The following is a 54011-nucleotide window of genomic DNA, read 5'->3' on the forward strand; positions in this document are numbered from 1 at the left end:
CCGGCGACAACGCCGAGCTGAACGTCGAGCTGATCACCCCGATCGCCATGGACCAGGGCCTGCGCTTCGCCATCCGTGAAGGCGGCCGCACCGTCGGCGCCGGCGTCGTGGCCAAGATCATCGAGTAATCGACGATCGCCGCTTTCGGCCTCTCGCGCTCACGCGCGGTTCGAGGCCGAGACTGGATCACGTGACAGAGCGGCCCCCGGAGCAATCCGGGGGCCGCTTCTGCGTTTGCGTTCGCCTGTCAGGCGTACGGGCTTGTCCGCAACCCAAATCCCCGATCTACGTTCGCTTCTGGACGTTAAGGATTTGGTAACCCTATGTTTCGCGCGGTTCGCATCGGTATTTTTATCGGCACCCTGATCGGGATGTCGGCCTGCGCGACGCAATACGACGCCCAGGGTCGGCCCGTCTTCGGCGCCTATGGCTCGGTCGAGGCCGGCCGCGCGGGCTGATTTCAAGGAAATCATGGCGCGCAGGGCGATTGTCGCCTAGTGTCGCCACGCGGACGCCGTTTGTCGCGCCGCGTCGGTCCTCAAACCCCCTAGATGTTACTCATCGCTATTGTCGTCGTTCTGCTCCTGGTGGTGCTCAACGGCCTTTTCGCCATGACCGAACTGGCGGTCGTCTCATCCCGGAAATCCAAGCTGCAGAGCCGGGCGGAGAAGGGGGACCGCGGCGCGCGCAAGGCGCTGAAGCTTTCTGAGGAGCCGACGCAGTTCCTGTCGGCGGTCCAGGTGGGGATCACCCTGATCGGCATTCTGGCCGGCGCCTACGGCCAGGCGACCATCGCCGGAGAGCTGGACCGCATCCTGGAGACCAGCTTCCCAGCCCTGGCCGCCTATACGGAAATCTTCTCGACCGCCCTGGTCGTCGTCTGCATCACCTATGTGTCGGTGATCGTCGGCGAACTGGTGCCCAAGCGGCTGGCGCTGATCTTCCCCGAGACGATCGCCGCCAAGATGGCTCAGCCGATCTCGACCGTGGCGCTGGTGATGAAGCCGTTCGTCCTGCTGCTGACGGCCTCCACCTCGGGCATCCTCAAGGTGATGGGGGTGAAGGACCGGGACGGTTCGGACGTGACCCAGGAGGAGGTCGCCACCATCCTGGCGGAAGGCACCTCGGCGGGCCTGATCGAGCCGGAAGAGCAGGAGATGATCGAAGAGATCCTGCGCCTGGGGGATCGTCCGGTGCGCGTCGCCATGACGCCGCGCCACGAGGTCTTCTGGATCGCCCTGGACGACACCGAGGATCAGCTGCGCGAGGAAATCCGTTCCTGCCCGTATTCGCGAATCGTCGTGGCGCGGGAGAACGACGTCGATAATCCGCTGGGCGTGGTCCACAAGAAGGACCTGCTGGACAGCCTGCTGACCAACGGCAAGTTCGACGTCGAGAGCGTGGTGGCCGAGCCGGCCTTCATCCCCCAGTCCACCTCTGTGCTGAAGGCGCTGGAGATCCTGAAGGGATCCAAGGTCCACATGGCCTTCATCGTCGACGAATACGGCGCGTTCGAAGGCGTGGTCACCGCCACCGACATCCTGGAAATGATCGCCGGGGACTTCAACGAGAGCCATGACGAGGAAGGCGCCTACATTCATCAGCGCGCCGACGGCAGCTGGCTGGTCGACGGCCAGACGGACCTGGACGAGCTGGCCGACGCCCTGGGCGAGGACTTCGGCGAGCACGAAGGATTCCACACCGTCGCCGGCCTGATCCTGCATCAGCTTTCACGGGTGCCGGACGAGGGCGAGGTGATGCAGGTCGGCCGCTTCGAGGTGGAGGTCATCGACATGGACGACCGCCGCATCGACAAGCTGATCTTCAAGGAACTGATCCGGGCCGACGAAGAGAAGCAGGCCGTCGCCGCGCATCTGGACGAGGACTAGGGCGCGGCATATCCGCCCTTGAAATCGGGGGCGGCGTGGGGCATACGCGCCCCTCTGGCGAACGTAAGGGCCTCGCGGTCCTGCGATTGTCTAGGAGTTTAGCTCAGCTGGTAGAGCACCGGTCTCCAAAACCGGGGGTCGTGGGTTCGAGTCCCCCAACTCCTGCCATTTCCCCCTGTCGCTTCCGGATGGGACTTCCCATCTGGGGCGACAGGATCAATTGTTTGAAGAGCATCTGATGGCCAAGGCCAAGAACCCCGGCAAGCGCCCGCAGATGGGCTCGAAGCTGCAGACCGCCCCGGCGGGCCAGACGATCGCCGTCGAGGCGGCCGAGTCCAAGAAGAAAACGAGCCCGGCTCAATTCTTCAGCCAGGTGCGCGCCGAGGGGCGCAAGATCGTGTGGCCCAGCCGCAAGGAGACCTGGATCACCTCGGTGATGGTCTTCATCATGGTGCTGATCGCCGCGATCTTCTTCTGGGTGGTGGACACCGGTCTCGGCTTCGCCTTCCGTTACATCATCGCTCTCGGTTCCTGAGAAAGACGCCTCCATGACCGATGCTGCGCCCAAGCCGGCCGCCAATCCCCGCCACAAGTGGTACATCGTCAACGCCTATTCGAACTTCGAGAAGAAGGTCGCCGAGCAGTTGCGCGAACAGGCCCGGCAGCAGGGGCTGGAAGACGCCTTCTCGGAGATCCTGGTGCCGACCGAGGACGTGGTGGAGATCCGCCGCGGCCGCAAGGTGAACTCGGAACGCAAGTTCTTCCCCGGCTATGTCCTGGTGAAGATGGAGATGACCGACCAGGCCTATCACCTGGTCAAGAACACGCCGAAGGTCACCGGCTTCCTGGGCGCGGCCGGCGGCACCAAGCCGCTGCCGGTGTCCGAGCGCGAAGTTCAGAACATCATCGGCGCTGTGGAAGAGGGCGTGGAGCGTCCCAAGCCCACGATCCGCTTCGACATCGGCGAGAAGGTCAAGGTCATCGACGGACCGTTCGCCAGCTTCGACGGTTCGGTCGAGAGCGTGGACGAGGAACATGCCCGTCTGCGGGTGGCCGTCTCCATCTTCGGTCGCGCCACGCCGGTCGAACTGGAATACGCCCAGGTGGAGAAGGTCGCGGGCTGACGCTCTCGAACCTTCCGAGATTTTGAAGCCGCGTCCGAGAGGGCGCGGCTTCTTTCTTTTGTCGACCTCACGATCGGAGCGAGGGCGGGCGAGGGGCGTCGTTGCGTTTCCTTAGTCTCTCGGCTATACGCGCGCCTCCCGCGCATGCGGGCAAATCCGTGGGAGGCAGCCATGCCGGACCACGGCTCACCGGTTCCGGACCACAGTCCGGGATCATCCATAGGAGAGACCAATGGCCAAGAAGATTCTCGGCTATATCAAGCTGCAAGTGCCGGCCGGTTCGGCCACGCCTTCGCCCCCGATCGGCCCGGCTCTGGGTCAACGCGGCGTGAACATCATGGGCTTCTGCAAGGAGTTCAACGCGCGGACCGAGAAGGAAGCCAAGGGCACCCCGCTTCCGACCGTCATCACCGTCTATCAGGACAAGTCGTTCACCTTCGTGACCAAGACGCCGCCGGCGACCTGGTACCTGAAGCAGGCCACCGGCCTGAAGTCGGGCGCCAAGCTGGTCGGCCGCGAGATCGCCGGCAAGATCACGCAGACGCAACTGCGTGAAATCGCCGAAAAGAAGATGAAGGACCTGAACGCCAACGATCTCGACGCTGCGGCCAAGATCATCGAAGGCTCCGCCCGCGCGATGGGCCTCGAAGTGGTGGAGGGCTAAGCACATGGCCAAGCAAACCAAGGCTCACAAGGCCCGCACCGGCGTGACCCAGGACCTGGTCCCGTTCGCCGACGCCATCAAGCTGGTCAAGGACAACGCCAAGGCCAAGTTCGACGAGTCGATCGAGATCGCCGTCAACCTGGGCGTCGACCCGCGTCACGCCGACCAGCAGGTCCGCGGCGTGGTCAACCTGCCCTCGGGCACCGGCCGTGACGTTCGCGTCGCCGTCTTCGCCAAGGACGCTAAGGCGGCCGAGGCCACCGCGGCCGGCGCCGAACATGTCGGCGCCGAAGACCTGTACGAGAAGATCGCCGGCGGTTTCATGGACTTCGACCGCGTCATCGCGTCGCCGGACATGATGGCCCTGGTCGGTCGTCTGGGTAAGGTGCTGGGTCCGCGCGGCCTGATGCCGAACCCCAAGGTCGGCACCGTGACCCCGAACGTCGCCCAGGCCGTCAAGGACGCCAAGGGCGGCGCCGTGGAGTTCCGCGTCGAGAAGGCGGGCATCGTCCACGCCGGCATCGGCAAGGCCTCGTTCGCCCAGGACGCCCTGGAAGCCAACGTCAAGGCGATCGTGGACGCCCTGGTCCGCGCCAAGCCGTCGGGCGCCAAGGGCACCTACGTCAAGCGCATCAGCCTGTCCTCGACGATGGGCCCCGGCATCAAGATCGATCCGGCCTCGCTGGGCGCCTGATCGGTCCTCTCGACTGGATGTAAAGACGGCCCCGGGGGTGTCCCCGGGGCCGTTTCTTTTGCTGCGGCGTTCAGGAGCGCAGGAAGGCGCGCTGGGCCTTCATCATCGCGGTGATCAGCGTCTTCTCCTGCTCGGTCAGATAGGGGTTCCACACGTCGAAGATCAGGATGACGCGCATTTCTTCGGCGTCGTTCCAGGCCTCATGTTCGATCGTATCGTCGAAGATCCAGGCTTGCCCCATCTTCCACTCCTTCACGCTGTTGCCGACCCGAAAGCGGGCGGGGCCTGGCAAGATCAGAGGCAGGTGAGCGAGCAGCCGGACGTTGGAAGACCCGGTGTGTGGCGGGATGTGTGTATGGGGCTGGAGCGCCGAAAACACGGCTGTGGGGGCGAAACCGTCCTGACGCGCCATCGGGAGATTTTCCAGGACTTGAACAGTCCTGGGAAAACGTGCGCAGACGGCTTCCTGCTGCACGCCATCCTTCCAGAGGAACAGCGAGGACCAGTCCCGTGAGTGGTTCAACTTCCCCCACTGATTGACCGGCGCGCCCTTCGGAAAGGCGATGTAGGGGACGAAATCCTCCATCCCTCCGTCCAGCACCCCCTTCAGCTCCTCAACGATGATGGGCGAGGCCGCCTCCAGTTCCGACAGCCATGGAAACAGCGTGCGGTCGTAGAAGGGGATGACCGGCAGGCGGGGGTAGTTAAGCAGAAGGGGTTGCTGTTTTGGCGGCTGTTTCAGCCCGGCGTAGATTTCCAATCCCTCGTCGAAACGTTCGCGAGTGGCTTCGTCCATGCCTTCCCGCAGACTGGCGACCTCTGACTGCAGGTAATCTCGCAAGGAAATGGCGTGTTGTTCGACCAGCCGCGTGGCGTACTCGATCTGCGCCGTAAGCGCTGGCGGCCGGGCGCCGGGCGGCGGGGTGATCTTCAAGGCGTCCGCGTAGATCTGCACCGCAGCCCTCTGATGCCCCAGCTTCTCGAGCATGGCGCCTTTCGCCAGCAGGGCGACGAAATCGTACGGCTGCATCTCCAGCGCCTCATCCAGCGTCAGGATGGATGCGTGAAAATCGCCGAGAAGACGCAGCGCCAGCGCGCGGTTCAGTATGCTGTTGTGAGTGCGGCCTAGTCGGTCGGCTCGATCCAGGAAAGATAGTGCGCTCTTCGGATCCAGTCGGGCCAAGGCCTGGCTGGCCAGGACCAGCAGCGCGTCCTGATCAAGATTATCCTCTATCATACAGCGCTCCCCCAAGCGCATTGATGACCGATCCGTAATGTTGCACGTGCGAATGGACCGTCAACGAAAATGTCGTTGTGCGGGCAGACTGTCGTCAGGGGTTTTGGCGGGCGTCGCCGACGTCTCGGCGGCTGGCTTTCGCGATTTAGTGGAGCGCACGCCGAGGGGTGCAAGGCGTCGCCACATGTTTCTGAACCATCTGTCGACGGAGCGGTTGACGAGCGGAATGAAACCGCATTGAACCGTCGTCGGCCAGGGGACAGACAATGGCTAAACCAGCGAAACGGTCCGGCCGGTCGGAAACGCGGCAGGTGGCGGCTCTGCCTTGGCGACGGGGCGACCAGGGACCCCAGATTCTGATGATCACCTCGCGCGAGACGCGCCGCTGGGTCATCCCCAAGGGCGGGCGGATGGCGGGCAAGACAGACGCCGAGGCCGCGGCCCAGGAGGCGGTCGAAGAAGCCGGCGTGCGCGGAGAGATCGCATCCGCCTCGATCGGACACTTTCGCTACAACAAGGTCATCCGCAATGGCGAGCTGCGGCGTTGCGTCGTGGCCGTCTATCCAATGCAGGTCATCCTTCAGCTCGGGGACTGGCCCGAGGCAAATCAGCGCGAGCGGCGCTGGATGACGCCAGAGGACGCCGCGGCGGCGGTGCACGAGCCGGACCTCGCCGCGCTGATACGCCAGTTCACGGCGACGTTGAGGGATAAGGCGGCCTGACAGACACGGCCAAGCCGGTCCGCTAGCCGTCCAGTTCGGGATAGCGGCGGAAGATGCCGTCCTCGTTGAAGGGGATGCGCCGGGAACTGTTCAGATAGCCCTGGATGCGGGGCAGGGCGGCGACGCGGTCGCGGAGCGCCGCGACATGAGGCGTGTCGCCGGTGACGCGGGCGGTCGCCGTGGGAAAGGCGTAACGGAGCCCTTCGACCACCTGGAACAGCGACAGGTCGGCGTAGGTGAGGCGGTCGCCGACCAGCCAGTGCGGTCCGGCCGGATTGCGCGCCAGAACCTGCTCGGCCCAGTTCAGGAACTTATTGATCCGATGGTCGCGGAACCCCTGCGCGCGACGCGCCGCCTCCGGCTTCTGGTCGTCGTAATAGGCCATCAGGTCGACGGGATGGTGGGTGTCATGCGTCTCGGCCACCAGGTCGGCCAGGGTCAGCTGGATCTGGTTCAGCCAGGCGCGGTCGCTGTCGCCGTTCGGCGCCAGACCCAGCTGGGGACCGATCCAGGCCAGGATGGCGGCGACCTGCCCCACGGTGCGGTCGCCCAGGCGCAGGAAGGGCGGGGCGAAGGACGGCGTCCGTCCGGACTTCATGAGCCTCATCATCGCCGCGCCGTCGTCCTGACGCGAAACATCGACATAGTCGGCGCCTGCGGCCTCCAGCGCCAGGCGCACGAACTCGCCGCGCCCCTGGATGCCCGGCCAATAAAAGAGTTCATAGGCCATGCGTCGTGCTCCTTGATTTATCGCCGGCGTCCCTGTAAGAGCGCCGCTTCCCGTCACAGGTTCATCCCTTTGACGGTCCTGTCCGAGAACTTCGGGGCGTGGGGGCCACCCGCGCCATAACTGTCAGAGAGCCCTCTGACGCCGTGGGGAGATGGGGACGCGACCTTGCGATGTCAGCCCGCATTCCGGGACGGACGCCGTCAGACGCATCCTTCGGACAATACGACCGGCCCGAACGCCTTGCGGCGACGCAAGACGCTTTGGCCAAATCCGTCGTCGGGAATAAGCCCGGCGGCGAATACCAAGACTGGAGACCGCAATGGATCGCGCTCAAAAAGCCGAGTCTATCGAATCGCTCAAGGGCGTTTTCGCCGACGCCGGCAGCGTGGTCGTGGCCCACAACCTGGGTCTGACCGTTGCGGAAATGGAAGACCTGCGTGGCCGTCTTCGTAAAGAAGGCGGCGCGTTCAAGGTGGTCAAGAACCGCCTGGCGCTGAAGGCGCTCGAAGCCGAAGAAGGCAGCGACTACCACGGCCTGTTCAAGGGTCCGGTGGGCATCGCCTACGCCGAGAACCCCGGTACGGCCGCCAAGGTCGCCACCGAGTTCGCCAAGGCCAACGATCGCTTCAAGATCGTCGGCGGCTTCATGGGTGAAACCGTCGTCGATCCCAAGGGTGTGGAGGCTCTGTCCAAGCTCCCGACGCTCGACGAAGTCCGCAGCTCGCTCATCGGCCTGCTCAACGCGCCCGCGACCAAGATCGCCGGCGTGCTGCAAGCGCCCGCTGGTCAGCTGGCCCGGGTGTTCAACGCCTACGCCACCAAGGAAGCCGCGTAAGCGGCGACCTCTTTCATCTCTGCATCTCTCTCTGAAACCAACCCTCCGAAGGAAAACTGACAATGGCCGACCTCGCCAAGATCGTCGAAGACCTGTCCTCGCTCACCGTGCTGGAAGCCGCTGAGCTGTCGAAGCTGCTGGAAGAAAAGTGGGGCGTCAGCGCCGCTGCTCCGGTCGCCATGGCCATGCCGGCCGGCGGCGCCGCCGGTGGCGCTCCGGCTGAAGCCGCCGAAGAGCAAACCGAGTTCACCGTCGTCCTGGTCGACGGCGGCGACAAGAAGATCAACGTCATCAAGGAAGTCCGTGGCGTGCGTTCGGACCTGGGTCTGAAGGAAGCCAAGGACCTGGTCGAAGGCGCTCCGCAGAACGTCGTCGAAAACGTCTCCAAGCAACAAGCCGACGAGATCGCCAAGAAGCTGACGGAAGCCGGCGCCAAGGTTCAGATCAAGTAATCTGGCCTTCAGCGTTCGCTGAAGATCGAAAGGCCCGGCGGGAAACCGCCGGGCCTTTTTGTTGGCCTATCGCGCTTCGCGCTGCTTGAGCCCCGATCTGTTCGCCTACCGCGCCTAGCGCTGCTTGAGGCTTGGTCGCCGCGTCGGTTTGCGTGGGGTGCGTTGGCGGCCGGTTAGACCGTCGCGGCCCAGTCCGTGGCGCGCACCAGGCTGTCGATGACGCCAGGTTCGGACGAGGCGTGGCCTGCATCAGGAACGATGTCCAGGTTCGCCTCGGGCCAGGCGCGATGCAGGGCCCAGGCGCTCGAGATCGGCGTCACCACGTCGAAGCGGCCCTGCGCGATCCAGCACGGGATGGACCGCATCTTGTCGACATTGTTCAGGATCCAGTTCTCTTCGGGGAAGAAGCCGCCGTTGGTGAAGAACCAGTTCTCGATCCGGGCGAAGGCGACCGCGAATTCGGGCTCGGCGAACTTGTCCGGCCGGGCGCTCGGCCCCTCGACGCTGACCGTCTCGCCTTCCCAGCTGGACCAGGCCACGGCGCAGCGCTCCCGCTCTGCGACATCGTCGCCGATCAGTCGCTTGTAGTAGGCCGCCATCAGGTCGCCGCGCTCGGCCTCGGGGATGGGGGCCACGAACCGCTCCCAGGCGTCGGGAAAGATCATGCTGGCGCCGTCCTGGTAGAACCAGTGCAGTTCCTTCTTCGTCAGCAGGAAGATGCCGCGCAGCACCAGCGCCATCACCCGATCAGGATGGGTGATGGCGTAGGCCATCGACAGCGTCGAACCCCACGACCCGCCGAACACCACCCATCTGTCGACGCCGCAACGCTGGCGCAGCCGCTCGATGTCGGCGATCAGGGTCCAAGTGGTGTTGTCCTCGAGCGAGGCGTTCGGGCGCGACTGGCCGCATCCCCGCTGGTCGAACAGGATGATGCGGTACTTGGCCGGATCGAAGTAGCGTCGCATCCCCGGATTGACCGCGCCGCCAGGTCCGCCGTGAAGCACCAGGACCGGCCGCCCCTGAGGGTTTCCGCACTCCTCGTAGTAGATCTCGTGGACCCCGTCGGTCTCCATCCAGCCGGAGGCGAAGGGTTCGATCTCGGGATAGAGTTCGCGACGCGGTTCGGCGGGCGCGGGGAAGGCCATGAAGCGGTCTTTCAGCGGCGGCCCAAGCTTGGCCGTTACGATCTACGACCCTGGAATGCCGCAAATGCGAGACAAAGCCAACCGGCGATCATCAGCATGCCGCCGATCGGCGCGACGGCTCCCATGGCCCGCAGGCCGAGCAGGGCGATGAAGGCCAGCGACAGGCTGAACACCAATCCGCCGGCCGCGCCCAGCCAGCCCGCGACCCGGGCGATGCGGCCGCCGCCGGTCCACACGGCGCAGGCCAGGGCGAAGACGGCGTGCGCCAGCTGGTAATGCGCCCCCGCGGTCAGCGGGGTCTTGATCTGCGGCCCGGCGCCGTGGGCGGCGAAGGCGCCCAGCACGACCGCCAGCGCGCCGTTCAGGGCGGCGAAGACCACCAGATTGCGGTCGGTCATGCTCAGCCTTCGACGTCCGTCGCCGGACGGTCGTGCCCGTCGGCGCGCTCGGTCACCCAGTCGCCGTTGTCGTCGGCGTATTCGATGACCGCGCTTTCGTCCGGCGCCCTCTGCTCGCGCGCCGCGCGGACCGCCGCAGCCCTGGCTTCGTCATGGCTGGCGAAGGTTTCGGAGAATGTCTCTCCGGCCTTGTAGGCCCAGCCCCCGTCATGTTCGACGATGCGATAGGTGACGTGGGCCATGGCGCGTTCCTTGACGAGAAGAGGACCAGGCCCGGACCGTAGCGCGAACCCGCCGTCTCTGGAACATCGGTTGCAGCGGCGCTTCCGCGATCCGCATCGCCAAGAGGGCGATGTGGAAGACTGAAGGGGCGGGGCTGACCTTACGAAGATTTCACGTCGGTTCGCGCATCCGTGGGCGGTCGTCGGCGCCTCTTGTGATCAGAAGGCCGCCGCATCAGGCTGCGCCGCAAGGGATCACAGGGGTATCGCCATGGAAGACTTCATTCCGATCTTCGCCATCTTCGCCGTCTTCGGCACCATCACGGCCATCATAGTCGGCCCGACGTTCCTCAAGTACCGCGAGAAGCGGGACATGCAGGAAACCGTCCGCCACGCGGTGGACAAGGGGCAGGAGCTGCCCGCAGAGCTGATCGACGTCATGACCAAGGACGTGCAGAAGGCCCTGCCTTCGCGCATCAAGGACATCCGCCGGGGCATCATCTGGCTGGCCACCGGTATCGGCATCGCCGCCTTCGGCATCGTCAGCAGCCTGGGCGGAAACGACTGGAACGGCGGCGTGGACAACGGTCTGCTGGGCATCGCCTGCATTCCCGCCGTGATCGGCGTCGCCTTCATCGTCCTGAGCTTCTTCAACCCGAGCAAGGACTGACGGCGACCGACAGGGGGAAACCGTCATGAGCAAATCCTTGCGCGATCTCCACGACGTCGAGCTGGCCGCCCAGGCGGCGGCCGGCGGACGGCGGGAGTACGGCGAGCTGGTCCGCCGGCACGGATCGGCGGTCCGGGGGCTGCTGCGCCGGATGGGGGCCAGTCCGTCCCTGGCTGACGACGTGGCGCAGGACGCCTTTCTGCAGGGCTTCCAGCGCTGCTCGGAGTTCCGGGGGCAGGGGACCTTCGCCGGCTGGATCAAGAAGATCGCCGCGCGCCTTTATCTGAAGCGCGTCGCCCGCGAGGCCCGATACGTCGCCGAGGTCGAGACCGACCAGGCCGACCTCGCGGTCGACCGCGCCGGCTTCATGGATCTGGACGAGGCGCTCAAGACGCTGAACGAGACCGAACGGGTGTGCGTGTCCCTGTGCCACGGCGCGGGCATGGCCCATCCGGAAATCGCCGCGGCCATGAATTTGCCGCTCGGAACGGTGAAATCCCATGTCAAACGTGGTCTGGATAAACTCCGCGCCCGGCTTCAGCCGGCGGCGGCTTCAGGCGGGAGGTCGGCGCATGTCGGCTGATGAATTCGACCCGGCGATCGAGCGCCTGTTCGCTCGCGCCCCCACGATGGCCGACGACGCCCTGTTCGTCGCCGAGTTTCGCACCCGTCTGGAGAAGCGCTCGCGCTGGCGCGGGCTGGCGCTGACCGCCGCCGGGCTTGTCGGCGGCCTGATCGCCGTGCGCGAGGGCGTGAACCTGAACTTCACAGCCGGCGACGCCGAGGTGACGACCCTCAGCCAGGGCGTCCAGGCGGCCGCGGCGACGGCGCAAGGGGCGGCGCAGTCGGGGCTGGACGGTCTGGGGCTGAACTCGGTGGATCTGATGAGCGGCTCGGGCATGATGACGTTCTGGATCGTCGCCGGCGCGCTTTTCGCCCTGCTGGCGGCCGGAGCCGTCAAGCTTTCGCAGGACATCTAGGTGACTCGAGGCCTCCCGGCGCCTATCTGACGGGCGTTCATACAGGAGGCCTTCGATGTCCATCCACACGCAGGAGACCGTTCGGCGCATCTCCGTGCCCGACATCGCCGGGCGCAAGGGGGCGGAGCCGATCGTCTGCCTGACCGCCTATGACGCGCCGATGGCGGGCCTGCTGGACCCACACTGCGACGTGCTGCTGGTAGGCGACAGCCTGGGCATGGCGGTGCACGGCCTGCCCAACACCGTGGGCGTCACGCTGGAGATGATGATCCTGCACGGCCAGGCGGTGGTGCGGGGCTCACGCCGGGCGCTGGTGGTCGTGGACATGCCGTTCGGCGCCTACGAGGGCGGCGAGCAGGCCGCCTATGACGCCTGCGTTCGGGTCATGAAGGAAACCGGCGCCCAGGCGGTGAAGCTGGAGACCAGCGTGGAACTGGCCCCGATCGTCCGGTTTTTGGTCAAGCGCGGCATCCCGGTCATGGGGCACATCGGCCTGCGTCCCCAGGCGGTGCTGGCCGAGGGCGGCTTCAAGGCCAAGGGCCGGACCGACGCCGAACGCGAGCGCGTGATGGCCGAGGCCGTCGCCGTGGCCGAGGCGGGAGCCTTCTGCATCGTCATCGAGGGCGTGGCCGAATCCCTGGCGCGCGAGATCACCGAGACGATCCCGGTCCCCACCATCGGCATCGGCGCCTCGGCGGCGTGCGACGGCCAGGTGCTGGTGGTCAACGACATGCTGGGCATGTTCGACTGGGCCCCCAAATTCGTTCGGAAATACGCCGATCTGCGCGGCGAGATCGACCGCGCCGCCGCCGCGTTCGCATCCGACGTGAAAGCCCGCCGTTTTCCTGCCGAAGTCGAGACCTACTTCTCGAAAAAACCGGCTTCGCCGTAACGGCTTCGTTGCGGGCGTGAGGGCGACCCTCTAGGGTCCGCCGGATTCCGTGCAGCGATCTTTTTGGGGCGACGTTTCCGTGGTTGATGTCTTCGAGCAGGTCGAGGAGGAGCTCCGCTCCGACCGGTACAAGCGCCTGGCCCGCACCTGGCTGCCCGTGCTGGGCGTGGTCCTGATCGTCGCCCTGATCGGCGCGCTCGGCTGGTGGGGCTGGGACAGCTATCAGACCAGCCGCGCGTCCAAGGGCGCCGAAGCCTATGACCGGGGCATGGAAGCCCTGCGCGAGAGCAAGCCCGCCGACGCCCGCGCCGCCTTCCAGGAGACGGTCGAGCAGGGCAACGGCGCGTACAAGGCCCTGGCGCTGCAGCAGCAGGCCGGTCTGGCGGTCGAGGCCAATCGCATCCCCGACGCCGTCCGCCTGTTCGACGAGGCCGCCAAGGCCACGCGTGACCCGATCCTGGCGGACACCGCGGCGCTGAAAGCCGTCTGGCTTCTGATGGACACCGCGCCCCTGGCCGAGCTCGAGAGCCGCCTGACGCCGCTGGCCGAGGACGATCGTCCCATGCACGCCTTCGCCCAGCACGCGCTGGCCCTGGCGCGGCTGCAGCACGGCAAGACCACCGAGGCGCGCTCGGCCCTGGTCGTGCTGCAACTGGGGCAGGACGTGCCCGACGCCGTCCGCCAGCAGGCCCAGGCCGCCATCGCCCTGATCGATTCGGGCACGGCGGCGGCTCTGCCGGGCGTGATCAACGCGGCCAAGAACGCCCCCGCGACTTCGGCTCCGGCCGCGCAATCGCCCGCCGCGCCGGCCGCGCCGGCCCAACAGTGACGTCACCGGACAGGACGCCTTCGATGAACCGAGCTCTGAAAGTCGCGCTGATCTGCGGCGTCGCCCTGACGGTCGCCTCGTGCGGGACCGTGCGCCGCGCATTGCCGTTCGGCCTCGGGCGCGCCGAGGAGCCGCAGGCCACGGCGACCGCGGGACAACGCATCTCGGTGCTCGAGTTCGACGAGCAACTGGCCCCGTCGGCCGCCTTGGCCGGCCGCGACTTCTTCCTGCCGGGACCGCAGGCGGCCACGGCCTGGACGCAGCCGGGCGGCACGCCGGAAAACCTGGTCGAGCACGTCATCGCCGCGCCGAACTTCCAGATCGCCTGGCGACGCGACATCGGCGCGGGCTCGGCCAATCCCGGCGACGTCATGGCGCCCGTTGTGGCCGCCGACGGCAAGATCTTCGTGCTGGACGGCGAGTCGACCGTGACGGCCGTCTCGGCCGACACCGGCGACGTCCTGTGGAAGGCCAATGTGAAGCCCGAGGGGCGTGATCGTGGTCGCGGCGGCGGCTTCGGCGGCGGCGTCGCGGTGGCCGGCGGCCGGGTCTTCGTCTCGTCCGGCTATCGGACCATGTCGGCGCTGGATGCGAACACCGGCGCGGTGGTGTGGAGCCAGAACGTCGATTCCCCGATCCACGGCGCCCCGACCGCCGCTGCGGGCCGCGTCTATGTGGTCGACGTCGACAGCCAGATGTTCGCCTTCGACGCCGCGACCGGGGCCCAGGTCTGGGCCTATCGCGGCATCGGCGAGCCGGCCCGCGTCCTGCGGGCGTCCAGCCCGGCGGTCACCGGCGAGACGGTGATCGCGCCGTTCGCCTCGGGGCAGCTGGTCGCGCTGCGCGCCAACAACGGCCAACCGGTGTGGGAACAGACGCTGTCCAACACCAGCCGGACCAGCGCCCTGTCGGAGGTGCGCGACATCGCCGGCCGCCCGGTGGTCAGCCGCGGCACGGTGTACGGCGTCAGCCACTCCGGCCAGCTGGCTGCGGTGGACATCCGTTCGGGTCAGCCGCGCTGGCAATTGCCGATCGTCGGCGTCAACGCGCCCCTGCCGGTCGGCGACGCCGTCTTCGTCGTCTCCAAGGCCGGCGAGCTGATCGTCGCCAACCGCGACACCGGCCAGGTCTATTGGACCCGCGAGCTGAACGAAGGCCGCGTGCGCAAGGAAGGCGGCTTCCTGGGCCTGTTCGACCACGAGGTCCGGCCGCAATGGTCCGGCCCGATCCTGGCGTCCAACCGCCTGGTGATGGTCAATTCGTTCGGCGAGGCGGTCGCGATGGATCCGAAGACCGGCGCCCAGCAGGCGATGCTGAACCTGGGCGCGCCCGCCTTCATCGCCCCGAGCGCCTATAATGGCGCCCTCTATGTCCTGACGGATTCCGGCCAACTGATCTGCATCCGCTGACGTTTCGTCGCAAACTGAGTTAGAAGGCCGACATGGCTCTGAAGGTCGCCATCGTCGGCCGCCCCAATGTGGGCAAGTCGACCCTGTTCAATCGCCTCGTCGGCAAGCGCCTCGCGCTGGTCGACGATCGCCCCGGCGTGACCCGCGACCGGCGGTACGCCGACGGCAACATCGGCGACATGGATCTGACGCTGATCGACACCGCGGGCTATGAGGACGTCACCGACGAAAGCCTGGAAGCCCGGATCCGCGAGCAGACCGAGGCCGCGCTGGATGACGCCGAGCTGATCCTGTTCATGATGGACGCCCGCGAAGGCGTCACCTCGCTGGACCGCATCTTCGCCGAACGCCTGCGCAAGGTGCACAAGCCCATCATCCTCCTGGCCAACAAGTCCGAGAGCCGCGAGAGCGGGGGCGGCGTCGGCGAGGCGCACGCCCTGGGCTTCGGCGAGCCGGTCGCCATCTCCGCCGAGCACGGCGAGGGCATGGCCGACCTGTACGCCGCCATCGTTGCGGCGTCGCAGGACATCTTCATCGAAGAGATCGACGAGCCGGACAAACCGATCCGCATCGCCGTGATCGGCCGCCCGAACGCCGGCAAGTCGACGCTGATCAACCGGCTGATCGGCGACGACCGGCTGCTGACGGGGCCCGAGGCGGGCATCACCCGCGACTCCATCTCGGTGGACTGGACGTTCGAAGGCAAGAACATCCGCCTGATCGACACCGCCGGCATGCGCCGAAAGGCGCGCGTGCAGGAGAAGCTGGAGAAACTGTCGGTCGCCGACACCATCCGCGCGATCACCTTCGCCGAAGTCGTCATCCTGATGATGGACAAGGACGACGCTTTCGACACCCAGGACCTGCAACTGGCCGACTTGGTCGAGCGGGAAGGGCGCGCCCTGGTCTATGTCGCCTCCAAGTGGGACCTGGAAGAGGAGCCGCAGGCCAAGCTGGCGAAGCTGAAGGCCATGGCCGAGGACAAGCTGCCCCAGCTGAAGGGCTCGCCTTTCGTGGCCCTGTCCTCGCACAGCGGCCGGGGCGTGGAACGGCTGATGCCGGCCGTGCTGCAGGCCTATGACACCTGGTCGGTCAAGGTGAAGACCAAGGACCTCAACACCTGGCTGTCCATGGCCACCCAGCGCCACCCGCCGCCCGCCGTGGACGGCAAGCGCATCAAGCCGAAATACATCGCCCAGACCAAGGCCCGTCCGCCCACCTTCGTGCTGATGGCCAGTCGCGCCGCCTCGATGCCGGACCACTACAAGCGCTATCTGGTCAACTCGATCCGCGAGAGCTTCGACCTTCCGGGCACGCCGATCCGCCTGAACGTCAAGTCCAGCGGCGACAACCCCTATGTCGATGGGGGCGCCAAGTCGGGGCCCGAACGCTTCAAGGGCGCCGCAAAGACCGCGCCGCGCCGCATCCAGAAGGCGGAGAAGGCCGAGGAGCGTCTGTCCAACCTGCCCGGCAAGGCGCTGGAGCAGAAGGCCAAGGCCGGCATCAAGCCCAAGGTGAAACCCCTGGGCGGGCTGAAGGCCAGCGCCTCCAAAAAGTCCGGGACCAACGCCATCGTCGGCAAGGGCGCGCGCGGCGGCGCCCGCCAGGTCTCGCGCTCGGGCCGCGTCCGCACCGGCCAGAAGGGCGGCGCCAAGCGCTGATCGCATGAGCGAGGTCCAGGGCGTCCTTCCCGATCGGCCGACCTCGCGCTGGCTGATCCTGGACGGGCAGGGGCGGGTGCTGCTGTTCCGCTTCGTCTACGCCGACGGACCGCTGGCGGGCACGGCCTTCTGGGCCACGCCCGGCGGCGGCTGCGACCCCGGCGAAACCTATGAAGACGCCGCGCGGCGCGAGCTGTTCGAGGAGACGGGCCTGTCCGTGGTCGATCCCGGCCCGCAGGTCGCCCGTCGGGTCGTCGAGTTCTGCTTGCCCGATGGCCGTATGGCCAATGTGGACCAGCGCTTCTTCCTGCTTCGGGTCGAGCCCTTCGCCCTCTCGGCCAGCGGCTGGACCGAGGATGAGCGGCAGGTTCTGACCGAACATCGCTGGTGGTCTGCGGACGAGATTCGCGCATCCCGGGAGGCCGTCTGGCCCGCCGACCTGGCCGACCTTGTCGAGGCGCTGTGAAAGGGCTTGCCTACGATCGGTGGGGGGGCGTTGAGTGGCGGGGCTTCGTAGGAGACCCCCGATGCTTATCCTCATCCTTGCCGGCGTCGCCGCGATGCAGTCGCCCGATCACCTGCCGCCGGATTGCACCCAGGCCGCCAACACGCCGGAGATCAACGCCTGCGCGACCCGCGACCTGCGGCGGGAGACCGAGCGGATGGAGCGCTATCTGACCGTCGCCCGCCGCACCGCTGACAACCTGGATGGGGCGAACGCGGAAGACGGCTCCCGCTCGTCCCAGCGCGCCCACCTCGACAACGCCCAGCTGGTCTGGAGGGCCTATGCCGACATCGTCTGCGGCGGCGTCTATGAGAAATGGGCGCGCGGCTCGGTCCGCACCGCCGCGGCGCTCCGCTGCCGCATCGACATGACGCGAGAGCGCACTCATGTGGTCTGGCGCAACTATCTCGTCTACGTGGACTCGACGCCTCCGGTTTTGCCTGAACCCCTTCGGCCGGCGTCGGAAGAACTGCAGTCCGAGGAGTGACGCGCGCCGCGCCTCACCCCGTCGAAAGTCCGCCGGCCGACAGCGTCTCGCGCATCCGAACCCTGTCGCGCCCCGGCGGAAGACCGAATTGGCGCGCGTACTCCCGCGTGAACTGCGACGGGCTGTCGTAGCCGACGGTGAACCCTGTTTCTGCGGCTCCGTCGTCCCCGCTCAGCAGGCGTGCGCGGGCTTCCTGCAGACGAACCTGCTTGTGGAACTGGAGCGGGCTCATCGTGGTCACGGTGCGGAAATGCCGGTGAAAGGTGGACAGGCTCATTCCCGCCATGGCGGAAAGGTCCTCCACACGCATGGGACGGGCATAGTTGTCCCGGATCCACCGGATGGCGCGGTTCACCCCCGACAGCCGGCTCTCGGACGAGCCGATCTGACAAACGGTCGGCGCGTGGCGGCTGTTCAGCAATCGCCAGATCAGTTCGCGCTCGATCATCGGCGTCATCATCGCGATCTCTTGCGGCCGGTCCAGCAGCCGGACCAGACGCGCCAGGGGCTCCAGCAGGTCGTCGTCCAGTCGCGCGACGCGCATGCCCGACGGCGGCGGTTGGTCGGATAGCGACGGGACGCCCATCTCCAGCATCATTCGTGCGATGGTCGCGGCGTTCAGGTCGAAGCTGAGGGCCCGATAGGGCGTCTCGATCACGCTGCCGCAAACCGGCAGCTCGGCCGACACCACCAGGCAGTCGCCGGCCTGGTAGGGATAGACGACGTCTCCCAGCATCGTCTGTTTGGATCCGGCCACCACCAGACACAGCATCGGGTCGTAGTTGACGGAGACCATGCGCGTCGGCCGGTCGCTGGCGTAAAGACGCAGTCCCGGCACGGCCGAGCGCGACAGGTCGGTCGGCGCGTGTCGCGCGATCAGGTCTCCCATTTCAGGCAAGAGCGTCATGACCTGACTGAATACCTGCGGCGATCACCGCGCAAGCGGGCGGAGGGTCTTTGACAGGATCGTGCAAGTCTTCGCCCGGATCGCGCTAACGCGCCGCGTCCATTGGGGCGTCTTCTCCGGCCCGTCATCCAGAGGAGATTTCCCATGACCCCGACCTTACCCCGAAACGGCCCTAAGACCTGGCTCGTCACCGGCGCGACCCGCGGCATCGGCGCGGCCATCGCCCAGGCCGCTCTTGAAGCCGGCGACCGCGTCGTCGCCACCGGCCGCCGGCGCCAGGCGCTGGTCGAGGCCTTCGGCGCCGACAGTGACGTCCTGCTTTCACTGGCGCTGGACGTCACCGATCCAGGCCAGATCGCCGCCGCCGTAGAGGCGGCCGTCGCCCGGTTCGGCCGCATCGACGTGCTGGTCAACAACGCCGGCTACGGCCATCTGGGCCTGTTTGAAGAAATGCGCCCGGAGGATGCCCGCGTTCAGTTCGACACCAACGTCTTCGGCCTGTTCGACATGACCCGCGCGGTCCTGCCGATCATGCGCGCCCAGCGTTCGGGCCATGTGTTCAACATCTCGTCCATCGGCGGTCTGGTGGGCGGCGAGAGCGGGTCGATCTATTGCGCGTCGAAGTTCGCGGTGGAGGGCTTCACCGAATCCGTGGCCGCCGAGGTGCGGCCGTTCGGCATCCGCATGACCATCGTTGAGCCGGGCTTCTTCCGCACCGACTTCCTGGACGCCAGTTCGGTTCGATACGGCGACACGCCCATCGCGGACTACGCCGAGGCGTCGGCGGCCATCCGGGCCTTCTACACCGCCCGCAACCAGAACCAGGCGGGCGATCCGGCCAAGCTTGGGAAGGCGTTGGTCACGCTGGCGAACGCCGACAATCCGCCCGTCCGTTGGTCGGCCGGGACGGACGCCATCGCCGTCGTCGAAGGCCGGGCGGCCAGCCTCAGGGTCGAACTGGACGCCTGGCGCGACCTGTCGGCCTCGACCGACGGCGACTTCCCCTTCCGGGAGGAGCCGACGTTCGGCACGGCCTGGAGCTGAAGCTAAACCAGCGCTTCCGCCGACGGTCCCGACTTCCAATCCTTGAAACGGATCGTCAGCGGCGGCGTCAGGTCGCCGCGCGCCAGCTCCACGACCAGCGGGCCGATCTCGGACGGATGGGGCAGAGTCTGCGGATCCTCGCCCGGATAGGCCTGGGCGCGCATCTGGGTGCGCATGCGGCCGGGGTCGACGATGCTGCATCGGATCGGGGTGCTCTCCACCTCGTCCGCCCAGGCCTTCACCAGGGCCTCGGCGCCGGCCTTGGTCGCGGCGTACATGCCCCAGAAGGCGCGCGGCGCCGCCGCTACGCTGGTGGTCAGGTGAATGGCCCGGCCCGCGTCCGAGGCGCGCAGCAGCGGCTCCAGGGAACGGATCAGGCGATAGACGGCGGTGAAGTTGGTCTTCTCGACCTTGGCGAATTCGCGCGGGTCGGCGTGGGACACGGGCGTCAGGCCCGACGGCCCCATGGTGGCGGCCGCATGGACCCAGATGTCCAGCTTCTTGAAACGCTCGAAGATCGCGCCGCCCAGACGGTCGATCCCGCCGCCGTCCACCAGGTCGAAGGGGATGAGCGTGGCGTGTCTGCCGGTCGCGGCGAAGATCGCGTCGTCCAGCTCCTCCAGGCCGCCCTGGGTGCGCGCCGTGGCGATGACGTGGGCGCCGGCCTTGGCCAGCGCCAGCGCGCTTTCATAGCCGATGCCGCGCGAGGCGCCGACGACCAGGGCGATACGGTCGGAGAGGGGGTGTTCGGACATGGCGCCTGATAGCGCGGGCGGCCCGCGCCCGCCAAGCGGCTAATCGCGCGGCGGCGACCAGAGACCGAAGGTGACGCCCTGATCGTCGCGGACGACGACGTTGCGGCCCGAGGGCGCGTCGGAGGGAATGGCGGCCTGACCGCCCAGTTCGACCACCCGCCGACAGGCCGCGTCGACGTCGGCGACCTGGAAGAAGAGGTGCGAGAAGTCCTTCTTCTCTCCCTTCACGATGCCAAAGGCGGTCTCGCCTTCGGCGCCGGCCGCCTTCACATGGGTGTAGGTGGGTTTCGACCAGCCGGCGTCGAACGTCCAGCCGAACAAGGCGCCGTAGAAGGTCCGGGCCCTGTCGATGTCGGGGGTCTCGATGAAGAAGTAGCCGAGCCGGTTTTCCATACGCCGTTAAGCGCTGACCAGAAGCGAAAGTTGCTTGGCGCCGAACTCGCGTCCGCCCTCTTCGATCTCGCGATCCAGCAGGCGGGTCGGGTAGTCGCCGGTGAAATAGTGGTCCGTGAACTGCGGATTGGCGTTGTTCCGCCCCGTCTCGCCCATGGCGCGGTACAGGCCGTCGATCGACAGGAAGCCGAGGGAATCGACCTCGAGCAGTTCGCGCATCTCTTCCAGCGTCTTGTTCGCCGCCAGCAGCTGCGCCCGTTCCGGCATGTCGATGCCGTAGAAGTCGGGGTAGAGGATCTGCGGGCTGGCCGAGCGCAGGTGGACTTCGGTCGCGCCCGCGGCGCGGACAGCGCGGACCAGTTTGACCGAGGTGGTGCCGCGCACGATGGAATCGTCGATCAGCACCACGCGCTTGCCGGCCAGGGCCGACTTGTTGGGGCTGTGCTTCATGCGCACGCCCTTCTGACGGGCGCCCTGGCTGGGCTGGATGAAGGTGCGGCCCAGATAGTGGCTGCGGATGATGCCCATTTCGTAGGGGATGCCGCTCTCCTGGGCGTAACCCAGGGCCGCCGGCACGCCGGAATCCGGCACCGGCACGACGATGTCGGCGTCCACACCCAGCTCGCGGGCCAGGCCCCGGCCCATTTCCTTGCGGACCTCATAGACCGAGCGGCCGTTCACGACCGAGTCCGGGCGCGAGAAGTAGACGTATTCGAACAGGCAGGGGCGCGCGGCGCGGGCGGGGAAGGGCTTGAGCGAACGCAGGCCGTTCTCGTCGATGACGACGACCTCGCCATGCTCGACGTCGCGCACGAAGGTCGCGCCGATCATGTCCAGGGCGCAGGTCTCGGACGCCAGCACCCAGGCCTCGCCGACCTGGCCGAGCACCAGCGGGCGGATGCCCAGCGGGTCGCGGGCGCCGATCATCTTGTGCCGCGTCTGGGCGACCAGGGCGTAGCCGCCCTCGATGCGCGCCAGGGCGTCGATGAAGCGATCGACGATCTTGGCCTTACGGCTGCGGGCGATCAGGTGAAGGATGACCTCAGAGTCCGACGTCGACTGGAAGATGGCGCCTTCGCCGACCAGCTGGCTGTGCAGGAACTTGAAGTTGGTCAGATTGCCGTTGTGGGCGATGGCGATGCCGCCCTGGTCCAGGTCGGCGAACATCGGCTGGATGTTGCGCAGGAAGGACCCGCCGGCGGTCGAATAGCGCGTGTGGCCCACGGCCGCGCGGCCGGGCATCCGGCCGGCCAGGTCGGCGCCGCCGAAGGCCTCGCCCACCAGGCCCTGGTGCCGTTCGGTGTAGAAGCGTTCGTCCTTGATGCTGGCGATGCCGCAGGCTTCCTGGCCGCGGTGCTGCAGGGCGTGCAGGCCCAGGGCGACGATGGCCGAGCCCTCGTCCTCTTCCGCGCCCCACACGCCGCAGACGCCGCATTCCAGGCGAAGCTGGTCGTCCTCCGGCTCGCGCCAGTGCTCGCGGTGAACGACGGGATCGGCGATATGGTGGCGCATCGTCGGGCTCCGATGACCTGGGGACTTGGGAAACTAGGGGGCGGCTTCGCGCGGCGAAGTAGTCCCGGATTGCGGCTGGGGCAAGGCTTCCTCATCGGAAAACCCTTGGCGTACTGAGGAATTCACGACGGGCGAGATGGCGTCCACGCCCCGTCCGATGCCGGGAAGCACGACCTGGATCGCTTTGGCCCCCACGGCGCTGACCGGATAGAGGAGAGCCCCGGTCAGCCAGCGCGGCGTGCGTTCGCCCGACGCGGCGGCGGCGATCACCAGATGCACCGCCCCGATCAGCACCAGCGCCCGCGCCGCGCCGACCACCACGCCCAGCAGCCGGTCGACGCCGCCCAGCTGTGGATGAGCCTGGGCGCTCTTGGACAACATGGAGCCGGCGATGCGCAGGCCGAAATAGACGACGAAGAAGGTCAGCACCGCCGCCAGCACCGTCCCCGCCCAATCGGGATCGACGACGGCGCGCCCAGCCATTGCGGTGAAGGGCAGGGCGACCAGGGCGACCAGAGCGGCCAGCAGGGCGCTGAGCAGGGTCACGATCTCGCGCACGCCGCCGCGCACCCAGCCGGCGGCGGCCGAGAACAGCAGCACGACGATGACGAAGACGTCGTATCCGGTCACGCAGAGGGGGTCCTGGCGGCGCTCACCCTCTTCTAATAGCGGTTCTGCGAGATTCGTTCGACCACTTCGGACAGACGCGTCGAGGACGTCACCTTCATCCCCTTGGTCTTGGCCGTGAGGGCGGGCGACAGCACCTGGTCGAACCCCAGCTTCTGCGCCTCGCGCAGGCGCGCCTCGGCCCGGCCGACGCTGCGGACCTCGCCCGACAGGCCGATCTCGCCGAACACGACGCAGCCCTGGGGCAGGGGCATGTCCAGGGCCGAGCTGATCAGGGCGGCCGCCGCGGCCAGGTCCGCCGCCGGCTCGTTGATGCGCAAGCCCCCCGCGACGTTCAGATAGACGTCCTTGTCCCCGAACCCCAGGCCGCAGCGCGCCTCCAGCACCGCAAGCAGCATCGCCAGGCGGCCGGAATCCCAGCCCACCACCGCCCGCCGCGGCGTGCCATAGGCGGACGGCGCGACCAGCGCCTGCATCTCCACCAGGACGGGTCGCGAGCCCTCGATGCCCGCAAACACCGCCGCGCCCGGCGCCCGCTCCTTGCCCTCGCCCAGGAACAGGGCCGAGGGGTTGGCGACCTCGCGCAGGCCGCTGTCGCCCATTTCGAACACGCCGATCTCGTCGGTGGCGCCGAAGCGGTTCTTGCCGGCGCGCAGGATGCGGAACGGATAGCCGCGTTCGCCTTCGAAGGTCATCACGGCGTCGACCATGTGCTCGACCACGCGCGGCCCGGCCACCTGGCCGTCCTTGGTGACGTGGCCGACCAGCACGACCGCCGGCCCCTCGTTCTTGGCCAGGCGCACCAGCTCGCCGGCGCAGGCCCGCACCTGGGTGATGGAGCCCGGTCCGCTCTCGTGCACGTCGGACCAGAGGGTCTGCACCGAATCGACGATGACGATGTCGAACTTCTCCCGCTTCAGCGTGGCCAGTATTTCCCGCAGCGCCGTCGCCGCCGCCAGGTTGACCGGCGCGTCGGCAAGCCCCATCCGCTTGGCGCGGGCGCGGATCTGCTCCACGGCCTCCTCGCCGGAGATGTAGGCCACCTTCGCCCCGCGCAGCGCCGCCTTGGCCGTCACCTCCAGCAGCAGGGTCGACTTGCCCACGCCGGGATCGCCCGACAGCAGTATGGCCGAGCCGGGGACCACGCCGCCGCCGCACACGCGGTCGAACTCGGCCACGCCGGTGATGATGCGCGGCGGCTCGGGCGCGTCGGACTGAAGCGTCTCGAAATGGATGCCGCGGCCACGCGCCGCCGCCGAGGCTGCGGGCTTGATCGCGCCGGGCGGAGCCGAGCGGCTTTCTTCGCTCAGGGTATTCCACTGGCCGCACGACCCGCACTGGCCGGACCACTTGCCGTGGACCGTCCCGCAGGACTGACAGACGTAGAGAGCGGAGTCGCGAGCCATGACGTCTGTCTAGCAGAAGCCCGCACGGCGGCTATCCACCGTCGGCCCGGCCACGTCCGAAACTGACGTGCGTGCCGAAATGAGACTGACTCTCAGTCCTTTGCATCTCGGGCCAAGGCAGGCACAGTATGCCGCACCTTGTTCTCCCAATCCGAGCGCCCCATGACCGATCAGCCGAGCCAGCCCGCCCTCGACCCCGCCCTTGTGGCGCGCGTGAAGGGCATACTGCTGCAGCCCCGTGCGGAGTGGGAAAGGATCGACGGCGAGTTCGCCACGACCCAGACCCTGTTCACCCGCTACGCCATGATCCTGGCCGCCATTGGCCCGATCTGCAGCCTGTTGGGCGGCCAGCTGCTGCCGATCTTCGGCATGCGCATGCCGATCTCCGGCGCCCTGGTCATCGCCGTGGTCAGCTATCTGCTGTCGCTGCTCGGCGTCTTTCTTCTGGGCCTGATCATCAACGCCTTGGCGCCCAGCTTCGGCTCGGCGCCGAACAAGGTCCAGGCGATGAAGGTCGCGGTCTATTCCTGGACCGCCGCCTGGCTGGCGGGCGTGTTCGGCCTGATTCCCATGTTGGGCGTCCTGGCGATCCTGGGCCTCTACAGCTTCTATCTGCTGTTCGTCGGCCTGCCGATCCTGATGAAGACGCCCGAGGACAAGAAGGTGGGCTATTTCGTCGTCACCGTCGTGCTCAGCGTCGTCGTGTACTTCATCATCAGCGCCCTCATAGGCAGCATCAGCATGATGTTCGTCGCCAGCACGGCGGCCATGAGCGGCCTGGCGGGTCTCTGATCGCTTTCCCCCGTTTCCCATCGCTGATTCCGTGGCAGGATCGGCGGAGAGGCAACGGGGATGATCATGACTGTCTGGAAATGGGTCGCCGTCGGCGCGGCGGCGATGGCGATGAGCATGGCGGCGGGCGCCGCCATGGCTGATACGCTGGTCGTCACGGCGGACCGCATGGTCGATGTCGAGCGCGGCCGCTACGTCGCAAACCCGGTGGTGGTGATCACAGACGGCCGCATCATCTCCGTGAGCGACCGCGCCCCGGCCGACCTGCCGACGGACGCCCGGAGGCTTGATCTGGCGGGTCTGACCCTGCTGCCCGGCCTGATCGACATGCACGTCCACCTGGCCGGCACGCCCTATGTCGCGGGCTTCGAGGCCATGCGCTTCGCCGACGATTTCGAGCCCATCCTGCAGGTCCCTCATGCCCAGGCGACGCTGCAAGCCGGCTTCACCACGGTGCGGAACCTGGGCGGCCCGCCGTTCGCAGACGTGGCCCTGCGCCAGGCCATCGACGGCGGCCATGTGCAGGGGCCGCGCGTGATCCCGGCGGGGGTCTCCTTCGGCGCGACCGGCGGGCATTGCGACCACACCGGCCTGCCGCACTCGATGGAGATGCGCAACGAATACAACGCCGACAGCCCCGACGCCGCCCGGCACAGCGTGCGCGAGGTGCGCAAGTACGGGGCCCAGGTGATCAAGGTCTGCGCCACCGGCGGCGTCTTCTCGCACAACACCGAGCCCGGCCAGCAGCAGATGACCGAGGCCGAGCTGCGCGCCGTCGCGGACGAGGCGCACATGTGGGGGCTGAAGGTCGCCGCCCACGCCCACGGGACGGAGGGGATCAAGGCCGCGATCCGCGCGGGCATCGACACCATCGAACACGCCTCGCTGATCGACGACGAAGGGATTCGCCTGGCGCGGGAGCACGGGACGTGGCTGTCGATGGACATCTACAACACCGACTTCACCCAGGCGACGGGGACCGAGTTCGGCGTCACCGAGGACAATCTGCGCAAGGACCGCGAGATCGCCCAGGCCCAGCGCGACAACTTCCGCCGGGCGCATCAGGCGGGGGCGCGGATGGTGTTCGGCTCGGACGCCGCCATCTATCCGCATGGGCGCAACGCCGAGCAGCTGGCCGTCATGGTCCGCTACGGCATGAGCCCCGCCGAGGCCATTCAGGCGGCGACGTGGAACGCGGCCCAGGCCCTAGGGCGCGAAACCGACGTCGGCGCGGTGGCGGTGGGACGCTACGGCGATCTGATCGCGGTCGCCGGCGATCCGCTGGCCGACGTCACCGCGCTTCAGACGGTCGCCGTGGTGGTCAAGGGCGGCGAGGTGGTCAAGGACGCGCGTTAGTCGACATAGCGGCGCGGCGCCCGGGCGGTGATTGAGGTCAGCAGCTCGTAGCTGATGGTCCCCGCCGCGGCCGCCGCATCGTCCAGCAGGCGGTTCGCGCCGAACAGCTCGACGGAATCGCCGACCGCGACGTCGAGCCCTGTCACGTCGATGGCGCAGACGTCCATCGACACGCGTCCCAGAAGCGGCCGCGTCTCGCCCGCCGCCCAGGCCGCGCCGCGCGGACTGTAGGCCCGCAGCAGGCCGTCGGCGTAGCCCGCCGCCACGGTCGCCACGCGCACGGGCCCCTCGGCCACGAAGCCGCGGGAATAGCCGATGCTTTCGCCGGCGGGCACGTCGCGCACCTGCAGCACCTCGGCGCTCAGCGTCGCGACCGCCGCGATCCGCGCGTCCGGCCGCCCCTCGGGCCCGCCGCCGTAAAGGCAGATGCCAGGGCGCACCGCATCGAAGGCGTAATCCCGACCCAAGAAACAGCCGCCGGAGTTGGCGAAGGAGCGGATCACGCCCGGATACCGTTCGGCGGCGGCGGCGAAGGCGTCGCGCTGGCGCCGGTTCATGGGCTGGCCGGGTTCGTCGGCGCAGGCGAGGTGGCTCATCACCAGCGTGAGGTCGTCGAACGCCTCGGGCGCGTCCTCGGGGCGAAAGCCCAGCCGGTTCATGCCGGTGTCGATCTGCAGGCCGCAGGCGCCGCCGCCCGCTTCGCGCCAGGCCCGCAGCTGGCGGGGCTGGTTCAGCACCGGCCGCAGGTCCGCCGCCTTCAGCTGCGCCGCTGCGTCGTCGTGGCAACCGTCCAGCACATAGATGACCGCCTCGCTTCCCAGCGTCGTCCGCAAGGCCGCGCCTTCGGCCGCTCTCGCCACGAAGAAGGTCCGCGCGCCCTCGGCCATCAGTCGCGTCGCGCAGGCGTTCGCTCCCAGCCCATAGCTGTCGGCCTTGACCACTGGATGCACCGGCGCGCCCGTCAAGGCCTGAAGGGTGTGGAAGTTGCGCGCAAGGGCGCTCAGATCGACGGAAAGCACGGCGGGAGAGGGCATCCGGCCCTTATGACGCAAGTTTCTTGCAATGGAAGGGGTCGGCGTCTTCGAGGCGGGCTCTGGGCGGTGCGGGTCCGACCGGCCGAGGAAAAACACAGTGCGAATCGTCCAGATAGTGTGAAATGGGGTCCCGGCGGCCGCATCGCGCAGGACTGTGCACCTTACCCGATCCCGAGCGGACGCACGCTCGATCGCCGGGCGGCCACATCAAGACGTTGTTCCGACGTCGGAATGTCCCTGAAACTAGGATAGCGGAGGCGTCGCGGCCTGTCGGCAGGTCCGGCCCGGGAAGGGTGGCGACCCGGTGCGGTCCGCCCCCGCCTATTCGTAGCTGGGTTCCTGATACCGCCCGTCGTGGGCCAGGTTGCCGAACTTGGTCGTGTCGGCGTCGAAGGCCAGTTTGACGATGCCGATAGGGCCGTGGCGCTGCTTGCCGATGACGACCTCGGCCTGGTGCTGCAGACGGTCCATGTCCTGCTGCCACTGCAGGTGTTCCTCGGTGCCCTCGCGCGGTTCGGCGCGGCCCAGGTAGTAGCTTTCCCGATAGACGAACATCACGCAGTCGGCGTCCTGCTCGATCGAGCCGGATTCGCGCAGGTCGGAAAGTTGCGGCCGCTTGTCCTCGCGCTGCTCGACCTGACGCGACAGCTGCGACAGGGCGATGATCGGCACCGACAGCTCCTTGGCCAGGGCCTTCAGCCCGCCGGTGATCTCCGACACCTCCTGCACGCGGTTCTTCTGGCTGTTCTCGCCGGTGGTCACCAGCTGCAGGTAGTCGACGATGATCAGGTCCAGCCCGTGCTCCATCCGCTTAAGGCGCCGCGCCCGCGCCGCCAGCTTGGAGATCGACAGGCCGCCGGTGGCGTCGATGTAGAGGGGGCTTTCGCCGATCTCGACCGCGGCGTCGCGAATCTTGCCGAAGTCCGAGGCGTTGATCTCGCCCTTGCGCAGCTTGTCCGAGGACACGCCCGAGGCGTCGGCCAGAATACGCATGGCCAGCTGTTCGGCGCTCATTTCCAGCGAATAGAAGGCGACGACGCCGCCGTTGACGGTCTTGCGCCCCTCGGGCGTCGGCTCCCACTGATAGTTGCGCGCCACGTTGAAGGCGATGTTGGTCGCCAGCGCCGTCTTGCCCATCGACGGACGGCCCGCGAGGATCAGCAGGTCGGACGGGTGCAGGCCGCCCAGCTTGGAGTCCAGATCGTCCAGGTGGGTGGCCAGGCCGGCCAGCTTGCCGTCGCGCTGATACGCCTCGGCCGCCATCTGAACGGCGCCCGACAGGGCGTGGGAAAAGCTGACGAAACCGGACGAAGGCTTGCCCGTCTCGGCCAGCGAGTACAGCGTCTGTTCGGCCTGTTCGATCTGTTCGTCGGCAGGCGTCTCGGGATTCGGCGCCTCCTTGATGATTTCGCCGCCGATGCGGATCAGGTCACGGCGCAGGGCCAGGTCGTACACCACCCGGGCGTAGTCGGGCGCATTGGCGGCCGGCGGCGCCCGGTCGACCAGATCGGCCAGATAGCGCAGGCCGCCGAACTCCTGGAACGCCGGATCCTGCTTGAACCGCTCCATCAGGATCGTCGGCTCGGCCAGCATGCCCTGGCGGATGTGATCCTCGATGGCCTCGTAGAGCCGCTGGTGGAACGGCTCGTAGAAGTGCGAACCCCGCAGCCGGTCGCTCAGCCGCTCGAACACGGCGTTGTCGAACATCAGCGAGCCCAGCAGCGCCTGCTCGGCCTCCAGATTGTGCGGCATCGACGAGATCCCGCCGTGATCGGTCGGCGAGGCGGAGAAGGGCAGGGGGGCGAAGGCGTTCATGTCGATTAAGGCTTTACCGCCGCCGTGCGTCGGATGCGGACGGAATCCGGCGTCGGGTCGAAGATGAACGGGGATAGGGCTGTGGACTTCGCCGCGCAGTCGCGCGCGGGGCCCGAAAGGGCGGGGCAAAACGAAAAAGGGCGTCCCGAAGGACGCCCCGTCTCACGTCGGTCTGGTTGACATCACCAGTTCAGGCTGACCCGCGCATAGGCGTAGCGGCCGTTGAAGCCGAACGGCGAGTAGTAGGGGAAGCCCAGCACGCCGTTGGAGTTCAGCGTTTCCGGCACATAGTCCGGATATTCGTCGAAGACGTTGTCCACGCCGATGGCCAGGCCGACCCGGTCGGTCAGCTGATAGCGGCCTTCCAGGTCCACGACGGTCTTCTCGCCGGTGTTGTAGTCGCCCGCCGCGGTCGAGGCCGGTTGCAGCACGTCGCCATAGTAGGTGGCGCGCACCGTCGCGCCCCACTTGTCGAGGCTCCAGTCGGCGGCGGCCGAGATCTTGGTGTCGGGGGTGCCGTCCTCGATGGTCAGGATGCGCTGTCGGGCGAACAGGGTCGGGACCGGGTTCAGCACCGAGGAGGAGGTCGGCAGACCCGTCACCGACACATCGTTGAAGTTCGCGGCCACGGTGAAGTCGAAGTCGCCGGCGTTGTCGGTGAACAGGCGATACCGGCCCACGACGTCCACCCCCTCGGTCTCGGTCGAAACACCGTTGAGGAAGAAGCGCGCCGACTGGACGCCCAGCGGATTCAGCAAGCCCGCCACCTGCGGCGAGAAGCTGCGGTTGATCAGTTCGGACAGGACGATCTGGTCGTCGATGTCGATCTTGTAGGCGTCCACGGTCAGGTCGAAGCCGCCAAGGCGAACGACGGCCCCGATCGAGTAGTTGGTCGAGGTTTCCGCCTCCAGCGGGCGGGCGCCCAAGGCCGCGGCGATGGCGCTGGTGGCTGGGAAGGTCCCGGTCTCGACCACGGCTCCATCCTGGATCACCGAAGAGGTCGAGGTGAAGAAGGATTGCTGCAGGGACGGCGCGCGGAAGCCGGTCGACACGGAGCCGCGCAGGGCGAAGGCGGGGCTGAAGTCATAGCGGGCGCTGAACTTGCCGGTCTGGGTGTCGCCGAAGTCGGAATAGTCCTCGAACCGCACCGCGCCCTCGACCGTCAGCTTGTCGGTCAGGGGGATTTCGACGTCGGCGTAGGCGGCGAAGTTGTCGCGGTCGACGTCCACCGCGTTCGAGGGCTGGAGGCCCACGAAGCCCTGAGCGCCGCCGGCCAGGGCCGTGTTGCCGCCCAGCGGTCCGCGATTGTAGCTTTCCGGCTGGCCGGCCTCGATCTGATAATTCTCCCAGCGCTGCTCCAGGCCCCAGGCGAAGTTGAGCGGCCCGCCCGACAGGCCCACCTCGAAGGCGCGGCTGAAGTCGGCGCTCAGCACCCACTGGTCATAGATCAGCGAGCCGGAGTCGAAGCTGGTCGGGGAGGCCGCGCCATAGGTGCTGTTCAGCGAGTTCTCGGTGCGGAAATCCAGGGCGTTGCGGCCATAGACCAGGTTGAAGTCCGCGTCCCATCCGGCCAGCTGGCCCCGCAGGCCGCCCGCCGCCGACGTGTCCTGGGAATTGACGGCGATCAGGGGCAGGAAGCCGTTCGGATAGATGGCCGGCACGTTGTTGGCGTTGTTGTCCAGGCGCGGGAAGGCGGCGCTGGTGCTGTCGCGATCCTGGTAGCCGGCCCAGCCATAGGCCTCCCAGCCATTGCCCAACCCCTTGCCGGCGTTGGCGAAGACGGTCCACTGCTCGACCTCGGGGTCGCCCAGCCGCGCGGTGATCGGCGCATAGGCGTTGGCGCGCGGGTCGAAGTCCGAACGGTTGGTCGCGTCGCGGCTCAGGTACTCCGCCGACAGGGTCAGATAGCCGTCCTCGCCCAGGCCGAAGCCCTGCCAGGCGGTGGCGGTGACGGTTTGGCCGTCGGTTTCGTCCCGCTCGCCGCGCGCCGTTTCGACGGTGGTCAGATACTGGCCGTAGGTGACGCTGGCGCCGCCGCCGCTGGAGGCCTCCTTCAGGCGAAGGTTGACCACCCCGGCTATGGCGTCCGAGCCGTACTGGGCCGAGGCGCCGTCGCGCAGCACTTCCACGCGGTCGAGCGCCGCCGTGGGAATCGCGTTCAGGTCGACCGCGGCCGAACCGCGTCCGACCGATCCATTGACGTTGACCAGGGCCGAGGCGTGGCGGCGCGTGCCGTTCAGCAGCACCAGCGTCTGGTCCGGCGACAGACCGCGCAGCGTTGCCGGGCGGATGGAATCGGTGCCGTCCACCGCGCTGGGGCGGGCGAAGCTGAGCGAGGGGACAGACTGCGACAGGGCCGCCGCGAACTCGGTGGTGCCGCGCTGCTGCAGCGTCTCGGCGGTCACCACGTCGACGGGCGCCAGGGTGTCGAGGCGGGACCGGTTCTGCACGCGGGTGCCGGTGACGACGATGTCGTCGACGACGGCGGCTTCTTCAGTCTGCGGGGCGGTTTGAGCAAAGGCCGGCGCGGCGGTCAGCAGGGCGAGAACGGACGCCGTGGCCAGCAGGGCCGGCGCTTGGGAGAAGGTCTTGTGCGTCATGGGAGAGATCCTGTTTGGGCGCGCGGGGCGCGATCCGGCGGTCGTTTGCGCCGCCGGTTGGACAAGCTTGATTGTAGGTCGTCGGGAAGCGGCTCAGCCGCGGCGACATCGCGGGAGCGGAAGCGACGGGGTCGTCAGATGGGTGAAATGACGCATGTTCGTCTCCGCCGCGACGAAGGGGGGAGCGTGTCGCGACGCTGGCGATATTGGGGCGAGGCGATGACGGGTCAATCGCGCGCCCGGCCACTTCTCCTGTCGCCGCACATCAGGAAAACTGATGGCTGATCGTGCGCAAAGAAAAAGGCGCGCCCCGTGCGGAGCGCGCCTTCAACGTCTGTCGATCCGGTCGGATCAGGCTTCGTCGCCGAAGCCTTCCTGTTGACCGGCGCCGCCTTCGATCAGCTCCTGGGCCGATTGCTCGGCGGCCTGGCGCTCGTCGTCGAACTGGCTGCGGATGACGTCCTCGCCCTTGGCCTGACGCTCGGCTTCGTCTTGCGAGCGGGCGATGTTGACCTTGACCGTGGCGCGGACCTCGGCGTGCAGGCGGACCAGCACTTCGTGGACGCCCAGGGTCTTGATCGCCGTGTTCAGCACGACCTGCGAACGCTCGACCTTGCCGCCTTCGGCCTGGATGGCCTCGGCGACGTCGCGACCGGCGACCGATCCGTACAGCTGGCCGGTTTCGCCGGCCTGGCGGATCATGACGTAGGTCTGGCCGTCGATCTTGTCGGCGACCTTCTGGGCGTCGGCCTTGTTCTTCTCGTTGCGCTGCTCGATGGCGGCGCGGTCGAGTTCGAACGCCTTCAAGTTGGCGGCGGTGGCCCGGCGGGCCTTGTCGCGCGGCAGAAGGAAGTTACGGGCGAAGCCGTCCTTGACGGACACGACGTCGCCGATGGCGCCGAGATTCTCGACGCGTTCCAGCAGAACGACCTTCATCTTACTTCACCACGTACGGCAGGAGGGCCAGATAGCGGGCGCGCTTGATGGCCTTGGCCAGTTCGCGCTGCTTCTTCTGGGAGACGGCGGTGATGCGCGAAGGCACGATCTTGCCGCGTTCGGAGACGTAGCGCTGCAGCAGCTTCACGTCCTTGTAGTCGATCTTCGGCGCGTTGGCGCCCGAGAACGGGCAAACCTTGCGGCGACGATAGAAGGGGCGGCGGCCGGCGGCGCCGGAGCCAGCCGGAGCGCCCGGGGTCGGGGCGGTGGTGTCGGTCATGTTCCGGGTTCCTTATTCGGCGTCGGCGGCGTCGTCGCGCGGGGTGCGCTCGCGCTCGCGCTCGCGTTCACGCTCGCGGCGGGCCAGCAGCGGCGACAGTTCCAGGTCGAGTTCCTCGACGCGGACGGTCAGCCAGCGCAGCACGTCTTCGTTGATGCCCAGCTGACGCTCGACTTCGGCCATGGCGGCCGGAGGCGCGTCGACGGCCAGCAGCGAATAGTGAGCCTTGCGGTTCTTCTTCACGCGGTAGGTGAGGTTGCGCAGACCCCAGTATTCGATCTTGGCGACCGAGCCGCCACCGGCGACGATCAGATCCTTGATGGTGTCGTTCAGCGCTTCGGCCTGTTGCGCCGAGATGTCCTGGCGCGTCATGACCGTGTGCTCGTAAAGAGCCATGCGGTAGTCTCCCTTATGGGCGTCGGCGCGGAAACGACCGGGTAAGTCGGTCCCCACGATGGCTCCTGGCGCGGCGGCGGGACCGAACGTCCGACCCTTTGGTGTTCCGCGACAGGACCGAAGCCCTGGAAAGCGGGCGCGTATAGGGGAAAAGGGCGGAGAACGCAACGAGTCTCTCTCCTCCCTCGCTGGCCTATGCCACGTGCGACCCTGCCGGGCCGCCCCCACCCGGTCGCTGCGCGATCATCCTCGCCGGACGGGGAGAGAGTGCTGTGCGCTTGTTCGGCCTTCTTTCCCCGCCTAAAGCACCCCCCATGCCGAAGCTGACGTCAGCGGTCGATCCGCAAAGCCCCAAGTACAAGTCCCTTCATGCGCACAACAGCGCCCTGGTCGCCGAGCTGCGCGACCATGTGGCCAAGGCCGCGCGGGGCGGGTCCGACAAGTCGCGCGAGCGTCATGTCGCCCGTGGCAAGCTGCTGCCGCGCGACCGCGTCGAACGGCTCTTGGACCCCGGATCGCCGTTCCTCGAGATCGGCCAGCTGGCGGCGCACGGGATGTATGACGGCGACGCCCCCGCCGCCGGCGTGATCGCCGGGATCGGTCGCGTTTCGGGCCGCGAGGTCATGATCGTGGCCAACGACCCGACGGTGAAGGGCGGCGCCTACTTCCCCATGACGGTGAAGAAGCACCTGCGCGCCCAGGAGATCGCCGAGCAGAACCGGCTGCCGTGCGTCTATCTGGTGGATTCCGGCGGCGCCAACCTGCCGCACCAGGCCGAGGTCTTCCCCGACCGCGACCACTTCGGCCGCATCTTCTTCAACCAGGCGCGGATGAGCGCCCAGGGCATCGCCCAGATCGCCTGCGTCATGGGCCTGTCCACCGCCGGCGGCGCCTATGTGCCGGCCATGTCGGACGAGACGATCATCGTGCGCAACCAGGGGGCCATCTTCCTGGCCGGGCCGCCGCTGGTGAAGGCCGCCACCGGGGAGGTCATCTCCGCCGAGGAGCTGGGCGGGGCCGAGACCCACGGCCGACGCTCGGGCGTGGTCGACCACGTGGCCGAGAACGACGAACACGCGCTGGAGATCGTGCGGTCCATCGTCGCGAATCTGAACACGACCAAGTCCGTCGAGTTGGATGTGCGCGAACCCCGCGCGCCGGCCTTTGCAGCCGAAGAACTTTACGGCCTGATCCCCGACGATGTCCGCGCCCCCTACGATGTGCGCGAGGTGATCGCCCGCCTGGTGGACGGTTCCGAGTTCGACGAGTTCAAGGCCCTTTACGGCTCGACCCTGGTGTGCGGCTTCGCCCGGATCTGGGGCTATCCGGTCGCCATCCTGGCCAACAACGGCGTCATCTTCTCGGAAAGCGCCCAGAAGGGCGCCCATTTCATCGAGCTGGCCTGCAAGCGCAAGATTCCGCTGCTGTTCCTGCAAAACATCTCGGGCTTCATGGTCGGCGGCAAGTACGAGGCCGGCGGCATCGCCAAGGACGGCGCCAAGCTGGTCACCGCCGTGGCCAGCGCCGAGACGCCCAAGTTCACCGTCCTGATCGGCGGCAGCTTCGGCGCGGGCAACTATGGCATGTGCGGCCGGGCCTATTCGCCGCGTTTTCTATTCACCTGGCCGAACAGCCGGATCGGCGTCATGGGCGGCGAACAGGCCGCCAGCGTCCTGGCCACCGTCCACCGCGACGCCGACAGCTGGAGCCCGGAAGACGCCGAGGCCTTCAAGGCGCCGATCCGCCAGAAGTACGAGGACGAGGGCAATCCCTATTACGCCACGGCGCGCCTGTGGGACGACGGGATCATCGATCCGGCCCAGACCCGCGACGTCCTGGGCCTGGCCATCAGCGCCAGCTTGAACGCCCCCATTCCGGAAACGACCTTCGGTCTGTTCAGGATGTAAGGCGGCTCAGCGGGCCAGCAGCTTTTTGGCCTTGTCCGCGCCGAAGACGACCTCGGGGTCGGGCTTTTCGATCTCGCCCTGGACGTGGTCGAGGACCGACAGGATGTGGCGAATGACGTTCAGGCGCGCGGTCTTCTTGTCGTCGGTGGCCACGATGGTCCAGGGAGCGAAGTCGCGGTTGGTCTCGGCCAGCATCCGGTCGCGGGCCTCCGAATAGGCGTCGAAGCGGGCTTCGGCCTCGGCGTCCAGCGACGACAGCTTGAACTTCTTGAGCGGATCGTTGCGGCGCTCCTTCAGCCGCTGGGCCTGCTCCTTGCGCGAGATGTCCAGCCACAGCTTGATCAGGATGACCCCGTCGTCGGTCAGCATACGCTCAAAGCGCGGGGCGTCGGTCAGGAACTGGGCGTACTGCTCGGGCGTGCAGAAGCCCATGACCGGCTCGACGCCGGCGCGGTTGTACCAGGACCGGTTGAAGATCACCGTCTCGCCCGCCGCCGGCAGATGCGGGACATAGCGCTGGAAATACCACTGGCTGGATTCCCGGTCGCTGGGCTTGGGCAGGGCGACGACGCGGGTCTGGCGCGGGGACATGTATTCGGTCAGTCGCTTGATGGCGCCGTCCTTGCCTGCCGTGTCGCGGCCTTCCATGACGATGACCACGCGAAGACCGTGCTCGATCGTCCACGCCTGCGTTTCGACGACGGCGAGTTGCAGCCGTTCAAGTTCAACGTCGTAGCTGTCGGATTTCTTTGCCATGGGCCGACACTGGCCCTGCGCGCCGACGACGGCAAGCGCGGCGATACGAAGCCCGACATCGCCGGCTTGGCGCGTGCGTTCGCCTTCCGGGCTCGCTAGGCTGGAAGGGATCCCCAAAGGAGCAGCGCCATGATCACCGACCGCCGCACCGTACTGGCCGCAAGCCTGGCCGTCGCCGGCCTGTCGGCGCTGCCCGCGCGGGCGGAGGTCGCGGCCTATGACGCGGTTCTGGACGGGGTGTTCGCCGAGACCCGGCCCGTGGCGCTGGCCGCCGGCGTGGTGACGCGCGAGGGCCTGGCCTGGTCGGCCGTGCGGGGCGTTCGCCGTTTCGGCGGAGACGATCCCGCGACGCTGGATGACCGGTGGCACCTGGGGTCGAACACCAAGGCGATGACGGCGGCGCTGTACGCCCGGCTGGTCGAACAGGGGCGGGCGCGCTGGGACACGCCGCTTCACGACCTGTTTCCGGGCGCGACGGTCGATCCGGCCTGGTCCGGGACGACGATCCGCGACTTCCTGCATCATCGGGCGGGGGTCAGGGACGCCGACGCCCTGGGCATGGTCTTCTACATGACGGCGCGGGCCGACGCCCGGCCGCTGGCTGAACAGCGGCGCGCCATCGCCGAGAAGATGCTGGCGGGTCCGCCCACGGGGACGAAGGGCGGCTATGAATACGCCAACGCCAACTACATCCTGGCGGGCGCCGCCATCGAGGCCGTCACGGGGGCGCCGTGGGAGGAGACGATGCGCACCGAGATGTTCGGGCCGCTGGGCCTGGCGTCTGGCGGGTTCGGCGCGCCGGCCCACGACATCCGGGGCGGCGGCAACGCCTGGGGGCATCGATGGGCCGGGGGCGCGACGCACATTCCGGTCGATCCGAGCGATCCGGGTGGCGACAATCCCCTGGCGCTGGGTCCGGCGGGGACGGCGCACATGACGCTGGCCGACTATGCGACGTGGCTGAGGCTGTTCCTGACCGACGGGGGCGGCTGGCTGAAGCCCGAGACGATGGCCCTGCTGGCCGCGCCTGGGGCGGGCGAGGGCCGGCCCTATGCGCTGGGCTGGCTCGCGCCGCCGAACGTCCCCTGGGCCGGCGGGCCGGCCCTGATGCACGAAGGGTCGAACACCCTGTGGCACACCGCGGCGGCGGTCGCGCCCGCGCGGGGCGTGGCCTTCATCGGCCTGGCCAACGTCAGCATGGAGGCGGGCGCGGCGAGCGGACTGATGCCGGGACTGGTTCGGACGCTGGGGTAAGGCGGTCCGGCATCCGACGCGGGGCGCGAGAGGCCCTGGTGAACGCATCCGCCGTTCCGTGCGTTGGGAAGCGGGGCCGTTCGGGTCCCGCCATGGGGCGGCGCTGGGCGGCATGAAGCGGGACTTCGCGGACTTCTGGAACCTGTTGTGGGAAGTCGGGCTGCTGGCGTGCGCGGCCTTCGCCCTGCTGAACGCCTTCGCCCCGCCGCAGGACCTGCCCTGGAAGCCGCTGGACCTGGATCGTCCGATCGGGCGGGCCACGGCGAGCAAGGTGGCCGCCTTCGACCTGCCGCGCACGGCGACGCCGCGGGATGTGACCGCGCCGACCGAAGCCTGCATGCGGTTGCTGCGTGAGGCGGGGGTGCAGGTCGAGCGCGCGTCCGACCGCGACGACGGCGGCTTCTGCCAGGTGCGCGGGGCGGTGCGGATCACCGGCGGTGCGACGCCGCTGGCCCCCGCCGGCGTGGTGATGCAGTGCCCGCTGGCGCTGCGCTATGTCCTGTGGGACCGGCAGGTGCTGCAGCCGGCGGCGCGGGAGATATTGGGCTCGCCGGTGGCCAGGGTCGAGAATTTCGGGACCTATTCCTGCCGTCGCATCTACGGTTCGTCCAACGTCGACGATCGTCCCAGCGAGCACGCGCGGGCCAATGCGCTGGACGTCGCGGCGGTGACCCTAGAGAACGGGCGCAAGGTCAGCGTGCTGGCCGATTGGGACGGGCAGGGGCCGGCGGGCGAGAGCGGCGCGCGGTTCCTGGAGCGGGCGCGGGGCGGGGGCTGCCGCCTGTTCTCGAACGTTCTGACCCCGGACTATAACGCCGCCCACGCCGACCACCTGCACCTGGACGCAGCGCCGCGCGGCGTCTGCGGCTGAGGTCTGATTAATCAAACGGGGGCCTTTCCCAGAATCGCTTTGCTGTTGACCGGTCCGAAAAGCCGGGTGACAACACGGATGCAGTCCGGATTTTGCGTGGGGTCCAAACCCGCGTCTCGCTCCTTCGCCTGAACGAGCTGTCCAGATGGGCTGACGGGTCACCCCGAGGGGGACCTGCCTGGAAAAGCGCGTTTACGGAGACGCAGACATGGCGACCGGTACGGTCAAGTGGTTCAACCCCACCAAGGGCTATGGTTTCATCCAGCCCGACAGCGGCGGTTCTGACGTGTTCGTTCACGTCACCGCCGTTCAGAAGGCCGGCCTTCAGGGCCTCGATGAGAACGCCAAGGTCGAGTACGAGCTGGAAACCCAGCGCGGCAAGACCTCGGCTGTGGACCTCAAGGTCCTCTAAGTCGACAAGCCGACAGGCTAGGAAGCGGGCGCGGGGGCATTCCCTGCGCCCGTTTTCGTTTGGGCCGAGCGCTGGGCCAGCACCACGGCGGCCAGGACCAGGGCGCCGCCCACGGCCTGGATCGGGGTCAGCGTCTCGCCGAACACCAGCCAGCCGAGCAGGCCGGCGACGACCGGCTGGATCAGGATGGTCACCGCGGTGACCGATGCGGGCAGGCGGCCCAGCGCCCAGGCGACGCCGCCCTGGCCGAACACGTGCATGATCCCCATCGCCACGCAGGCGCCCCAGCCGGCAACAGTAGCGGGCAGGATGTCCTCGCCGAGACCCAGCGCGACCAGAAGCAGCAGCGGCGCGCCCAGCAGGGTGGCCCAGAAGGTGATGCGCATGGCGCCCGCGGTGGCCCGCGCCGCCTTCACCGCCAGGAAATAGCCCGAGTACCAGACCGCGACCGACAGGCTGAACAGGTCGCCCAGCAGGGGATTGGTCCCCTGTCCGCCATCGGCCCCCGCGGCCATGGCGAAGGCGCCCCCCATGGCCAGAGCCACGGCGACCAGGAACAGCCGGTGCGGCGTCTCCTTCAGCACGAACCAGCCGAACAGGGTGACCACCACCGGCGTCAGGTTGCACAGCACCGTCGCATTGGCGACCGAGGTCATGACGATGCCGTAGTGCCAGAAGCTGAGGTCCAGCGCGAAGAACAGGCCCGCCAGCAAGGCCCATTTCGACGGGGTGGCGACGCCGCCCAGCTCGCGCCGCGCCAGGATCGTCAGCAGCGGCAGGGCGAAGGCGAAGCGCCAGAACCCGGCCGCCGCCGGCCCTGTTTCGGTCAGCCGCACCAGAATGGGCGCCAGCCCGAGCACGCAGGCCGAGAACAGCAGCACGACAAGAGCGAGGGCGCGCGGGGAAAGTCGCGGGAGCGGGGAGGTCATGGCGGCTCTTTAGGCCGCGCCGGGACCCCTGACCATCCGGTCAGAGCGTCGGGTTGATGCGCGCCTTCAGCACGACCTCCAGCCCCGGCCGGCGATCCAGATAGTCGATCCGCCCATCCAGCTGGCCCACCAGGGAGCGGATCATCATCGAACCGAAACCCTTGCCCGCCTTGTGCCCGCCCTTGCCCTGGTCGGCGACCGACAGGCGGAAAGCGTCCTCGTCCTCGGTCAGGTGGATCCGCAGCGGCCCGGGGGCGCCGTCGTAGGCGTACTTCTGGGCGTTGATGATCAGCTCGGTCAGCACCAGGCCGATGGTCACCGCGCGGCCTGCCTCGACGCACACGGGCGCTAGGTCGGTGTCTATGGCCGCGGCCCAGTCCGGCCCCATGCTCGAACCCAGATCGGCCACCAGTTCTCCGATGTAGCGGTTCAGGTCGATGCTGGTGTTGTCGTCGCCGCGATAGAGGCGGCTGTGGACGGTGGAGACGGCGCGCACGCGGCGGCGCGCCTCCTGAAGCGCCGTGGCGGCGGGCCCGTCGGCCTGTTCGCGCGCCTGCAGGCCCAGGAAGCTGGACACCAGCGTCAGGCTGTTCTGGACGCGGTGGTTGACCTCCTGCATCAGGTACTGCTGCTGCTCCAGCCGCAGGTCGCGCTCGGTCAGGCGAGCCTGGAGGGACTGGTTCAGGCTGCGCAACTGGTTCACGGCCGCGAAGTCCGCCAGCGCATCGCGCAGGCGCGCGGCGGACTCGACGGTGGACGCCGACCAGCGGCGGGCGCGGCCCGAGACGGTCTGCGACCACTCCTCGAAGGAGGCGCGCGGCGTCAGGGCCCCGCCGGATTTCACGGCGGTCTCCGGATTGCCGGCCCAGCGGACCGTTTCGAGGATTTCGGCCCGGAACCAAAGGATCGACAGCGGATCGTCGCCCGGCAGGCGCACGGCCAGAAGGCCGCTGCCGTGAAGACGCCAGGCGTCCGCCTCGGGCAATAGGGTCGAGAGCGCGTTGGTCGACACGGGGCGAAGGCCCGGCTGGCGGCGCAGCCAGTCGTGCAGCGTGGCGAACGCCTCTTCCGGCGGGGTGTGGCCGAAGCGGACCACATGGCCTTCGCGGACCAGGGCCACGCCGTCGGCGCCGACCAGCTCCATCAGCTGCGCCGACTGATCGGCCAGCGCCTGCTCCAGCGGCCGCTCGGCCGGAAGGCGCGCGACCAGGCCGTCTTCCAGACGACGCAGGCGCACGCGCTCGCGGTACAGTTCGGCGTCGGCCTTGCTCTTCAGTTGCCGCGCCAGGGTGCGGGCCAGGGTGGCGCAGGCGACGCGGATCTCATAGGGCAGAAGCTGCGGCGTCGCGCTGTGGCAGGCGACCAGGCCCCACAGGACGTCATCGACGATGATGGACACCGAGGCCGAGGCGCGCACGTCCATGTTCTTCAGATACTGGAGATGGACGGGCGAAACCGAGCGAAGGCCCACGTCGCTCATGTCGAGCGGCGGTTCGTCGGGCGCGACCGGACGCAGCGGCTGGGGCTTGTAATGGCTGTCGGGAATGACCCGCACCGGATTGCGCAGATAGAGGGCCCGCGCCTGGCGTGGAATATCGGTGGCGGGGAAGTGGTGATTCAGGAACGAGGACGCCCCATGGGCCCGCGCCTCGGCGACGACCCGGCCGGCCTCGTCGTCCAGGAAGCGGTAGATCATGATCCGGTCGAAGCCGGTCAGCTGGCGGAACGCCTCGGCGGCATGGTCGCACACCTCCTGCGTCGTTCCCGCCCGCTCCATCCCGGCGCCGGCGGCGTCCAGGCGGGCGATCAGTTCGACGCCGAGGCGGGTCTGCTGGGAGCTCTGCTCGACCTCGACGATCAGCCGCGGCGCTTGACCGGCCATGAGCGCGGGGGCGTAATGGACGACCACATCGTATTCCAGCCGATTGGCGGCGCGCCAGCGACAGGCGAAGCCGCGCGCCTCTGACTGCGCCATCTGGCCCAGCCGCCGGACGACGGAATCGCCCAGAAGTTCGGCGACGGGACGGTTCAGCCACGCCGCGCGGCCGGTCAGATCTTCGATGGCCCCGGCGCCCTGAAGTATCGTCAGAGAGTCGCCGTCGAGAACCAGCAGAAAGCCGTGGGGCTGGACAGCCTGAGGAATGTGGATCGGCTCGCGATCGCAGTCCGTCAGGTCGATGTCGTCGCGCAAGGCGGAATCGGTCATGCAGCGGCCTCTTCCGGCTGTGGCGTCAGGATCTGGCGGGCGAAGGCGAAGGCCTCCACGCCGCCGCGGACAATATCGTCGACCATCGCCGCGCCATCGGCGCAGGCCTGGTCAAGCAGGGCCAGGAAGGCGCGCCAACGCTCGCCGGTCTGGTCGCCGTACGGGTCAAGGAAGGTCAGGCCATGCAGGTCGGCGCCGGCCGCCGTCAGGCGCTTGCGGATGATGCGCCCGCCCAGCATCGAACCCTCGGCCACATAGACCCATCCGAGGGCGGCGCCGGTCGAGATCGTCCGCAGAGACGACGAAACGGTCTGTGGCGTCATGCCGAGGGCGATCAGGTCGCGCGCGATGCCTTCGGCCCGCGATCGCGGCCGGAACGGGCCGTCCAGGGCGGCTACGGCGGGATGGGCTGTGGCCTCGACCGCAGCGTGGAAACGATGGAAGGCCGCAACGGTCGCGGCGCGGGTCGAAGGATCCGCAAGGCGCGACTCGATTTCCGCTTCGTGCTCCAGCGCGGCATGGTCGGCGACGGTCGCCCGACGAAGGGCGGAGAGGGCGGGGGAGGCCGACATGAGCCACCACCTTAACATACTGTAGTCGCTTGTCGATTTCCGACGCGATATGTCCGGCGCCGTACCATCCGGGGAGTCTCCGCGCGCCGCCACGGAACAGCCGTAGTCGCATGGCGTTGAGCGGCCTTGAGCCTTCTTTTTCTGGTGCCTTCATGAAACTGCGCGTCCGCGCCGAGCTCGTCTATCGTTTCGATCCGCCGACGGACGCCATCTACAAGATCCAGGTCGCCCACTGGCCCGGCCAGCAGATCCTTGAAGAGCGACTGGCTTTTTCGCCCGCCGTCGAAGCCCATGAGGACGAGGACGCCGAATTCGGCGCCCGCACGCTGCGTTGCCACGTGTCGGGAGAGGTCGGCCTCACCTATGAGGCCGTGGTGGACAACGGCGTGCTGAAGGGCCTGCCGCCCAATGTGACGCAGCACGACTGGGGCGAACTGCCCGCCGAGGTGCTGCCCTATCTGTCGCCCAGCCGATACTGCCCGTCGGATCAGTTCGGCCGGTTCGTGACGCGCGAGTTCGGCGATACGACGGGCGGCGCGCGCGTGCTGGCCATCCTGGACTGGATCAGCACCCATGTGGACTATGAGCATGGCGTCTCGGACACCGAGACGACCGCAGCCCGGACCTTCATCGACCGGGCCGGCGTGTGTCGCGACTTCACCCATCTGGGCATGACCCTGTGCCGCGCCTCAGGCATTCCGGCCCGGGCGGTCAGCGCCTTTGCGCATCAGCTGAATCCGCCGGATTTCCACGCCATCTTCGAGGTCTGGCTGAGCAACGGCTGGTGGCTGGTCGATCCGACGCGCCTGGCGCCGGTCGAGGGGCTGGTGCGGATCGCCTGTGGGCGGGACGCGGCCGACATCGCCTTCCTGACCACGCAGGAACGCTGCGAGATGGTGCGCCAGTCCGTGACGGTGGTGGCGGCCTAGGCGGAGCGAGCAAAGAAAAAGGCCGGCGTTTCCGCCGGCCTTTTCCAGATCTTCATGCGACGCCGAATCAGGCGGCGGCTTGCTCGGCCAGCTTGGCGCGGATCTGGCGCTTGATGCGCTGAGCGGCGATCGACAGCTGCTCGTCGCGGGCCTTCACGATGAAGGCGTCCAGGCCGCCCTTGTAGTCGAGCGTGCGCAGCGCGGCGTTGGAGATGCGCAGCGAGAAGGTCTGGCCCAGGGTGTCCGAGGTGACCTTGACCGTCTTCAGCGACGGCAGGAAGCGGCGCTTGGTCTTGATGTTCGAGTGGCTCACGCTGTGGCCGACCATCGGGCCGATACCGGTGAGTTCGCAACGACGCGACATCGTCAGATCCTTAAGGTGCGGCGTCCGGCCCAGAAGGAAACAGACGCATGAAACAGGTACGCGCGGAAACCGGTCCCGCGCGAGAGAGGGGGCGTATAAGGGAGAGGGGCGCAGGCGTCAACCTGAGTCGGCGCTGCCGCAGGAAGGACGGGGCGACCGCGCCGTTCAGCCTGCATTCAATTGCAGGCTATCATATCCATATCATGACCATGAAGATCACCAGCCCAGCCGCCAAGTCCGTGAAGACCCTGATCGAGCGCCTGCCCCGCAAGGCCCTGGCCGTGGCCGCCCCCGTCCTGGCGGGCGGCTTCATGCTGGCCGCGCCCGCCCTAGCGCCGGCCCAGACCGCCGCCCAGTCGGAAGTGCTGCCCGGATACTGGGAGTACACCACCAGCGCCCTGGGGCAGCGCGACACCGAGCGGAAATGCGTGCGGCCCAGCGAGATCAACCGCTTCTTCGGCGGCCTGTCGACCAACCGGTGGCGCTGCACCTATCCGGTCCGCGTGGTCGGCGACGGCAACGCCCGCTTCGAGGGGACGTGCCGCGACAAGAAGGGACGCTCGGTCAATGTGCGGCTGAACGGGACGTACGAGGACACCAGCTTCCGCTTCAACGGGGGCGCCCAACTGCTCCGCGGCACGCCCTACATCCCCGCCAGCATCACCGCCCGGCGCATCAGCGCCCAGTGCCCCGCGAACGCGGAATATTTCTGAGCCGTTCTCGCGGCGTCCGGGCGGCCGCCGCTAGTGCGAACCGCCCGGCTTCAGCCGCATCGCCTGATGCAGCACGACGGCGATCAGGCCGCCGACGATCACGCCGATGACGCCCGAGATGACCGCGGTGGTCAGCCAGCCCGCGATCGCGCCGACGGGCCCCAGGGCGGTCTCGATCGCATGAGCCAGGTGTTCGACCGGCTCGGCCGGCCAGGCCAGGCCCAGGGTGTGCGAGCCGTGCAGCAGGATGCCGCCCCCGACCCACAGCATGGCGATGGTGCCGATCGTGGACAGGGCGCTCATGACAACCGGCATGGCCTTGACCAGACCGCGCCCGAAGCCCCGCGCCACGCGGGAAGACCGTTCGGCCAGATGCAGGCCGATATCGTCCATCTTCACGATCAGCCCGACGACGCCATAGACCGCCACCGTCATGGCCAGGCCCACCACGACCAGCACCCCCGCCTGTGTCAGCAGCGGCGCGTCGGAGACGTCGTTCAGGGCGATGGTCATGATCTCGGCCGACAGGATCAGGTCGGTGCGCACCGCGCCCGAGACGGTCGCGGCCTCCAGCGCGGCGGGGTCGCCCGTCACGGGCGCGGCCTCGCCATGGGCCGGCCCGCCGAACATCTCCATCAGCTTCTCGGCCCCCTCGAAACAGAGATAGGCGCCCCCGCACATCAGGATCGGCGTGAGGGCCCAGGGCGCGAAGCTGGTCAGCAGCAGGGCGACGGGCAGGATCAGCAGCAGCTTGTTCCGCACCGACCCCACGGCGATCTTGCCGATGATGGGCAGTTCGCGGCTTGGGGAGAGGCCCGTCACATAGCGAGGCGTCACCGCCGCGTCGTCGATCACCACGCCGGCCGCCTTGGTCGACGCCTTGCCCGCCGCCGCTCCGACATCATCGACCGACGCCGCCGCCAGCTTGGCGATGCCCGCCACGTCGTCGAGCAGGGCGATGAGTCCAGAGGGCATGAAGCGTCCGTGGGGAGGGAGGATCGATTCCCCGATCCTGAGCGCAATCCGTCAGGGATCGCAAAGCAAAAGGCCCGGGATCGCTCCCGGGCCTTCGTTTATTCGGCGATGTCGCGCGATCAGGCCGCTTCGGCGGTCGGGACCGGCTTCTTGGCGCTGAGGGACTTGGCCAGCAGTTCGACGGCGGCGTCCTTGTCGATCTTGTTGGCGGCGGCGACTTCGCGGGCCATGCGGTCCAGAGCCGATTCATAGAGCTGGCGCTCCGAATAGGACTGTTCCGGCTGGGTGTCGGCGCGGTGCAGGTCGCGGACGACCTCGGCGATCGAGATCAGGTCGCCCGAGTTGATCTTGGCTTCGTATTCCTGGGCGCGACGCGACCACATGGTGCGCTTGATGCGCGCGCGGCCCTTGAGGGTGGTCAGGGCCTTGGTCACGACGTCGTCGGCGGCCAGCGAGCGCAGGCCGGCGGTCTTGGCCTTCTTGGTCGGGACGCGCAGGGTCATCTTCTCGTGGTCGAAGGTCACGACATAGACCTCCAGCGACATGCCCGCGACTTCCTGAGTCTCGATCGCCGCCACCTTGCCGACGCCGTGCGCCGGATAGACGACCGCGTCGCCGACCTTGAACTCCAGACCAGTCTTGCTCGTCATATTCGTCCTTTCCCGGACAGGGCCGGGCGAAGCGAAGGCGCGTCGAACACAGACAGGTTTTCATCCACCGGCGGGGCCGCTGGATGAAAAGATGCAGGCGTCAGATGCGGAAACGGATCACCAAACCTCTGGCCGATCCCGTCTTCATGGACGGGATTCTGTCGCAAACACGGGCGGCGCGAGGAGTTCGCGGACCGCCCGATCCAATGAAACAGAACCTATCACAAAATGACGGATTTTCAAAACGTCCACAGGGCGGACGTGGCTTTGCAGCATGAGTCGCGCATTTGTGGCCGAAATCGGGCAAGAATCACCGGCCGGCGGATGCGGGGATGATTTCTGAACCTCGGTCATAGTATCAATCGTTTGCGCCCGGCCAGGCTTTGCGGTGTCTGGGCCGTCTTTGAACGAGCGAACACCTTGCCTTTCATGACTGACGCCCCCCCGACAACGGCCGCTGTTCCGGCCGAGCGACTGACGCATCTTCAGCGTCTGGAGGCGGAAAGCATCCATATCATGCGCGAGGTGGCCGCCGAGGCCGAACGGCCGGTGATGCTGTATTCGATCGGCAAGGATTCGGCCGTCATGCTGCATCTGGCGAAGAAGGCCTTCTATCCATCCAAGGCGCCGTTTCCGCTGCTGCATGTCGATACGACCTGGAAGTTCCGCGCCATGTACGAAATGCGCGAGCGGATGGCGGACGAACTGGGCTTCGATCTGCTGGTGCACAGGAACCCGGACGCCGTCGCGCGCGGGATCAATCCGTTCGACCACGGCTCGGCCCTGCACACCGATCTCTGGAAGACCGAGGGGCTGAAACAGGCGCTCAACCTGCACGGCTTTGACGCAGCCTTCGGCGGAGCGCGGCGTGACGAGGAGAAGGCGCGGGCCAAGGAGCGCATCTTCTCCTTCCGCACGGCCGAACACCGCTGGGATCCCAAGAACCAGCGGCCCGAGCTCTGGCGGCTGTACAACACCCGCAAGCGGCCGGGTGAAAGCATCCGCGTCTTCCCGATCTCCAACTGGACCGAGTTGGACGTCTGGCAATACATCCACCTGGAGAACATCCCCATCGTGCCGCTGTATTTCGCCGCCGAACGGCCGGTGGTGGAGCGGGACGGCGCGCTGATCATGGTTGACGACGACCGCTTTCCGCTTAAACCCGGCGAGACGCCGCAAATGCGGTCGGTGCGGTTCAGGACCCTGGGCTGCTATCCCCTGACCGGGGCCGTCGAGAGCACGGCCGCCACCCTGCCCGAGATCATCCAGGAAATGCTGCTGACCACCACGTCGGAGCGGCAGGGGCGGGTGATCGACCACGACCAGTCCGCCTCGATGGAGAAGAAGAAGCAGGAGGGCTATTTCTGATGGCGCACCAGTCCGACCTGATCGCCACCGACATTGCGGCCTATCTGGACGCACACCAGCACAAGAGCCTGCTGCGCTTCATCACCTGCGGCAGCGTGGACGACGGCAAGTCGACCCTGATCGGGCGGCTGCTCTACGATTCCAAGATGATCTTCGAGGATCAGATGGCGGCGCTGGAGGCGGACAGCCGCCGCGTCGGCACCCAGGGCGGCGACATCGACTTCGCCCTGCTGGTCGACGGCCTGGCGGCGGAGCGCGAGCAGGGCATCACCATCGACGTGGCCTATCGCTTCTTCTCGACCGATCGGCGCAAGTTCATCGTCGCCGACACGCCCGGCCACGAGCAGTACACCCGCAACATGGTGACCGGCGCGTCGACCGCCGACGCGGCCGTCATCCTGATCGACGCGCGGCGGGGCGTGCTGACCCAGACGCGCAGGCACGCCTATCTGGTCAGCCTGTTGGGCATCCGCCACGTGATCCTGGCGGTGAACAAGATGGATCTGATGGGCTGGTCCCAGGCGGTGTTCGACGCCATCGTCGCCGAGTTCCGAGGTTTTGCCGACCAGATCGGGCTGGAGGCCTTCGACGCCATCCCGATGTCGGCCCTGCGCGGCGACAACATCACCGAACGCAGCGCCCATTCGCCCTGGTACGCCGGACCGCCGCTGATGACCCTGCTGGAGACGCTGGAGGTCGGCGACGATCTGCGGGCTGATCCGTTCCGCCTGCCGGTGCAGTGGGTCAATCGACCCAATCTGGACTTCCGCGGCTTCGCGGGGCTGATCGCCGCCGGGACCGTGCGCCCTGGCGATGCGGTCCGGGTGCTGCCGTCGGGCAAGACCTCGACCGTTCAGCGCATCGTCACCGCCGACGGCGACCTGGAGCGGGCGGTGGCCGGCCAGTCCATCACCCTGACCCTGGCCGACGAGATCGACGTCTCGCGCGGGGACGTTTTGGCGGCGGCGGACGCCCCGCCCGAGGCGGCCGACCAGTTCGAGGCGACCCTGGTGTGGATGGACGAGGAGGCCATGCTGCCTGGGCGGCCCTACCTGCTCAAGATCGGCGCCAAGATCGTCGGGGCCGCCATCACCGAGCCCAAGCACAAGGTCGATGTGAACACCCTGGAGCAGCGTCCCGCCAAGCGGCTGGAGCTGAACGAGATCGGCGTGTGCAACCTGTCGCTGGACGCCGCGATCGCCTTCGAACCCTACGCCGCCAACCGCGACCTGGGCGGCTTCATCCTGATCGACCGCATCTCGAACCGCACGGTCGGGGCGGGGATGCTGCACTTCGCCCTGCGCCGGGCGCACAACATCCATTGGCAGGACCTGTCGGTGGACAAGGCCGCCCGCGCCGCGATCAAGAACCAACGCGGCCGCGTCGTCTGGCTGACCGGCCTGTCGGGCGCGGGCAAGTCGACCATCGCCAACCTGGTCGAGAAGCGCCTGCACGCCGACGGCCGCCACACCTATCTGCTGGACGGCGACAACGTCCGCCACGGCCTGAACCGCGACCTGGGCTTCACCGAGGAGGACCGGGTCGAGAACATTCGCCGGGTCGCCGAAGTGTCGAAACTGATGGTCGACGCCGGCCTGATCGTCCTGGTCAGCTTCATCTCGCCCTTCCGCGCCGAGCGCCGACTGGCGCGCGACCTGATGGGGCCGGGCGAGTTCGTCGAGGTCCACGTCGACACGCCGCTGGCCGTGGCCGAGGCCCGCGACGTCAAGGGGCTCTACAAGAAGGCGCGCTCGGGCGAGCTGAAGAACTTCACCGGCATCGACAGCCCCTACGAGGCGCCCGAGGCGGCGGAAATCGTCGTCGACACCACCACTATGACGGCCGAAGAGGCCGCCGAACGCATCGCGGACTGGCTGGACCGCGCCGAACCTCCCGCGGATTTCAGCATCTGAAGCACACCAGGGGCCGGACGAGGGGCGATTGCGCCTCGTCCGGCCCTGAAGCGGCGACCTTAGCGGCCGAACTTCTGGAACTTGATCCGGTGCGGGATCAGGGCGTCGGTGCCCAGACGGCGCTTCTTGTCCTCTTCGTAGGCCTCGAAGTTGCCTTCGAACCATTCGACGTGGCTGTCGCCCTCGAAGGCCAGGATGTGGGTGGCCAGGCGGTCCAGGAACCAGCGGTCGTGGGAGATGACCACGGCGCAGCCGGCGAACTCTTCCAGGGCCTCTTCCAGGTTCTGAAGCGTCTCGATATCCAGGTCGTTGGTCGGTTCGTCGAGCAGGATCAGGTTGCCGCCCGAGGCCAGGGTCTTGGCCAGGTGCACGCGGTTGCGTTCACCGCCGGACAGCTGGCCGACCTTCTTCTGCTGGTCGCCGCCCTTGAAGTTGAAGCTGCCGACATAGGCGCGGGAGTTAATCTCGCGCTTGCCGACCATCATGATGTCGGTGCCGCCCGAGATGGCCTGCCAGATGGTGTCTTCCGGCTTCAGGTCGTCGCGCGACTGGTCGACATAGGCCAGCTTGACCGTCTCGCCGACCTTGATCGTGCCGCCGTCCGGCTGCTCCTGGCCGGTGATCAGCTTGAACATGGTCGACTTGCCGGCGCCGTTGGGACCGATGACGCCGACGATGCCGTTGGGGGGCAGCTTGAAGGTCAGGTTGTCGAACAGGACCTTGTCGCCATAGGTCTTCTGCAGACCTTCGACCTCCAGCACGATGTTGCCGAGGCGCGGGCCGGGCGGGATCTGGATGACGGCGTGGGTCTGGGCGGCCCGGCTGTTCTCCTGCTCGGCGACCATCTTCTCATAGGCCGCCAGACGGGCCTTGGACTTGGCCTGACGGGCCTTGGCGCCCGAGCGGACCCATTCCAGTTCGCGGGTGAGGGCGCGCTGGCGGGCTTCCGATTCCGACTGCTCCTGGACGACGCGCTTCTGCTTGGCTTCCAGCCACGAGGAGTAGTTGCCCTCGTGCGGATGGCCCTTGCCGCGGTCCAGCTCCAGCGTCCACTTGGTCACCTGATCCAGGAAGTAGCGGTCGTGGGTCACCAGGATGACGCAGCCCGGGAAGGTCTCCAGGTGATGCTGCAGCCAGGCCACCGACTCGGCGTCCAGGTGGTTGGTCGGTTCGTCCATCAGCAGCATGTCGGGCTTGGACAGCAGCAGGCGGGCCAGGGCCACGCGGCGCTTCTCACCGCCGGACAGGTTGGTGACTTCCCAGTCGTCGGGCGGGCAGCGCAGGGCGTCCATCGCCATTTCGATGCGGCTGTCGATGTCCCAGACGTCGCCGGCGTCGATCTTCTCCTGGAGGGCGGTCATCTCCTCCATCAGCTCGTCGGTGTAGTTCTCGCCCAGTTCGGCGGCCACTTCGTTGAAGCGATTGACCCACTGCTTCTCTTCGCACCAGGCCTCGACGTTCTGGCGAACGTTCAGATTGGGATCGAGCTGGGGCTCCTGCTCCAGGTAGCCGCGCTTGACGCCGTCGGCGGCCTTGGCCTCGCCGGTGAACTCGTTGTCCAGGCCGGCCATGATCTTCAGCAGGGTGGACTTGCCCGAGCCGTTGACCCCGACGACGCCGATCTTGGCGTCGTTGTAGAAGCTGAGCCAGATGTTCTCGAAGATCTTCTTGCCGCCTGCGAAGGTCTTGGTCAGACCCTGCATCTGGAAAATATATTGCTGCGCCATGAGGTGCGGTTTCGCCCTTGGGGTTCGTCGGAATGGGGAGGTTCGCGCGGATGTAGCGATCCTGACGCGCGAGGGCAAATGAGGCGAACGTCGCCAAAGTCTCCCGAGACGGAAATCCGGGCGGATCGTGAACGCAGGCCCATGCCGTTTCACGGCCGCGGAGCGCCCGCCGAGGGGCCCGGCGAACGGGCGGCGCGCCGGGATGCGGGATTGTCAATGTCAAAGACCGGATCTGCAGATGCAGACTACCACAGGACCGCAGGGCGCCAGGTCGAAGGCGGCGATGTCCCGACTGTACGCGGCGGAATGTCCCGGCAGGGGCGGGACTATCCGTCCCGGCATTATCGCCCGGCAAGCAGCACGGCCATGAGCGCGCGGGTGAAGCCGACGGACGCGACGGTGAGGTGATCCTGGTTCTTCGGCCATGTGGCGGCGAGGGGGCGTGGAGCCCCCACGCGACCGATCAGGCGTTGGCGCCGCCGTCGACCAGAATGCCGTCGCCGGTGATGTAGCCGGCGTCCGGGCCGGCCAGGAAGGCGACAGCCGCGGCGACTTCCTCGGGACGGCCATAGCGGCCGATCGCGAGGCTGGGCAGAACGGACGGCGCCATGGGGCCATCCGACGGATTCATGTCCGTGTCGGTGGCGCCGGGGCGCACGACATTCACCGTGATGTTGCGCGGCCCGAGTTCCCGCGCCAGCCCGCGGCTGAAGGACTCCAGCGCCGATTTGGAGGCCGAGTAGACGGTGATGCCGCCGAAGCCGACCTTCTCGCCTACCGTGCTGCCGATGGTGATGATCCGGCCGCCGTCCGGGATGTGCTTCAGCGCGGCCTGGGTGGTCAGCAGGACGCCGCGCACATTGACGTTCAGCAGGGCGTCGATGTCCTCAAGCGGCTGGTCGGCGAAGGCGCCCATGCGGGCCACGCCGGCGTTGTTCACCAGGATGTCGACGCCGCCGAGACCGTCGACGGCGCCGTCGACGGCGGCCGGGGCTCCGGCGGCGCTGCCGGCGTCGGCCTGGATGGCGACGGCCTTGCGGCCAAGGGCGCGCAGCTCGGCGGCGAGGGCTTCGGCCTTGTCGGCGGACTTTTCATAGGTGAGCGCGACATCGGCGCCGTCGGCGGCCAGCCGGCGCGCGATGGCCGCGCCGATGCCGCGGGCGCCGCCCGTGACGAGGGCGCGCTTGCCGGAGAGGGGGAGGGAGGGAGAGGTCATTCTCGACGATCCTGGTTGTGTCAGCCAATCTGTATCGATTGGCACAGAATAGCTGGGAGGCTTGTCCTCTCACCGCAAGGGATTATTTATCGATCTGTACAAAAGAGGTCCGAATGTCGCCGAAAGACGGCGTCGCCGCCCGCCCGGCGCGCGGTCGCCCCCGCAGCTTCGATCGTGAACAGGCCCTGGACGCCGCCATGCGCGTGTTCTGGGCCAAGGGATACGCGAGCGCGTCGATGAGCGAGCTGACCGCCGCCATGGGCATCGCCTCGCCCAGCCTGTACGCCGCCTTCGGCTCCAAGGAAGGCCTCTTTCGGGAGGCGATCGAACGCTATGTGGCCGTCAACAGCGCATCGTTCTGGGCCATCATGGAGGCGCCGACGGCGCGCGAGAGCGTCGAGGGCCTGTTGCGTAAAGCCGTCGAGGCCTTTTCCTGTCCCGACTCGCCGGCCGGCTGCATGGTGCTGCACACCGCCACGGAGATGGGCGAGCTGTCGCCGGAACTGACGCAGGGTCTGTGCGAACTGCGCGCCAGCAATGCGGACACCCTGACGCGCCGGCTTGAGCGCGGGGTGCAGGACGGCGACGTGGCGGCAGGGACCGACGTCCGCGCGGTCGCGGACTTCTACGCCACCGTCCACAAGGGTTTGAGCCTCAGCGCCAAGGGCGGAGCCTCACGGGAAGAGCTGGATTCGGTGGTGACGTCGGCCATGGCCGCCTGGAAGCCGCTGACCGGTCAGGCGTAGTTGAAGCTGATCGAGATGCGGTCCGCCCTGGCCTGGTTGGTCGGGACCTCATGCCGCAGCCAGCTTTCCCACATCAGGACCGTGCCCGCGCGGGGCTGCAGATAGACGAAGGGGCGCTCGGCCTCGGGCGCTTCGTCGGTCACCGACGGGCGCGCCATCATGAAGGGCAGGCGGGGGTCCTCCAGCTTCAGCGACGAGGCGCCGTCGGGCACGTCGACATAGACGGTGCCCGACAGGAAGGCGTGCGGGTGGATGTGGCCGGTGTGCCCGCCGCCGGGCTTGAGGATGTTTACCCACAGATTGTCCAGGCGGGGCTTGCGGGCCAGGTCGAAGTTCAGGGCGCGGGCGTAGGCGACGGCGTGCCGGTCGAGGTGGCGCTTCAGTTCGGCGAACTCGGGGAAGCGCTGGGGCAGGTCGTTCAGCGAGCCGTAGGAGGTGTAGCCGCGATAGCCGTTGGCGCGGCACCAGCGACGGCCGGCCTCGTCCTCCTGGGCCATCATGCGCACGACGTCGACAAGCCGTGCGTTGAAGTCGCCCCAGCCCCGGCCGTCGGCGAGGGAGGCTTCATAGACCTGGGTGACGAAGAGGGGGCGCAGGAACATGGCAGGGAGATAGCGGCTGACGACCGGCGCGGAAACTCTCTCGTTCCGTTCCGCGGCCGAAAGCCAGCAGGAGGCGGCCAGAAGGGGCGGCCTCATTACCAGTCCAGCGCCGCCTGCCCCCTCAGGATCGCGTCGGTCTCCGGCGTGTGCTTGGCGCCGGAGCGGTCGTGGAGGACGAGCGGGGGAAGGAGGCGAAGCGGCGCCTTGCCGGTCTTGATCGCATGGACCAGGACGCGCTTGGCCGGTTCGTCGGCGAAGGGGTGGATGGGGCGGACGGCGAAGGAGCCGGCCTTGTCGCCCAGCAGCGCCAGGAGGTCGGCCAGCCGGTCGGCGCGATGGATGACGACGATGCGGCCGCCCTCACGCACCGCCTTGAGGAGAAAGCCGGTCCAGGCCGCCAGGCCGTCGTCGGCCATCCAGGCGCCGCGCTTGCCCTCGGCCGGGGCGCGCAAGGCCGAGGCGTCGTCGAAGAAGGGCGGGTTCGACACCGCCCAGTCGAAT

Annotated in this window: 58 protein-coding genes, 1 tRNA gene and 1 pseudogene (1 of these 60 running past the window's edge); 32 read left to right on the forward strand and 28 right to left on the reverse strand. The window is 67.9% G+C overall.

Going from position 1 to position 54011, the window contains the following annotated elements; translation table 11 throughout:
- From tuf to rplA, 8 genes and pseudogenes are all read left to right on the forward strand, one after another.
- Positions 1-128 (forward strand): annotated as a pseudogene (gene tuf / locus ACE3PU_RS14005) (elongation factor Tu); the annotation flags it as partial.
- A gap of 195 nt (positions 129-323) precedes the next feature.
- Entirely contained in the window at positions 324-458 is a 135-nt protein-coding gene (locus tag ACE3PU_RS14010) for a hypothetical protein (RefSeq protein WP_374390715.1), read from the forward strand.
- 93 nt (positions 459-551) lie between these two features.
- Entirely contained in the window at positions 552-1889 is a 1338-nt protein-coding gene (locus ACE3PU_RS14015) for a hemolysin family protein (RefSeq protein WP_374390716.1), read from the forward strand.
- Positions 1890-1981: 92 nt separating this feature from the next.
- Positions 1982-2057 (forward strand) — tRNA-Trp (locus ACE3PU_RS14020).
- Between the two features lie 70 nt (positions 2058-2127).
- Positions 2128-2424, forward strand: a complete 297-nt coding sequence (secE, locus tag ACE3PU_RS14025) for a preprotein translocase subunit SecE (protein ID WP_374390717.1) — start codon at positions 2128-2130, stop codon at positions 2422-2424.
- A gap of 13 nt (positions 2425-2437) precedes the next feature.
- Complete coding sequence (nusG, locus tag ACE3PU_RS14030; protein WP_374390718.1) at positions 2438-3013, forward strand: transcription termination/antitermination protein NusG; 576 nt, start codon at positions 2438-2440, stop codon at positions 3011-3013.
- Between the two features lie 232 nt (positions 3014-3245).
- Positions 3246-3677 (forward strand): 50S ribosomal protein L11, encoded by a 432-nt coding sequence (rplK, locus tag ACE3PU_RS14035; protein WP_249750145.1) that lies wholly within the window; start codon positions 3246-3248, stop codon positions 3675-3677.
- 4 nt (positions 3678-3681) lie between these two features.
- Complete coding sequence (gene rplA, locus ACE3PU_RS14040; RefSeq protein WP_374390719.1) at positions 3682-4371, forward strand: 50S ribosomal protein L1; 690 nt, start codon at positions 3682-3684, stop codon at positions 4369-4371.
- A 70-nt stretch (positions 4372-4441) separates the two neighbouring features.
- On the opposite strand, the gene ACE3PU_RS14045 is transcribed toward rplA, so the two are convergent.
- Positions 4442-5629 carry an aspartyl/asparaginyl beta-hydroxylase domain-containing protein gene (locus ACE3PU_RS14045; RefSeq protein ID WP_374390720.1) on the reverse strand — a complete coding sequence of 396 codons (1188 nt, stop codon included), beginning with the start codon at positions 5627-5629 and terminating at the stop codon, positions 4442-4444.
- Between the two features lie 245 nt (positions 5630-5874).
- Here ACE3PU_RS14045 and ACE3PU_RS14050 point away from each other — a divergent pair, with 245 nt between their 5' ends.
- A complete protein-coding gene (locus ACE3PU_RS14050; RefSeq protein WP_374390721.1) occupies positions 5875-6330 on the forward strand; it encodes an NUDIX hydrolase in 456 nt (151 codons plus the stop codon).
- Between the two features lie 22 nt (positions 6331-6352).
- On the opposite strand, the gene ACE3PU_RS14055 is transcribed toward ACE3PU_RS14050, so the two are convergent.
- Entirely contained in the window at positions 6353-7060 is a 708-nt protein-coding gene (locus ACE3PU_RS14055; protein ID WP_374390722.1) for a glutathione S-transferase, read from the reverse strand.
- Positions 7061-7379: 319 nt separating this feature from the next.
- On the opposite strand from ACE3PU_RS14055, the gene rplJ reads away from it, so the two are divergent.
- On the forward strand, positions 7380-7895 hold the full coding sequence (rplJ, locus tag ACE3PU_RS14060; protein WP_374390723.1) for a 50S ribosomal protein L10: 516 nt from the start codon (positions 7380-7382) through the stop codon (positions 7893-7895).
- A gap of 62 nt (positions 7896-7957) precedes the next feature.
- Positions 7958-8347, forward strand: coding sequence for a 50S ribosomal protein L7/L12 (rplL, locus tag ACE3PU_RS14065; protein ID WP_374390724.1), 390 nt, complete (start codon positions 7958-7960; stop codon positions 8345-8347).
- 173 nt (positions 8348-8520) lie between these two features.
- Here rplL and pip read toward each other — a convergent pair whose 3' ends face one another.
- From pip to ACE3PU_RS14080, 3 genes are read right to left on the reverse strand one after another with little or no spacing between them, the layout of a single operon-like run.
- On the reverse strand, positions 8521-9495 hold the full coding sequence (gene pip / locus ACE3PU_RS14070; RefSeq protein ID WP_374390725.1) for a prolyl aminopeptidase: 975 nt from the start codon (positions 9493-9495) through the stop codon (positions 8521-8523).
- 35 nt (positions 9496-9530) lie between these two features.
- The gene (locus ACE3PU_RS14075) at positions 9531-9893 is read right to left on the reverse strand and encodes a DUF423 domain-containing protein (RefSeq protein WP_374390726.1); all 363 of its coding nucleotides are present in this window, start codon (positions 9891-9893) and stop codon (positions 9531-9533) included.
- 2 nt (positions 9894-9895) lie between these two features.
- Positions 9896-10135, reverse strand: a complete 240-nt coding sequence (locus ACE3PU_RS14080) for a hypothetical protein (RefSeq protein ID WP_374390727.1) — start codon at positions 10133-10135, stop codon at positions 9896-9898.
- A 250-nt stretch (positions 10136-10385) separates the two neighbouring features.
- On the opposite strand from ACE3PU_RS14080, the gene ACE3PU_RS14085 reads away from it, so the two are divergent.
- From ACE3PU_RS14085 to ACE3PU_RS14125, 9 genes are all read left to right on the forward strand, one after another.
- The gene (locus ACE3PU_RS14085; RefSeq protein WP_374390728.1) at positions 10386-10784 is read left to right on the forward strand and encodes a DUF6249 domain-containing protein; all 399 of its coding nucleotides are present in this window, start codon (positions 10386-10388) and stop codon (positions 10782-10784) included.
- Positions 10785-10809: 25 nt separating this feature from the next.
- Positions 10810-11367 carry an RNA polymerase sigma factor gene (locus ACE3PU_RS14090; RefSeq protein WP_374390729.1) on the forward strand — a complete coding sequence of 186 codons (558 nt, stop codon included), beginning with the start codon at positions 10810-10812 and terminating at the stop codon, positions 11365-11367.
- Positions 11357-11764: a hypothetical protein gene (locus ACE3PU_RS14095; protein WP_374390730.1), complete on the forward strand. Its 408-nt coding sequence runs from the start codon at positions 11357-11359 to the stop codon at positions 11762-11764. The genes ACE3PU_RS14090 and ACE3PU_RS14095 overlap by 11 nt, the downstream gene beginning before the upstream one ends.
- A 55-nt stretch (positions 11765-11819) precedes the next feature.
- On the forward strand, positions 11820-12656 hold the full coding sequence (panB, locus tag ACE3PU_RS14100; protein ID WP_374390731.1) for a 3-methyl-2-oxobutanoate hydroxymethyltransferase: 837 nt from the start codon (positions 11820-11822) through the stop codon (positions 12654-12656).
- Between the two features lie 79 nt (positions 12657-12735).
- Positions 12736-13485 carry a tetratricopeptide repeat protein gene (locus ACE3PU_RS14105; protein ID WP_374390732.1) on the forward strand — a complete coding sequence of 250 codons (750 nt, stop codon included), beginning with the start codon at positions 12736-12738 and terminating at the stop codon, positions 13483-13485.
- A 23-nt stretch (positions 13486-13508) separates the two neighbouring features.
- Positions 13509-14894, forward strand: coding sequence for a PQQ-binding-like beta-propeller repeat protein (locus ACE3PU_RS14110; RefSeq protein WP_374390733.1), 1386 nt, complete (start codon positions 13509-13511; stop codon positions 14892-14894).
- Between the two features lie 32 nt (positions 14895-14926).
- Positions 14927-16555: a ribosome biogenesis GTPase Der gene (gene der, locus ACE3PU_RS14115; RefSeq protein WP_374390734.1), complete on the forward strand. Its 1629-nt coding sequence runs from the start codon at positions 14927-14929 to the stop codon at positions 16553-16555.
- A 4-nt stretch (positions 16556-16559) separates the two neighbouring features.
- Positions 16560-17021, forward strand: a complete 462-nt coding sequence (locus ACE3PU_RS14120; protein ID WP_374390735.1) for an NUDIX hydrolase — start codon at positions 16560-16562, stop codon at positions 17019-17021.
- Between the two features lie 61 nt (positions 17022-17082).
- A complete protein-coding gene (locus tag ACE3PU_RS14125; protein WP_374390736.1) occupies positions 17083-17547 on the forward strand; it encodes a lysozyme inhibitor LprI family protein in 465 nt (154 codons plus the stop codon).
- Positions 17548-17560: 13 nt separating this feature from the next.
- Here ACE3PU_RS14125 and ACE3PU_RS14130 read toward each other — a convergent pair whose 3' ends face one another.
- Positions 17561-18436: an AraC family transcriptional regulator N-terminal domain-containing protein gene (locus ACE3PU_RS14130; protein WP_374390737.1), complete on the reverse strand. Its 876-nt coding sequence runs from the start codon at positions 18434-18436 to the stop codon at positions 17561-17563.
- Positions 18437-18598: 162 nt separating this feature from the next.
- Between ACE3PU_RS14130 and ACE3PU_RS14135 the strand changes: the two genes are divergently transcribed.
- Positions 18599-19498 (forward strand): oxidoreductase, encoded by a 900-nt coding sequence (locus ACE3PU_RS14135; RefSeq protein WP_374390738.1) that lies wholly within the window; start codon positions 18599-18601, stop codon positions 19496-19498.
- 2 nt (positions 19499-19500) lie between these two features.
- Here the strand turns inward: ACE3PU_RS14135 and ACE3PU_RS14140 are convergent, their stop codons facing one another.
- From ACE3PU_RS14140 to radA, 5 genes are read right to left on the reverse strand one after another with little or no spacing between them, the layout of a single operon-like run.
- A complete protein-coding gene (locus tag ACE3PU_RS14140; protein WP_374390739.1) occupies positions 19501-20253 on the reverse strand; it encodes an SDR family NAD(P)-dependent oxidoreductase in 753 nt (250 codons plus the stop codon).
- 39 nt (positions 20254-20292) lie between these two features.
- Positions 20293-20646 (reverse strand): VOC family protein, encoded by a 354-nt coding sequence (locus ACE3PU_RS14145; protein ID WP_374390740.1) that lies wholly within the window; start codon positions 20644-20646, stop codon positions 20293-20295.
- Positions 20647-20652: 6 nt separating this feature from the next.
- Positions 20653-22158 carry an amidophosphoribosyltransferase gene (purF, locus tag ACE3PU_RS14150; protein WP_374390741.1) on the reverse strand — a complete coding sequence of 502 codons (1506 nt, stop codon included), beginning with the start codon at positions 22156-22158 and terminating at the stop codon, positions 20653-20655.
- 33 nt (positions 22159-22191) lie between these two features.
- Positions 22192-22788, reverse strand: coding sequence for a CvpA family protein (locus ACE3PU_RS14155; RefSeq protein ID WP_374390742.1), 597 nt, complete (start codon positions 22786-22788; stop codon positions 22192-22194).
- Between the two features lie 32 nt (positions 22789-22820).
- Positions 22821-24191, reverse strand: a complete 1371-nt coding sequence (gene radA, locus ACE3PU_RS14160; protein WP_374390743.1) for a DNA repair protein RadA — start codon at positions 24189-24191, stop codon at positions 22821-22823.
- 162 nt (positions 24192-24353) lie between these two features.
- Here radA and ACE3PU_RS14165 point away from each other — a divergent pair, with 162 nt between their 5' ends.
- Complete coding sequence (locus ACE3PU_RS14165) at positions 24354-24983, forward strand: Yip1 family protein (RefSeq protein WP_374390744.1); 630 nt, start codon at positions 24354-24356, stop codon at positions 24981-24983.
- 66 nt (positions 24984-25049) lie between these two features.
- Positions 25050-26339 carry an amidohydrolase family protein gene (locus tag ACE3PU_RS14170; protein WP_374390745.1) on the forward strand — a complete coding sequence of 430 codons (1290 nt, stop codon included), beginning with the start codon at positions 25050-25052 and terminating at the stop codon, positions 26337-26339.
- On the opposite strand, the gene alr is transcribed toward ACE3PU_RS14170, so the two are convergent.
- The 6 genes from alr to rpsF all read right to left on the reverse strand — a co-directional run bounded on the left by alr (position 26336) and on the right by rpsF (position 33400).
- Positions 26336-27373, reverse strand: coding sequence for an alanine racemase (alr, locus tag ACE3PU_RS14175; protein ID WP_374390746.1), 1038 nt, complete (start codon positions 27371-27373; stop codon positions 26336-26338). The two genes, ACE3PU_RS14170 and alr, sit on opposite strands and share 4 nt — an antisense overlap.
- 321 nt (positions 27374-27694) lie before the next feature.
- The gene (locus tag ACE3PU_RS14180; protein WP_374390747.1) at positions 27695-29188 is read right to left on the reverse strand and encodes a replicative DNA helicase; all 1494 of its coding nucleotides are present in this window, start codon (positions 29186-29188) and stop codon (positions 27695-27697) included.
- Between the two features lie 182 nt (positions 29189-29370).
- Positions 29371-31788: a TonB-dependent receptor plug domain-containing protein gene (locus tag ACE3PU_RS14185; RefSeq protein ID WP_374390748.1), complete on the reverse strand. Its 2418-nt coding sequence runs from the start codon at positions 31786-31788 to the stop codon at positions 29371-29373.
- 351 nt (positions 31789-32139) lie between these two features.
- On the reverse strand, positions 32140-32724 hold the full coding sequence (gene rplI, locus ACE3PU_RS14190) for a 50S ribosomal protein L9 (protein WP_374390749.1): 585 nt from the start codon (positions 32722-32724) through the stop codon (positions 32140-32142).
- Position 32725: 1 nt separating this feature from the next.
- Positions 32726-33004 carry a 30S ribosomal protein S18 gene (gene rpsR, locus ACE3PU_RS14195; RefSeq protein ID WP_008259463.1) on the reverse strand — a complete coding sequence of 93 codons (279 nt, stop codon included), beginning with the start codon at positions 33002-33004 and terminating at the stop codon, positions 32726-32728.
- A 12-nt stretch (positions 33005-33016) separates the two neighbouring features.
- The gene (gene rpsF, locus ACE3PU_RS14200; RefSeq protein ID WP_374390750.1) at positions 33017-33400 is read right to left on the reverse strand and encodes a 30S ribosomal protein S6; all 384 of its coding nucleotides are present in this window, start codon (positions 33398-33400) and stop codon (positions 33017-33019) included.
- Between the two features lie 314 nt (positions 33401-33714).
- On the opposite strand from rpsF, the gene ACE3PU_RS14205 reads away from it, so the two are divergent.
- Positions 33715-35307, forward strand: a complete 1593-nt coding sequence (locus tag ACE3PU_RS14205) for a carboxyl transferase domain-containing protein (RefSeq protein WP_374390751.1) — start codon at positions 33715-33717, stop codon at positions 35305-35307.
- Between the two features lie 6 nt (positions 35308-35313).
- On the opposite strand, the gene ppk2 is transcribed toward ACE3PU_RS14205, so the two are convergent.
- Positions 35314-36063 carry a polyphosphate kinase 2 gene (ppk2, locus tag ACE3PU_RS14210; protein WP_374390752.1) on the reverse strand — a complete coding sequence of 250 codons (750 nt, stop codon included), beginning with the start codon at positions 36061-36063 and terminating at the stop codon, positions 35314-35316.
- 129 nt (positions 36064-36192) lie between these two features.
- Between ppk2 and ACE3PU_RS14215 the strand changes: the two genes are divergently transcribed.
- The 3 genes from ACE3PU_RS14215 to ACE3PU_RS14225 all read left to right on the forward strand — a co-directional run bounded on the left by ACE3PU_RS14215 (position 36193) and on the right by ACE3PU_RS14225 (position 38600).
- Positions 36193-37317: a serine hydrolase domain-containing protein gene (locus ACE3PU_RS14215; RefSeq protein ID WP_374390753.1), complete on the forward strand. Its 1125-nt coding sequence runs from the start codon at positions 36193-36195 to the stop codon at positions 37315-37317.
- Between the two features lie 112 nt (positions 37318-37429).
- The gene (locus tag ACE3PU_RS14220) at positions 37430-38188 is read left to right on the forward strand and encodes an extensin family protein (RefSeq protein WP_374390754.1); all 759 of its coding nucleotides are present in this window, start codon (positions 37430-37432) and stop codon (positions 38186-38188) included.
- A gap of 208 nt (positions 38189-38396) precedes the next feature.
- Positions 38397-38600: a cold-shock protein gene (locus ACE3PU_RS14225; protein ID WP_249750176.1), complete on the forward strand. Its 204-nt coding sequence runs from the start codon at positions 38397-38399 to the stop codon at positions 38598-38600.
- A gap of 17 nt (positions 38601-38617) precedes the next feature.
- Here ACE3PU_RS14225 and ACE3PU_RS14230 read toward each other — a convergent pair whose 3' ends face one another.
- From ACE3PU_RS14230 to ACE3PU_RS14240, 3 genes are read right to left on the reverse strand one after another with little or no spacing between them, the layout of a single operon-like run.
- Complete coding sequence (locus ACE3PU_RS14230) at positions 38618-39529, reverse strand: DMT family transporter (protein WP_374390755.1); 912 nt, start codon at positions 39527-39529, stop codon at positions 38618-38620.
- A gap of 40 nt (positions 39530-39569) precedes the next feature.
- Positions 39570-41735 carry a histidine kinase dimerization/phosphoacceptor domain -containing protein gene (locus ACE3PU_RS14235; protein ID WP_374390756.1) on the reverse strand — a complete coding sequence of 722 codons (2166 nt, stop codon included), beginning with the start codon at positions 41733-41735 and terminating at the stop codon, positions 39570-39572.
- A complete protein-coding gene (locus ACE3PU_RS14240; protein WP_374390757.1) occupies positions 41732-42307 on the reverse strand; it encodes a biliverdin-producing heme oxygenase in 576 nt (191 codons plus the stop codon). The genes ACE3PU_RS14235 and ACE3PU_RS14240 overlap by 4 nt, the downstream gene beginning before the upstream one ends.
- A 152-nt stretch (positions 42308-42459) precedes the next feature.
- Between ACE3PU_RS14240 and ACE3PU_RS14245 the strand changes: the two genes are divergently transcribed.
- Positions 42460-43236: a transglutaminase family protein gene (locus tag ACE3PU_RS14245; RefSeq protein ID WP_374390758.1), complete on the forward strand. Its 777-nt coding sequence runs from the start codon at positions 42460-42462 to the stop codon at positions 43234-43236.
- 67 nt (positions 43237-43303) lie between these two features.
- On the opposite strand, the gene rpmB is transcribed toward ACE3PU_RS14245, so the two are convergent.
- Positions 43304-43600, reverse strand: coding sequence for a 50S ribosomal protein L28 (rpmB, locus tag ACE3PU_RS14250; RefSeq protein WP_374390759.1), 297 nt, complete (start codon positions 43598-43600; stop codon positions 43304-43306).
- 203 nt (positions 43601-43803) lie between these two features.
- Here rpmB and ACE3PU_RS14255 point away from each other — a divergent pair, with 203 nt between their 5' ends.
- Complete coding sequence (locus ACE3PU_RS14255; RefSeq protein WP_374390760.1) at positions 43804-44313, forward strand: DUF3617 domain-containing protein; 510 nt, start codon at positions 43804-43806, stop codon at positions 44311-44313.
- 30 nt (positions 44314-44343) lie between these two features.
- Here the strand turns inward: ACE3PU_RS14255 and ACE3PU_RS14260 are convergent, their stop codons facing one another.
- Positions 44344-45288, reverse strand: a complete 945-nt coding sequence (locus tag ACE3PU_RS14260) for a DUF808 domain-containing protein (protein WP_374390761.1) — start codon at positions 45286-45288, stop codon at positions 44344-44346.
- 119 nt (positions 45289-45407) lie between these two features.
- Positions 45408-45938: a CarD family transcriptional regulator gene (locus ACE3PU_RS14265; protein WP_374390762.1), complete on the reverse strand. Its 531-nt coding sequence runs from the start codon at positions 45936-45938 to the stop codon at positions 45408-45410.
- A 429-nt stretch (positions 45939-46367) separates the two neighbouring features.
- Between ACE3PU_RS14265 and cysD the strand changes: the two genes are divergently transcribed.
- A complete protein-coding gene (cysD, locus tag ACE3PU_RS14270) occupies positions 46368-47306 on the forward strand; it encodes a sulfate adenylyltransferase subunit CysD (RefSeq protein ID WP_374390763.1) in 939 nt (312 codons plus the stop codon).
- Positions 47306-49219 (forward strand): sulfate adenylyltransferase subunit CysN, encoded by a 1914-nt coding sequence (gene cysN / locus ACE3PU_RS14275; RefSeq protein ID WP_374390764.1) that lies wholly within the window; start codon positions 47306-47308, stop codon positions 49217-49219. The genes cysD and cysN overlap by 1 nt, the downstream gene beginning before the upstream one ends.
- 59 nt (positions 49220-49278) lie before the next feature.
- Here the strand turns inward: cysN and ettA are convergent, their stop codons facing one another.
- Together ettA and ACE3PU_RS14285 are read right to left on the reverse strand one after the other, a co-directional pair.
- Positions 49279-50946 (reverse strand): energy-dependent translational throttle protein EttA, encoded by a 1668-nt coding sequence (ettA, locus tag ACE3PU_RS14280; RefSeq protein WP_374390765.1) that lies wholly within the window; start codon positions 50944-50946, stop codon positions 49279-49281.
- A gap of 463 nt (positions 50947-51409) precedes the next feature.
- Positions 51410-52162 (reverse strand): SDR family oxidoreductase, encoded by a 753-nt coding sequence (locus tag ACE3PU_RS14285; RefSeq protein ID WP_374390766.1) that lies wholly within the window; start codon positions 52160-52162, stop codon positions 51410-51412.
- 113 nt (positions 52163-52275) lie between these two features.
- Here ACE3PU_RS14285 and ACE3PU_RS14290 point away from each other — a divergent pair, with 113 nt between their 5' ends.
- Positions 52276-52908 carry a TetR/AcrR family transcriptional regulator gene (locus ACE3PU_RS14290; protein WP_374390767.1) on the forward strand — a complete coding sequence of 211 codons (633 nt, stop codon included), beginning with the start codon at positions 52276-52278 and terminating at the stop codon, positions 52906-52908.
- Here the strand turns inward: ACE3PU_RS14290 and ACE3PU_RS14295 are convergent.
- Entirely contained in the window at positions 52899-53510 is a 612-nt protein-coding gene (locus ACE3PU_RS14295; protein WP_374390768.1) for a TIGR02466 family protein, read from the reverse strand. The genes ACE3PU_RS14290 and ACE3PU_RS14295 overlap by 10 nt on opposite strands.
- 95 nt (positions 53511-53605) lie before the next feature.
- Positions 53606-54011, reverse strand: the 3' portion of a protein-coding gene (locus ACE3PU_RS14300) for a tRNA1(Val) (adenine(37)-N6)-methyltransferase (RefSeq protein WP_374390769.1). Its footprint extends 353 nt past the window's final position; the window shows 406 of its 759 coding nt (coding positions 354-759); its start codon lies beyond the right edge, outside the window; it ends in the stop codon at positions 53606-53608.

The organism is Brevundimonas sp. (genome assembly GCF_041911375.1).
Taxonomy (GTDB): domain Bacteria; phylum Pseudomonadota; class Alphaproteobacteria; order Caulobacterales; family Caulobacteraceae; genus Brevundimonas.

Coding starts and splice junctions, on each gene's coding strand:
- purF (WP_374390741.1), bottom strand. CDS start 22,158: ATGCGCCACCATATCGCCGATCCCGTCGTTCACCGCGAGCACTGGCGC.
- ACE3PU_RS14285 (WP_374390766.1), bottom strand. CDS start 52,162: ATGACCTCTCCCTCCCTCCCCCTCTCCGGCAAGCGCGCCCTCGTCACG.
- ACE3PU_RS14140 (WP_374390739.1), bottom strand. CDS start 20,253: ATGTCCGAACACCCCCTCTCCGACCGTATCGCCCTGGTCGTCGGCGCC.
- ACE3PU_RS14295 (WP_374390768.1), bottom strand. CDS start 53,510: ATGTTCCTGCGCCCCCTCTTCGTCACCCAGGTCTATGAAGCCTCCCTC.
- ACE3PU_RS14075 (WP_374390726.1), bottom strand. CDS start 9,893: ATGACCGACCGCAATCTGGTGGTCTTCGCCGCCCTGAACGGCGCGCTG.
- ACE3PU_RS14130 (WP_374390737.1), bottom strand. CDS start 18,436: ATGGGAGACCTGATCGCGCGACACGCGCCGACCGACCTGTCGCGCTCG.
- ACE3PU_RS14215 (WP_374390753.1), top strand. CDS start 36,193: ATGATCACCGACCGCCGCACCGTACTGGCCGCAAGCCTGGCCGTCGCC.
- ACE3PU_RS14125 (WP_374390736.1), top strand. CDS start 17,083: ATGCTTATCCTCATCCTTGCCGGCGTCGCCGCGATGCAGTCGCCCGAT.
- secE (WP_374390717.1), top strand. CDS start 2,128: ATGGCCAAGGCCAAGAACCCCGGCAAGCGCCCGCAGATGGGCTCGAAG.
- ACE3PU_RS14205 (WP_374390751.1), top strand. CDS start 33,715: ATGCCGAAGCTGACGTCAGCGGTCGATCCGCAAAGCCCCAAGTACAAG.
- ppk2 (WP_374390752.1), bottom strand. CDS start 36,063: ATGGCAAAGAAATCCGACAGCTACGACGTTGAACTTGAACGGCTGCAA.
- rplK (WP_249750145.1), top strand. CDS start 3,246: ATGGCCAAGAAGATTCTCGGCTATATCAAGCTGCAAGTGCCGGCCGGT.
- ACE3PU_RS14045 (WP_374390720.1), bottom strand. CDS start 5,629: ATGCGCTTGGGGGAGCGCTGTATGATAGAGGATAATCTTGATCAGGAC.
- cysN (WP_374390764.1), top strand. CDS start 47,306: ATGGCGCACCAGTCCGACCTGATCGCCACCGACATTGCGGCCTATCTG.
- ACE3PU_RS14085 (WP_374390728.1), top strand. CDS start 10,386: ATGGAAGACTTCATTCCGATCTTCGCCATCTTCGCCGTCTTCGGCACC.
- pip (WP_374390725.1), bottom strand. CDS start 9,495: ATGGCCTTCCCCGCGCCCGCCGAACCGCGTCGCGAACTCTATCCCGAG.
- ACE3PU_RS14095 (WP_374390730.1), top strand. CDS start 11,357: ATGTCGGCTGATGAATTCGACCCGGCGATCGAGCGCCTGTTCGCTCGC.
- ACE3PU_RS14010 (WP_374390715.1), top strand. CDS start 324: ATGTTTCGCGCGGTTCGCATCGGTATTTTTATCGGCACCCTGATCGGG.
- rpsF (WP_374390750.1), bottom strand. CDS start 33,400: ATGGCTCTTTACGAGCACACGGTCATGACGCGCCAGGACATCTCGGCG.
- ACE3PU_RS14240 (WP_374390757.1), bottom strand. CDS start 42,307: ATGTCGGCCTCCCCCGCCCTCTCCGCCCTTCGTCGGGCGACCGTCGCC.
- ACE3PU_RS14090 (WP_374390729.1), top strand. CDS start 10,810: ATGAGCAAATCCTTGCGCGATCTCCACGACGTCGAGCTGGCCGCCCAG.
- ACE3PU_RS14120 (WP_374390735.1), top strand. CDS start 16,560: ATGAGCGAGGTCCAGGGCGTCCTTCCCGATCGGCCGACCTCGCGCTGG.
- panB (WP_374390731.1), top strand. CDS start 11,820: ATGTCCATCCACACGCAGGAGACCGTTCGGCGCATCTCCGTGCCCGAC.
- ACE3PU_RS14185 (WP_374390748.1), bottom strand. CDS start 31,788: ATGACGCACAAGACCTTCTCCCAAGCGCCGGCCCTGCTGGCCACGGCG.
- ACE3PU_RS14170 (WP_374390745.1), top strand. CDS start 25,050: ATGACTGTCTGGAAATGGGTCGCCGTCGGCGCGGCGGCGATGGCGATG.
- ACE3PU_RS14265 (WP_374390762.1), bottom strand. CDS start 45,938: ATGACGAGCAAGACTGGTCTGGAGTTCAAGGTCGGCGACGCGGTCGTC.
- rplL (WP_374390724.1), top strand. CDS start 7,958: ATGGCCGACCTCGCCAAGATCGTCGAAGACCTGTCCTCGCTCACCGTG.
- ACE3PU_RS14255 (WP_374390760.1), top strand. CDS start 43,804: ATGACCATGAAGATCACCAGCCCAGCCGCCAAGTCCGTGAAGACCCTG.
- rplI (WP_374390749.1), bottom strand. CDS start 32,724: ATGAAGGTCGTTCTGCTGGAACGCGTCGAGAATCTCGGCGCCATCGGC.
- rpsR (WP_008259463.1), bottom strand. CDS start 33,004: ATGACCGACACCACCGCCCCGACCCCGGGCGCTCCGGCTGGCTCCGGC.
- ettA (WP_374390765.1), bottom strand. CDS start 50,946: ATGGCGCAGCAATATATTTTCCAGATGCAGGGTCTGACCAAGACCTTC.
- ACE3PU_RS14225 (WP_249750176.1), top strand. CDS start 38,397: ATGGCGACCGGTACGGTCAAGTGGTTCAACCCCACCAAGGGCTATGGT.
- ACE3PU_RS14135 (WP_374390738.1), top strand. CDS start 18,599: ATGACCCCGACCTTACCCCGAAACGGCCCTAAGACCTGGCTCGTCACC.
- ACE3PU_RS14220 (WP_374390754.1), top strand. CDS start 37,430: ATGAAGCGGGACTTCGCGGACTTCTGGAACCTGTTGTGGGAAGTCGGG.
- ACE3PU_RS14230 (WP_374390755.1), bottom strand. CDS start 39,529: ATGACCTCCCCGCTCCCGCGACTTTCCCCGCGCGCCCTCGCTCTTGTC.
- cysD (WP_374390763.1), top strand. CDS start 46,368: ATGACTGACGCCCCCCCGACAACGGCCGCTGTTCCGGCCGAGCGACTG.
- ACE3PU_RS14055 (WP_374390722.1), bottom strand. CDS start 7,060: ATGGCCTATGAACTCTTTTATTGGCCGGGCATCCAGGGGCGCGGCGAG.
- ACE3PU_RS14080 (WP_374390727.1), bottom strand. CDS start 10,135: ATGGCCCACGTCACCTATCGCATCGTCGAACATGACGGGGGCTGGGCC.
- ACE3PU_RS14110 (WP_374390733.1), top strand. CDS start 13,509: ATGAACCGAGCTCTGAAAGTCGCGCTGATCTGCGGCGTCGCCCTGACG.
- ACE3PU_RS14050 (WP_374390721.1), top strand. CDS start 5,875: ATGGCTAAACCAGCGAAACGGTCCGGCCGGTCGGAAACGCGGCAGGTG.
- ACE3PU_RS14245 (WP_374390758.1), top strand. CDS start 42,460: ATGAAACTGCGCGTCCGCGCCGAGCTCGTCTATCGTTTCGATCCGCCG.
- ACE3PU_RS14145 (WP_374390740.1), bottom strand. CDS start 20,646: ATGGAAAACCGGCTCGGCTACTTCTTCATCGAGACCCCCGACATCGAC.
- radA (WP_374390743.1), bottom strand. CDS start 24,191: ATGGCTCGCGACTCCGCTCTCTACGTCTGTCAGTCCTGCGGGACGGTC.
- rplA (WP_374390719.1), top strand. CDS start 3,682: ATGGCCAAGCAAACCAAGGCTCACAAGGCCCGCACCGGCGTGACCCAG.
- ACE3PU_RS14290 (WP_374390767.1), top strand. CDS start 52,276: ATGTCGCCGAAAGACGGCGTCGCCGCCCGCCCGGCGCGCGGTCGCCCC.
- ACE3PU_RS14180 (WP_374390747.1), bottom strand. CDS start 29,188: ATGAACGCCTTCGCCCCCCTGCCCTTCTCCGCCTCGCCGACCGATCAC.
- ACE3PU_RS14165 (WP_374390744.1), top strand. CDS start 24,354: ATGACCGATCAGCCGAGCCAGCCCGCCCTCGACCCCGCCCTTGTGGCG.
- ACE3PU_RS14235 (WP_374390756.1), bottom strand. CDS start 41,735: ATGACCGATTCCGCCTTGCGCGACGACATCGACCTGACGGACTGCGAT.
- ACE3PU_RS14260 (WP_374390761.1), bottom strand. CDS start 45,288: ATGCCCTCTGGACTCATCGCCCTGCTCGACGACGTGGCGGGCATCGCC.
- ACE3PU_RS14015 (WP_374390716.1), top strand. CDS start 552: ATGTTACTCATCGCTATTGTCGTCGTTCTGCTCCTGGTGGTGCTCAAC.
- der (WP_374390734.1), top strand. CDS start 14,927: ATGGCTCTGAAGGTCGCCATCGTCGGCCGCCCCAATGTGGGCAAGTCG.
- rpmB (WP_374390759.1), bottom strand. CDS start 43,600: ATGTCGCGTCGTTGCGAACTCACCGGTATCGGCCCGATGGTCGGCCAC.
- rplJ (WP_374390723.1), top strand. CDS start 7,380: ATGGATCGCGCTCAAAAAGCCGAGTCTATCGAATCGCTCAAGGGCGTT.
- alr (WP_374390746.1), bottom strand. CDS start 27,373: ATGCCCTCTCCCGCCGTGCTTTCCGTCGATCTGAGCGCCCTTGCGCGC.
- nusG (WP_374390718.1), top strand. CDS start 2,438: ATGACCGATGCTGCGCCCAAGCCGGCCGCCAATCCCCGCCACAAGTGG.